The sequence below is a fragment of the Bifidobacterium sp. UTCIF-39 genome, from assembly GCF_006408715.1.
GTDB classification, from domain to species: Bacteria; Actinomycetota; Actinomycetes; order Actinomycetales; family Bifidobacteriaceae; genus Galliscardovia; species Galliscardovia tissieri.
In genome coordinates this window covers 1-57,671 of sequence record NZ_JEOG01000012.1, presented here as the reverse complement: position 1 = coordinate 57,671, position 57,671 = coordinate 1, and the positions used below count along the sequence as shown (strand labels likewise).

Sequence of the window (57,671 nt, the reverse complement as noted above, 5' to 3'; positions counted from 1 at the left end):
TCGCACTGCCCGTCAGATCGCCGAGAAGCGTCAGGCCACCGAGCGCGCCGCCCAGCTGGCCAAGCGCCGCAAGGTCGTCTCGCTTGAGAGTCTCAAGGAGCAGTTCGCCAAGTCCGAGATCGACATGCTCAACATCGTCATCAAGGGCGATTCCTCCGGTTCCGTGGAGGCGCTGGAAGACTCCCTGATGAAGATCGAGGTGTCCGACGAGGTCGGCATCCAGGTCATCCACCGCGGTGTGGGTGCCATCACGCAGAACGATGTGAACCTGGCCACGGTCGACAAGGCAGTGATCATCGGCTTCAACGTGCGTCCGAACCGTCAGGTGGCCGACCTTGCCGAGCGCGAGGGCGTGGAGATCAAGTACTACTCGATCATCTACAAGGCCATCGAGGATGTGGAAGCATCCCTCAAGGGCATGCTCAAGCCGGAATACGAAGAGGTCGTCACCTCCCACTCCGAGATCCGCGAGATCTTCCGTTCCTCCAAGTTCGGCAACATCGCCGGCGTCATGGTGCAGGACGGCGAGGTCAAGCGCGGTACGAAGTGCCGTATTCTGCGCAACGGCGTGGCCACGGTCAACGATCTGGAGATCTCCTCGCTGCGTCGTTTCAAGGACGACGTCACTTCCGTCAAGGAAGGCTACGAGGCCGGTATCAACCTGGGCGACTTCAACGACATCCAGGAAGGCGATATCATCGAGACCTTCGAGATGCGCGAGATCGCACGCCAGTAGGCCAGCAGTGTTTCACAGGCTCCCCCTCGCAGGGTGAGCCGTCCCGCGAACGTGATCCAACATGATCCAAGCAGTGCGGTGACGTCGGTCCGGCATCACCGCACACGTTTGTTTCCGGATTCGAATCGTTCGCATGAACAGCTCCCCTCCGCAGGGGAGCTCATTTTATCTGTTCATCCTGTTGACAAAGAAAGGGACATTATGTCCGGAACCAATCCTCGCGCAGTACGCATCGCGGGACTGATCAAGCGCGTGGTCGCTCAGTCCCTCGAGCGTGAGCTGCACGATCCCCGCCTCGCGGGCGTCACCATCACCGACGTGCGTGTGACCAACGATATGCAGATCGCACGCATCTTCTGGACCCAGCTGGGCGACGACGGCAAGGAGAAGGGCCAGCGTCGCCGCGCCGCCCAGGCGCTCAATCAGGCCAAGGGTCGTCTGCGTTCCCATGTGGGTCACAAGGCCGGTCTGCGCCTCACCCCCGTACTGGAATTCAAGTACGATGACGTGCCGTCCGAGGCCACCGAGATCGAGGACATCCTCACCGTTGCGTTGAAGCGCGACGCCGAACTCGCCAAGGCACGTGAAACTGCGCAGTACGCCGGCGATGCCGATCCGTACCGTCATGACGAGCCGAAGAACGACGATTTCGATGACACGGACGACATCGACGACGACATCGATACGGACGGTACTGACGAGTCCAACGACGAGACTCCCGAGGCCGACGCCCATTTCATGGCCTGATGTCATGGCCTGAGTAGGAGCAACACCGAACCGGCTCCCCTCGATTGTCGTGATCATTCCGAGTCCGATGATCACGGGGAGCCGGTCGGCGTATTCCATACGGTCGCATGACGGCCGTTGCAGACCGCAACGGCAATACGCAATACGGCAACATACTGCAATACACTGCACTTTATAAACAAAAGGACTGATAGTGGCATCGCGTTCTCCGAAAGCGCCGGACGTCTCCGGCATCCTCGTGATCGACAAACCGCAGGGGGTGACCAGCCATGACGTGGTCGCCGCAGTACGTGGCGCCCTGCACATGCGTCGTGTGGGCCATGCCGGCACACTCGATCCGATGGCCACCGGCGTGCTGATCGTCGGATTCGGATATGCCACGCGACTGCTCAACTACATCGTGGGCGCGGACAAGACCTACGAGGCCACGATCCGCCTCGGCCAGCGCACCACCACCGACGACGCCGACGGCGATATCCTCCCGTGGGGGAGTGCCCCCGCCGATTCTCGTGATCTGACTGCCGCATCGGATTCCGTGCCGTCGCAGGAGGACGTTGCCGTGCGATTGCGTGCACTGACGAGGGACGACGTCGAGCGGACGATCGCTGAGCGATTCCTCGGTCGCATCGAACAGGTGCCCAGCACGTTCTCCGCCATCAAGATCCACGGTCAGCGCGCCTACGATCTGGCTCGGGAAGGCAAGGACGTGGAGCTCGAGGCACGGCCGGTCACCATCCACGCCTTCACCGTGCTTGATTGTGATATTCCAGGCAGTGCGAATACGGACAGTGTGAATACAGGCAGCGTGAACGACGATGCAGTCGCGTACGGCCCGCATCTTGATCTTGCCGTGCGTGTCACCTGTTCGTCCGGTACATATATCCGCGCGTTGGCCCGTGATCTTGGTCGTGTGCTCGGCGTCGGTGGGCACCTGACCCGTCTGCGTCGCGTCAGGGTCGGCTCCTTCGACGTCACGGCATCGAATGTGGTCACGGCTCACACTGAAAACCGTACCTTCACCAATCGCGATGGCGAGACGGTCACCCGTGCCAAGGCGATCCTCGACGTGCCGAACGATCAGGCAACGACGGTCGTCGATGATCGTCGCACCGCATTGCTCACCAGGGTGATCGGCATGCCGCAGGCCGCACGACTGACCCTACCGCATCTGGACATCACCGACGATGAGGCGAAGGAACTGCGATTCGGACGCCGTATCGATCATGTGGTCGCAGAGCCCACGGCGGCCATCGCAGGGAACGATCTCGTCGCCATCGTGGAACGGGCCAACTCTCGTCAGTCCAAGCCGTCCGTCGTGTTCCCCGCGGCGTCTGCGGAAGCGGTGACAGCGGCTGCCGAGCCGTTATCGTAAGCTGGAACATCGGAAACAGGACGCGTGTGAAACACGCAGCGTGAAATGTGCCACGTGAAACCGCAATGTCGGGCGCGAGGCAATTATGGCAATACGGAACGAGGAACCATGAAGATCACCACACTGATCCCCGACACCGAAGGCGTGCTGGCCTGGCCGCCGTTCGGACAGAACAAGCGATCCATCGTGGCCGTCGGCAGCTTCGACGGCGTGCACAAGGGCCATCAGGCGGTGCTCAGGCGCACGGGCGATCTGGCCAAGAGCTATGGTGCCATCTCCGTGGCCATCGTGTTCGATCCGCGCCCGTCCGTCGTGCATGACTATGCGGCGGCGCACGACGGTCAGGAACTGCCCAACGATCAGGAATATCCGGATCCCGAAGCCCTCACCGGCATCGATCGTCGTCTCAAACTCATCGAGGAGACCGGCATCGAACACGCGCTCGTGGTGCGGTACACGCTCGAGTTCGGCTCCAAGTCGTACCAGTACTTCCTCGGTCAGATGGTCGGCAAGATCGGTCTGCACACGCTGGTCATGGGCAAGGACGGTCGTATGGGTGCTGGTCGCGCCGGCGATGTGAAGGCCATCGATTCGATCGCACAGGCCACGCGCATGTTTCAGGTGGATGTGGTCGACGACCGCGGTCCCGGTGAGGTGCGCATCCCGCTGAACGATTCCCACGAGGCCGCCGAGGCGCTGATCCGCGTGAACGATCCCGACTCCGGACTGACCAAGGCCGAACGACGTGCGCTGAGCAAGAAGACGCCGAACCGTCTGGTGCGCGCGTGGAGTTCGTCGTATGTGCGATTCCTGCTGTCGCAGGGCGAAGTAAGGGCGGCGTCCGAGATTCTGGGCCGTCCGCATGCCGTGGAAGGCGTGGTAGTCGGAGGCAAGCAGCGTGGACGCACGCTCGGATTTCCCACCGCGAACGTGGCCAAGGACGTGCACGGCACCATGCCCGCCGACGGTGTGTATGCCGGATGGCTGATCGACACCGATCCGCAGACGGGCGAGGAGCGCCGGTACGCGTCCGCCATCTCCATCGGCACCAAGGTGACGTTCGGCGAACCTGAGGCGCGTGTGCTCGAGGCGTACGCGATCGCCCCGGTCGATGCCGACGGCAACGCGCAGTGGCTTGATCTGTACGATCACACCGTGCGCGCCGAATTCGTGGAGTTCCTGCGCCCGCAGATCCACTTCGACTCCGCCGAGGCGCTGGTCGAGGAGCTCAAGCGCAACGTGGAGCAGACCAAGGCCATCTGCGCCTGCTAGTGTGAGTCCTGCTGTTAGTGTGAGCCTCACACTAGCGTTCAGGTCTCCAAAACGTTGAAATTCCAACACCCGCCTTTTTTAGTGTGATCACACTAAGGAGGGCGGGTGTATGGTATTTGGGCAATGCCCAGTATTTGGTGCCGTGGAATGGATGTGGATTGTCTGACTGGCAGTGTGATGGCACTGTGATAGCAGTGTGAGAACGGTGTGGTATTGCGGACGACTGCAATCCGGGAAAGAGAAGAGATCTTGCCATGAAGAACAAGAACATCATCGTCGTCACCGGTGCGTCGAGTGGTATGGGACGAGAATTCACCCATCAGATCGCATACTGGGCGTCGGTCGGCAGGGTGGCGGCCGACGAGATCTGGGTGATCGCACGACGAATCGAACGGCTCGAAGCGTTGAAGAACGCAGTGCCGATTCCGGTTCGTCCGTTGGCGCTGGACCTGACGAATCCCGACGATATCGACGCCTATCGGCAACTGCTCGTCGAGGAGCGGCCGAATATCACGATTCTTGCCAACTGCGCCGGATTCGGTCGCATGGACCATTTCGAAGAGGTGTCATTGCACGCGCATCTGAACATGGTCGATCTCAACATCAAGGCGCCGATCGCCATCACCACGCACAGTCTGCCATATATGCGCGCCGGTGCCCGCGTGATGAACCTGTGCTCGATCAGCGGATTTCTGCCCTGTCCGTACATCAACGTGTATGCGGCCACCAAGGCATTCATGGTCAGCTGGTCGCGTGCGCTCGGTCGCGAACTCGCCCATCGAGGCATCAGGGTCACTGCGGCCTGCCCGTACTGGGTGCGCACCGAGTTCATCGACCGGGCTCAGGGGAACGGCAACCGTGGCGGCAAACGCGGCGGTCGAAGCGGCGATCAACGTGGTGGAGCACAGCGACCCGCCTTCACCAACTTCTTTGGCATCATGGACGCGGATGCCGTGGTCCGTCGCATCATCGCCGACCTGTTCCACGGCAGATCGCTGTCGCTGCCGGGACTGCCAGCCAAGGTCATTTTCGCGGCATCCAAACTGCTGCCCGTCCGCACGCTCATGTGGGCGCAATTGCAGTTGCAGCATCTCGACGGATCGCCGATCCATCATTCCGATGTTCCGACCTCGTGACATCCGCATGAACGAGTCGTGGGTCAGTCGTGGATCATATGTCCATTCGACTGTCGCTCGTTGGACAATCCGCCATCATGCCGTCATGCATGCGTCACACAACCACATGCCGAGGGAAACACGAGAACCATAGAGTCTGAGCCGTACAGCAACAGTACGGCACCTCCAGCAGACCGCTCGTGAATCATCGCGCGCGAGGTCGGGACAGCGCCATGGAGACAAGGAGCATGAGATGAAGCTTGCGGAAACGGGACTCACCCAAGACGAGCTCAAGGGGCTCGTCAAGAAGTACATGATCGAAACGTACGAACGCTATGACTTCGTCGCCGAGCGAGCCGAGGGCATGTACATCTACGATCCTGACGGCAACGCCTATCTCGACTTCTACGGCGGCATCGCCGTGAACAACGCCGGCAACTGCAACCCCAAGGTGGTGGCCGCCGTCCGCGATCAGGTGGGCGACATCATGCACACGTTCAACTATCCGTACACCATCCCGCAGGCGCTGCTCGCCAAGAAGGTGTGCGACCTCGCCGGATTCGACAAGATCTTCTACCAGAACTCCGGCACCGAGGCCAACGAGGTGGCCATCAAGCTCGCCCGCAAGTACGGCATCGACCACTTCGGGCCGCACAAGTACGAGATCCTCTCCGCCCTGCATTCCTTCCACGGCCGCACGTTCGGCGCGCTTGCCGCCACCGGACAGCCCGGATCGCTCGCACAGGACGGCTTCGGCCAGATGACCCCAGGCTTCGCCTACGCCGAGTTCAACAATCTGGATGACTTCAAGGCCAAGATCACCGACAACACCATCGCCATCATGGTGGAGCCCGTGCAGGGCGAGGGCGGCGTGCACCCCGCCACGCAGGAATTCCTCGAAGGGTTGCGTAAGCTGTGCGACGACAACGGACTGCTACTCATCTTCGACGAGGTGCAGACCGGCTGGGGACGCACCGGATCGCTGTTCGCGTGGCAGGGCTACGGCGTGGAACCCGACATCTTCACCATGGCCAAGGGCCTCGGCGGCGGCGTCCCGATCGGTGCCATGGTCACCAAGGATCCGATCGCCGCATCCCTGACCCCAGGCACGCACGGCACCACGTTCGGCGGTTCGCCGATGTGCACCGCGGCCGCGCTCGCCGAAGTCGACGAGATCGTCAGCCGCAAGCTGCCGGAGCATGCCGCCGAGATCGGCGCATACTTCATCGAACAGGGCAAGAGCCTGCCGCACATCAAGGAGAGCCGTGGCCGCGGTCTGCTTGTCGGCTTTGAATTCGACGGCACGGTCAACGCCGTTGATATCAAGCACGCGGCCCTGAAGCGCGGACTGCTTACCACCGCCATCGGCGACAGCATCATCCGTTGCATCCCGCCGCTGATCGTCACGAAGAAGCAGGTGGATCAGGCCCTCGAAATCCTCGCCGATTCCGTGAACGCCGTGGCCGCCGGCAAGGAGTGACGATACCGCCGGCGTCGACGTTGCTTGTCTCGCCGTCGGCGCCGGTCTATGCTGGAAACCGTGGCGACGACGCCGCAGATTGAAGGGACCATCATGCTCAAGTTTTCCGTACCACAGAACATCATCGTCGACTACGGCGGCGTGAGCCGACTCGGCACCTACGCCGGCGAACTGAAGATGACGAATACGCTGATCATCGCCGACCCGTTCCTGGCCAACGCCCCGCTCGCCAAGCAGGCCGCCGGATCATTGGATGAGGCCGGCATCAAGCACGTCATGTTCACCGACGTGAAGCCCAACCCCACCGCGGTGTGCGTGGATGAGGCCGTCGCGCTGTTCAAGGACAACGGCTGCGACTCCATCATCGCCATCGGCGGCGGTTCCTCGCTCGACGTGGCCAAGGCCGTGGGCGTCGTCGCCAAATTCGGCGGCGAGATCGGCGACTACGAAGGCATGAACACCGTGCCCGGCCCGATCGTACCGTTCATCGCCATCCCCACCACGGCCGGCACGGGCAGCGAGGTCACGTCGTTCTCCGTGATCACCGACGAGGCCCGTAACTACAAGCTCACCGTCGGCAGCAAACTGCTGCTGCCCGCCTACGCGATCCTCGACCCCGGCGTGCTCGCCACCGTCCCCGCACGAGTGGCCGCCGCATGCGGCACCGACGCCATGGTGCACGCCATCGAATCGTTCACCAACACCGTCGACAGCACATTCTCTGGCATGTACTCGCTCGAGGCGCTACGACTGATCGGCAAGTACCTCAAGCGCTTCACCGCCCGTCGCGACGACGCCGAAGCGGCCCGTGGCATGATGGTTGCCGCCACCATGGCCGGCATCGCCTTCGAATCCACCCGACTCGGACTCGTGCACGCCATGAGCCACCCGATCTCTGCGTTCTTCCATGTAGCGCACGGCGAAGCCAACGGTCTGCTGCTGCCCAGCGTGCTCGAATTCAACGCGCTCGCCGACAAGGGGCAGTACGAGCTCATGCATGAGGCGCTGTTCCCGGATGTCGAATACGACGGCACCGACGATTTCATCTACGAGATCCGCTCGCTGCTGGGCGAGATCGGCATCCCCGATTCGTTGGAGGCCGCCGGCGTGGATCGCCCGGCATTCCTTGCGGTGGTGGACCGCATGACCCACGACGCCATGGCGTCCGGCAACATCGCCGTCAATCCGCGGTCCGTCACCCCGGCGGACGTGGAGGCGATCTACAGGGCGCTGTAGGCGTTGTAAACGTTGCGGCGGCATAGGGCTGCCCCCGTTGCTGACGATACGGATGATGACTATGTCATCCGGAGGAGATGCCGATTCACCGGACTCGACGACGCTGACCCGGCCGACGGGTACCATACGTCCTATGCTGCAATCCGAAGCCCTCGCCATTCTCAACGCCGGTGCCAACGTGTTTCTCACCGGTGCGCCTGGTGCCGGCAAGACCTACGTGCTCAACGAATTCGTCGCCGCGGCACGCAAGGCGGGAGCCTCGGTGGCGGTCACCGCGTCCACCGGCATCGCCTCCACGCATATCAACGGTCAGACCATTCACTCGTGGAGCGGCGTCGGCGTGAGCACATCCCTTGAGGAGGCTACGCTCAAACGCATCCGCACCCGCCGACGCAAGGCCATCGACGCCACCGACATTCTGGTGATCGACGAAGTGTCGATGATGCACGCCTGGCTGTTCGACATGGTCGACCGCGTCTGCCGGGAACTGCGGCATGATCCGAGACCGTTCGGCGGACTGCAGGTGGTGCTGTCCGGCGATTTCTTCCAGCTGCCGCCGGTGAGCCGCTCGGGACGCAATAACGACGTGGTGGCGCCCACCGAGGAGTTTCTGCGCTCACGCGAGGAGTATGCGCGGCGCGGACTGGATCCGGAGGGATTCGTCACCGAATCGCTGGTGTGGGAGGCGCTTGCCCCCACGATCTGCTATCTGACTGAACAGCATCGTCAGGACGATGGTCAGTTGCTTACTGTGCTCACCGATATCCGTGACGGTGGCGTGACCGACGTCGATCGTGCCACGCTGGCCGGGCGTATCGGCATGATGCCCGATCCCGGCGTGGTGGCGACGAACCTGTTTCCCACGAACCGTCAGGCCGATTCGCTCAACGCCATGCGGCTGGATGAGATCGACGAGGAGCCGCACGCGTACCACGCCACGTCGGCCGGCAGTGCGCAGCTGGTGGAACGACTGAAAAAGAACATGCTTGCGCCGGAGCACCTGCTGCTGAAGACCGGTGCCGCGGTGATGGCGTTGCGCAATGATCAGGATCGGCAGTACGTCAACGGTTCGATCGGCACGGTGATTGGATTCGCCGATGACGACAAGGGCGGCTGGCCGATCGTACGATTCGAGAACGGCAATATCGTGACCATGAAACCGGCCGACTGGGAGATGATGGACGGCGAGAAGGTGCTCGCCTCCGTCAGTCAGGTGCCGTTGCGGTGCGCGTGGGGCATTACGATCCACAAATCGCAGGGCATGACGCTCGACCGTGCCGTGATGGATCTGCGGCGCACATTCGCGCCCGGCATGGGGTATGTGGCGCTTTCCCGAGTCGAATCCCTGGACGGTCTGTATCTGCATGGCCTCAACGATCGTGCGTTCCTCGTCTCGCCCGACGCGGTGATGCTCGACTCCCAGCTGCGCGAGGCCTCCGACGATGCCGCCGCCCATCTGGCCGCCAACGGTCCGGATGCGTTCAGCCCGACGGCGATGGCATACGACACACTCTCCGCGGAGTCAGGCGGCGGCAACGACCCCACCACCCCCGACGACGAATTCGCCCAGGACGCATTGTTCTGAGCGAATTCGTCGATGGGGATTGCACTTGAAAGTGAACAAACTACCACAATGCTCGCGTTGACGGTGAGTCTCCGTATTGCAATCCGGCATCAATAAGAATCGTATCCGCCTTTGGCGAGAATGACTCATTGGTTGGGAACGTGGCCCATCCCGATGCGTCGCCCCAATAGACCACAGGAAGATAGTTTCTCCACATTCTCATGTCGGATTCGTCGTTTCGCTTGGCAGGAATGGCGACCTTGGTCCCGACAGGAAGGACCCCTTGCCTCCAGGTATGCCGTCCGGCATTGTCTTCCCATCCGGTTCCCCAATCGAGATTTCGTTGTAATGTGAAGACTCGCATACGATTTCCGTAAATGACCTCGGTGCGAGTGTCTGCATCTTCTAATGTGGAGCCGGTAGAGTTCAATGCGATGAATGGTTTTTGTGCGTTATACCAAGGTTCTAAGATGGTACTACCAATGGTCGTGGAACCGCAATAATAACCCGTTGAGACGTTGCCAAGTCCGTTTAGAAACCGCACTTCATGAGTGTTATCCGGAGTGTTTGACAGATTCTCGTAGGGAGGGCGTCCTGCCATATTGCCATTACGATAGTAGAACGAGTTTGTTGGAATAAAGCCGATTACGGCACTTTGGAGATTTGGTTCCGAATGAATTGGGATCCGGTCTTCGTAGGTGTTTATGCAGCATTCCCATGGATCGGTGGATGTCAAAGGGTCAGGAGCAATATAATCTTGCGAGCGAACCGTGTCTTTCACGCCGACATCTAGTCCAGAGGAGACTACTTTGTCAATTTCTAATTCCTTACCATCATAGGAAACATGAAGGTTTGCGATCTGGTCGTAGGCCCAATTATCCGGTAGACGATATCCCATGTTGCCGCTAAAACCGGAAGACATATCGCTGACGAAGCATTGCTGTGCATAGCCCTGATCAATAACTCTCTGACATACGTTGCGGGCACCGTAGATGCCAACCCTGTAGCCGGTAAGATTGTTTTTTACAGCTCGGAAATAAGGAAGGATATTTCTGGTCACATCTGTGTCCAGAGCATCATAATCAACAGCAAAGTAAATTACGGAGCCTTGAGGGATACTGTGCTTCGAGGCTGCTGTCATTGCACTTGCTGCATCAGAAGCGCCTCGGGTCGAGGTGAAGGCTGAGGCGTCACGGCCGACATCTTGGTAAATAGGGAAGAAGTGTAATCCTCCGGCGATGATTTTTTCAGGTTCTCCGGTTCTTAGCTCCTTGAAATCACCTCCAATAATGTATCGACCTACATTTTGGTAGTGATTCATTTTCAAAATCATTAGATTCCGTGCGGTGATTTCAAAACGAGTATCACATGCGTGGGCTTCTCGTGTTTGGTCACCATAGCTAACCAATAAAGAAAGCCAAGTTGAAAGGTCTGCTTTTCCTGTCTGCGGTAGGGCGCAATGTTTTTGGAATGCCATGATATTCGCCGGTGACAGACTGAGTGCGAGATTGCCATCTCCATAACCATTCACGTATAAATAGAAGTTCAGTAATTCAGTGAAACTAGCAATTTCCGATGGAGTATATGCGCGTCCCGTATAATTGGTCTGTGCTCCTGCGTATGGCAGATTAGGGCAGTGAAGTTTGGTCTGGTTGCCAACGTATCCATTTGCCTTGGACAAAGGCATGCCTTCCATTGCTTGCAGTGCAAGAATCGCGGCATGATTAGTGCTTCGCGTATATACGCCGTCACAAGGTATGATGCCGGTATAGTCTTCATATCTCTGATTAATCTTTTGCTGATAAGAGCGGATTGCTGGTTTTCCCCCATATGAGCTAAGCAGTTTGAACTGGTCCATGGAGAGTAATGCCTTCATGAAGTTCGTGGTAACGATGGAATTTGGGTTGATGAGCCCAGCATCGGATTTGAGCTCCTTCACCGCGGCGGCCACTGGTGCGTCGAATCGATTGTCAATGGCGTCATCAGTTCCCGCATGTCCTGGATTGTATCCCTTGCACCAGAGGGCTCCCTGTAGAATCGCAAACTTGTTGTTTGTTTCTCCAGTGGTCATTTGTAGTGGTGCCTTTGAGTAGGCTTTCTTGGTTTCGTCTCCGAAATTGTCGGCTGTGGAGGAAAGCCCTAATTCGATTTGTAATGCTCGAATCAAGGCATTGATAGTATTCCATCCGGTATTGCCGTCCTCGATAATGCGATTGTAGCGAGAATCTCCTCCGTACGTGTTATTCAACCAATGTTGAGTTTTCAGTACCATAGGATCAGACATTGCAAGCCTCCTTGCTCGTATTGAATGTTGGTACTATTTCATGATGTACTAAATGTTGGAGTTATCTTTTAAAGTCGTCATTTGTTGACGTGAAGTTTGTTGCATGTACTAACATTAAGCTGTCAACATCCGTTAACGAGTTCATGGGAAAGCCGTATTTGTGATATCATAAAGTGAAGGTAGGTTTTTATGGATTCTATAAAATCAGATAAATCATCCTGTTTGAGAGAGCGTAAACACGTTTCGGTTGCTGTAGTTGACAATGATGATTTGGTTTTACCTGTACTTTGCGCTATCCTAAAAAAGGATCCAAGGGTGGAAGTATTATGGTGTACTTCATCTGCTAAAGAGGCGATCTTACATTGTTGCGTTGAGGCAAATTGGCCGGATGTTTTGTTGGTTGATATGTCGATGTCCGAAATGAATGGTGAAGAATTATGTAGGAAAATTCGAAAAAATGGATCGAGTCCGTCGCTTCTCGCAATTACCTCTTTTCCTATAGAATATTATGCGTCTCTTGCAAGTGATTCTGGTGCGCAAGGGATTGTCAGGAAGAGTGATATTTCATCAATTTCTGAAGCCGTAATCAATGTGGCTAGTGGCGATGCATTGCGTATGGAAGAAGTGGAAGTTGAGTTCGATTCTGCAATTGTGGCGCATAACAGAATTGCGAATGATAATGACGAGGGTAATAAGCCTAAAGTATTAGGTACGGAAGAACATGATGTTTTGCGTTTGAATTCCGAAGGTTATTCATTTGAAGAAATAGCTAGAATGAAAAAGGTAAAATCTGTGACTATAAGAACTCATGCACGCCGGGCTGTGAAAAAATTGGGGGCAAAGAATCTAAGTCAAGCTATAGTGAAATGGATGTCGCGAGAAAGTTAAAATTGTGGATCGTATTGTGTGTAAGTTGACCTCTTTGTCGCAAAGAAAAGGTGTTCATTTATTTCTATTATTTCTGGTCGCTGTAACATTGATTCAATATTGTATTGAAATATATCACAATCCCAGGAAATGGTAGATTTCTCTTTTGGTGTGCTTCACACGATACTACTTCTTTGTTTTTTATTTTCAACCAAGTTTGCTTGCTGCTCGGTTGTAGTTCTTTACTGCATTTCTTCACTGCTTCCGGATGTGTATTCGTTGATGCAGATCTTTGGTTTGATTTTTGCAATCGGATATCTGGCTTTTTCTGAATATCTATTGGTGGGTATTCCTTTATCTATTGTTGTTTTGTCCTTTGATTGTATTGGCTATTGGCTGTATGAACCGAGGGGAGATATTTGTATTTTTATTTTTACTGAATCTATTTATTTAATCTGTGCGGTGCTTATTGGCGTAGTTTTTAAATTAAAACGTAAACACGCGATGGTTTCATATCTTGAAAATAAAATAGAAATACTGTCTGGAAATAATATTAATCATGCTCGTTCGGAGAGAATGTCAGAGCTGTTACATGATTCGATTGCAAGTGATTTAACGTATATTGTGCTTTTGTCCGAAAACGGTGATTTTTGGGAGGATAAAAGAAGTGTTTCCAGTAATTTAAAGTCTATACATGATGTTTCGTTGAGAAGTTTAGAAAGTGTTCATGACGCTATTAGATTGATGCGTGGTGATCTTGATGCTGAGGATAACTCTGAGAAAAAATCTTTATGGGAGGCTGTAGAAACTTGTGATCATTATTTAAAGGATTTGGGTTTTTCTGGGGAGTTTCTTATTGAAGGGGAGGTGAGTTTGGTTGAAAATGAAATAATCCATACTATGGTTTTTGCTATTAAAGAAATTTGTATTAATATCGCTAAATATAGCGATCCTAATAATAGAGTATTCTTCTCTAGAATTGTTTTTTCGGATAGGAAAATTATCTTTATTTCTAAGAACTCTATTTTTGATCGTAATGATTTGCGAGGAGGTATTGGTCTTACTATTGTCAAGAAAAGGGTTGCCTTAGTGGGGGGTGTAGTCTTTTCCTGGATAGAAAATAATTATTGGATGACCTATATTGAAATTCCTGTTTCTTAGTTATTTCTTAATGTTTATGGCAATGGTGAAACGGTATGTGAAATGGAGGGCAGATAGCTCTCGTTTCGTAAGTTGATCCGGTTGTATTTGTGTTCATGACTTGCGCTGTAATGGTGGGGGTGTTTGACAGTATGATGCCGATGAGTATTGCTGCTAAGATTTTCATATTGTCTCCAATTTGTAATGTTGATGTAATTATATATTATGTTATCTGTTTTTTTAATGTGTCAACAAATGTTGACTGCTATGAAAAGAGGTGATCTGGATATAGCATTATTACGGAAATAGCCTACTGTGAGAAAGGGTTTAGAGATGAAGTTCCAAATTCAAAAGAAAGTTTATCGAAAGCTTTTGTTGTTTATCGGTGCTTTGGTTGCTGTGTTGATAGTTTTCTCTATGGTGACTTCTCCAGAGACTTGGGCTGCCGAGACTAATGAAGGCAATGTTGAGATGATTGAAAAGGGAGTTATCGTTACTAGCGAATCTTTGAATATGGCTGGTCCTGATTCTGATTTGTCTACTGCTAATACCAAGGAAGATCCTTGGTTCGAAGGAGATATTAAGTCGGATACATCTTTGCGAGTTAGGGTTGAATGGCGAAATCCAAAATATGCAAGTAAGGCGCGTACGCCATATCAATCTGACTGCAGTTCCACTGATTACAAGGTACTCACTGTATATTCCAATGTTGCATCTTCTTATGTGTGTTGGAGAGGAAGTGGAACATATCGATCTGGTTCCGATATTGACAATGGAACTGGGGTCTCCGCTGTGTGCCCAGGCAAGCGTTATGGTCAGATTTACTATCAGGCAAAGTGGGGAGGGAATTGGTTCTGGAGCACCTATCGTGGCGGTTATGCAAGTAATGCTACTTGCTTTTATTTTGGAAGTATGGTGCGCTACCGTGCCATCAAGCTTGCATAGCATATCTTTAATGTGACATGTTATAAAATGATAATATTCTTTGACATGTAGAGATACCGAGTTGCTTTGTTGTATTGCTAATGTGGCTATGCGTCGGTGAAAGGGGTCGATGATGCCTCAGTCGGAGCATTTTCCATGTTCTCCACGTAATGAGAAACAATCCCGACCAGTTCGGGTATGGGTGATCATGCTTGTGGTTGCGGTTCTTGTACTTGTTGGAGGCATCTCCGGATGGAGGTTGGTGGCGCAACGACACTCGACAGTGGAACAAATATCCACCAACGTCTCGACGGATAAAGTGCCTTCGGATGCCGATGGTTCCTCTCCAAATTCTTTGGCCGACAATGGCAGTAAGCCGAAACTTGACAATCAGCAGTTCTCTGTCCTTGTCAAGAAACAGACGACGGCTCATCCCAAAGGGCAGGTGGGAGTTTCGGTAATGCTGCTGGGCACCATGGGGCAACTGGACACGAATCATATCTATGGGGATACCAATGCTGAATATGCGATGAGAGCGTACGGATTGTATATCCCCGTGTATCTTATGGCTCATAACATCGGTTGTGTACAGACTCCGGCAAAGGGATCTCCCCTGGATGATTGCTGGGGTGACGAGGAGTCCCAACGGCTGACCGACGATATGATGCGCAATATGGATCCAGTCGCCGGCAATGCGGCGATCGACCGCATGGGTGGCATCGCCAAGGTGAACGATTGGATGATCACCATGTACGGAGACAAGAATTCGTTCATGAGCAAACTGACCTCTCCGGAGGAATCAGTGCGGCAGATATCAAACCATACGTGGTCATCCAATGCCGTGATCATGCTACAGTCCGTGGATGAACGGGCAGGTGCGGATCTGATGAATGCCGATCTAACAGGACTTGGTGTGCGCATTCCTGATGGCATGATCGTACATGCACAGTACGGTAAGGCAGATGGTTCCTATAATGTGTACGCTATTGTAGAGGATTCCACGTATCGTGCCGCGGTAAGTGTAATGACCGAATCAATCGGGGATGATGATGCATCCGAATTGATCACGGAAACACTCGCCGAATTGCACCGGCAGCTTGACGCACTACACGAGTAGGGTGGAATCATGACTCAACAGCAGGACAAGGACGTCACCGGTTCTTCGGCCAACGCTTCCGATGCCAATGCCGCCAACGCAGGTTTCAATGAGACGGACGGCGTTGACGCGTTCGCAAGTCAGTGGGGAAGCGAAGCCGCCACTTCGGAATCCATCGAATCCGGCGATGCGACTGTAGCCATACCGCAATCCCGTCGTCTCAAACCGCTGCTTATCGCGTTCCTCGCCGTATTCGTCATACTGGCGCTGGTCGCGGGTATGACGATCGCGCGCAATATCTCCTTGTCCCGAGCGCAGGCACACGCCGACGCACTGCAATCCTGTCAGGACGCGCAAACGAAATACGTCACCACGGTCACCACCTACACCGCCACCATGAAGGCCGCGAGTGAACTCGGCAAGACGTCGCCGGACGATGTCGCCAACACCAAACTGCTCGACACACTCAACGAGCTTGCCGGCACCAACGACAGTGCCGTCATCGGTCTTGATCTCAACACGCTCAACGAAAGCGAATGCTCCGGCAACGCCAGTACGGATGATCTCGATGCGCTCGCCGGATCGTTCGGGGACGCCATCGTGCCGATGTTCAAACGCACCGGTGAAGTGCAGTATGCAGCCGATAACGTGAAGGCCAGCATCGAGGATCAGAAGACCGTCAACGTGCGGTCGCGACTGTCGTATCTCGTGTCCACCGCACAGACGGTGCTTGACGTGTCCGCCGGCAAGGTCGACGAATCGCTGCGCACTGCGCTGTCTGACGCGATCGACGCGGCAACGGCATTGCAGAAGACCAATAATCTGACCGCGGAATCGACCAAGGGCGTGATGAGCGATCTGCAGTCCGCCGTCGACGCCGTAAGGAATGCCATGCCGCTTGACTGCCGACTCAGCAAATGCGTGGCGCTCACCTTCGACGACGGGCCGGACAAGACGAACACGCCCAAGGTGCTCGACGCGCTCCGACAGTCCGGAGTGCCCGCCACGTTCTTTGTGCAAGGGCAGAACATCTCCGGCAGCAACGTCGATCTGCTCAGGCGTGAGGCCGCGGAAGGCCATGAGATCGGGAGCATGTCATGGTCGCATACGCAGCTGCACGCGCTGTCCGCCGGCGACCTGAAGACCAGTCTCGACAAGACCGCCAACGCGATCGAAAACGCCACCGGGAGCCGTCCGACGCTGCTGCGTGTGCCCGACGGCGCATGGAGCGATACCGTGCTCAGTCGGGCCAAGGCCGACGGATTGAGCCTGGTCCTGTGGAACATCGATTCGCAGGATTGGAAGAGCCGCGACGCCGACGCCATCGTGAAGCAAGTGGTGAGCACGACGTTGAGCGGGTCGATCATCGATCTGCACGACACCTACGGCAGCACCGCCGCGGCCATACCACAGATCGTGAAACAGCTGCAGGATCAGGGATACCATTTCGTGACCGTGAGCAAGCTGCTCGAAGGCGGTGCCAAGCCCGGCGAGATCTACTATTCCGCCGGGGATTCCAGCGCCTACACGATGGGCGTGCTGGCCGACCGCTGACTCGCTGACTACCGCAGTTGCGAGATCCGCGTGATCAGCGTTCTCGCCGTATTGATGCTGCGCTCGTATCGTGCGGCGACCACCACCAGCAGAATGCCGCCGGCCGCCAGCCACACCCACCAGAACGCCATCGAGAACATGACAATCCACGTCCAAAGCTGCACCATCACATGGATGATCAGCGTGATGGAGCCGGTGATGACCGGTGCCTGCCAGCCGAGCAATGCGCCGGCGATCACCAACGCCAGTGCGATCAGCAACAGCAATACCGCGCGGATGATCATTGCACGATCGGGACTCGACGACTGCTGTCCAATGGACCACATCACGCCATACCGGGTGTGCCACTCTCCGCGGTCGTTGCGGGACACGAGCAGCATCGGCACCAGCAGCATCACCAGACCGGGCCAGAGTGCAGGCCAGCTGCGCAACGTCGGCCGTTTCATCATCCATATGACGCCGACGGCGAGCGCAGCCACGCCGAACAGGCCGGTGATCAGATCCGGCGGCAATGGACGATAATCGTTGGCAAGGGAGAGCCCCGCCATACCGATGCCCATGATTATCGTGACGATGGTGAGCACCCAACGGGTCGCGTCGCGGAGCGCATGTTGATGATTCGGGGTTGGGGTGATGGACGGTACAGCGGTCGTTGGTGCTGTCGTGTTCGCAGTAGCTGTTGGCGCGGCGATTCGTATCCACAACAGCGTGGCGAAGGCCATTGGAATCAGATACGCAAGCAGGGACGTGATGGCCGCGTACCGGACGTGGTTGGGATTGGCGAAATCACCGAATCCGATCACCATCAGCACAAAGGAGGATATTGCCGTTGCCGCCAGACGCTCCGTATCCGGCAGCGGTGCCAGTAGCGCCAGAAGGAGTACGCCCGTCATGCAGGCGATGGTGGCGACGCTCCGTCCGGTGTGACTCAGCAGGTTCGTGTTGCCGATCAGGGCAAGGGATATGGGCAGCAACAGACATGACGTCAATGAGTAGGCGCGTATGGGCGCTGATCGATGCGCGCTCGCCAGATACAGTCCGAGGGTGATGCCGGCGAGTACGAGCAGCAGCAGTCCGGTGACCAGATCCCGCCACCGGAGGAGCGGTATCGCTCCGAGTCCGCCGGCGAGCACGCTTGCGGTGACCAGTGCGAAACATGACGCCCATGCCACGCCTTCCGCGGTGACACGCACTTTGGGGGCGAGCATATATGAGACGGCCAGTCCGATGAGTCCCGTGACGGCGATGCATGCCGTACGCGCCCCGTCGCCGAAGATCGGATAGGTGATGAACGCGAATACGGAGACGGCGAGTCCGATCAGGCCGACGCCGAGCGCCAGCAGCAGGATCTGCACGGTGGAGACGTGGAACCGGCGGGTGCGTGCCGGCGGTTGCGGGGATGCGGCCGATGGAGTCAGCTGGGGATATGGGGTATAGGCCTGCGATGGATACGTGGGCTGCGGTGTGGTTTGGGATATTGGCTGTGGGGGTGCCGGTTGTGGATATGCCGGTTGTGGATATGCCTGGCTGGGCGGTACGGATTGCGATGTTGCCGGATACTGCGAATACGGTGGTGCCGGTTGTTGGGGTTGTTGGGATGGCGGTTGTGATTGTGGCGCTGGCTGCGGCTGACCGGCCGGAGGTCGTGACACCGCCGTTGTCGTCGATGCGCGGATCTCGGTGATGAGCCGCGTCCGTTCGTCGAGCAGGTCGGCGGCCGAACGACTCAGTTCCAATACCGTGACGCATCGGGGGTCCTCAAGGTCCAGTCCGGTCGGTGTGAACCGTCCCCGGACCGGTGAGAAATCGTCGGGGTTCAGTGTGCCGTCGCGCAGTTGCGCGGTGCTCGTCGGCCATGCACATGGCTGCTGAGTGGTCGGTGACGAGGACTGTGGTGCCGGAGTTGCCGGTTGTGACTGCGGAACGTTGGTGGAATCGGATTCGTGGACTGGGTCGGGCATGGGTGCCTCCTTCGTCCATTCCATTGTGTCCATAACAGGACCGTCATGGCAAGATTGACGTCGATATTCGTGAACGATGATGTTGCACGGTGATCTGTGCAATGACGTGTGAAATGATGTCCGTGAAACCGAATACCTTGGAACACATGACTTCCAACACTCTTCGTATGTCTACCATGTTCCTGCGCACTCTGCGCGAGGACCCCGCCGACGCGGACGTCGATTCCGCAAAACTGCTGCAGCGTGCCGGCTACATCCGCAAGGCCGCTCCCGGCATCTGGACCTGGCTGCCGCTGGGTCTGAAGGTCCTCAACAAGATCGAGGACATCATCCGCGAGGAGATCAACGGCATCGGCGCCCAGGAGGTGCACTTCCCCGCGCTGCTGCCGCGCGAACCGTATGAGGCCACCCACCGTTGGGAGGAGTACGGCGACAACATCTTCCGTCTGAAGGACCGTCATCAGGCCGACTATCTGCTCGCGCCGACGCACGAGGAAATGTTCACCCTGCTGGTCAAGGACATGTACTCCTCGTACAAGGATCTCCCCGTCACCCTGTACCAGATCCAGACCAAGTACCGCGACGAGTTCCGTCCGCGCGCCGGTCTGATCCGCGGTCGTGAGTTCATCATGAAGGACGCCTACTCGTTCACCATCGACGAGGAGGGCATGCGCAAGGCCTACTACGACGAGCGTGGTGCCTACGAGCGCATCTTCCAGCGTCTTGATCTCAAGTACGTGCCCGTGTTCGCCATGTCCGGCCCGATGGGCGGCTCCGCATCCGAGGAGTTCCTGGCCCCCATGCCGATCGGCGAGGACACGTTCGCGCTCGCCCCGTCCGGCAAGGCGTGGAACGTCGAGGCGCTGCACACGCCCGAACTGCCCGAGATCGACTGCTCCGACGTGCCGGCCGCCGAGAAGCGCGCCACCCCGGACGCCAAGACGATCGACCAGATGATCGAACGCGGCAACGCCGACAACCCGCGTACGGATGGCCGCGAATGGCAGGCCGCCGACATCCTCAAGAACGTGGTCATCGCCGTCAAGCATGCCGAGGATGAGGATCATGACGAGCCGTGGCGCGAGGTGATCGTGGTCGGCGTTCCGGGCGACCGTACGGTGGACATGAAGCGTCTTGAGGCGCAGTTCGCTCCCGCCGAGATCGAGGAGGCCACCGAGGCCGATCTCAAGAACCACCCGGAGCTGGTGCCCGGCTACATCGGACCGATGGTGCTGGGACCGCAGGCCGAGGCCGCCGGAGTCGAGAACCCGGTCCGCTACTTTGTGGACGCCCACGTGGTCAAGGGCTCCGCATGGTTCACTGGTGCCGACGAGCATGAAGTGGACTACTACAACCTCGTGTACGGCCGTGACTTCAAGGCCGACGGTACTGTTGAGGCCGTCGAGGTCCGTCACGGCGATATGAGCCCGGACGGCTCTGGCCCGCTGAGCTTCGAGCGCGGTGTGGAGATCGGCCAGGTGTTCCAGCTGGGTCTGAAGTACTCCAAGGCGCTTGATCTCAAGGTGCTCGACCAGAACGGCAAGACCGTCCCGGTGTGGATGGGCTGCTATGGCATCGGCGTGTCCCGTGTGCTGGCGTGCATCGCCGAAACGCATCACGATGAGCGCGGTCTGGCATGGCCGACCGTGATCGCCCCCGCCCAGGTGCATGTGGTGGCCACCGGCAAGAATACCGAGGCGTTCGAGGCCGCCGAGAAGCTGGTCGCCGAGCTCGAGGACCGTGGCCTTGAAGTCATCTACGACGATCGCAAGAAGGTTTCCCCCGGTGTGAAGTTCAAGGATGCCGAGCTCATCGGCGTTCCCGTGATCGCCGTGGCCGGTCGTGACACCGTGAACAACGGCACGATCGAAGTGCGTGACCGCAACGGTGAGAACACAGTCGCCGTGCCCGCCGCCGAGGCCGCTGACACCATCGCCGATCGCGTCAAGGCGCTACTCGGCTGAAACGACTGTCCATGATAAGGGGCCGACCGCAGTTCAACATGCGGTCGGCCCCTTTTCTTCTCTGGGTCGGGTACGTCGTCGGATTTCGTTGCCCGGTGCCGGTTACGCCGTTATTGGTTCCGGCCCGGGAACGGCATCGATCTGAAGTCCTGATTGCGGTTGGGGCTGGGTTTGTGGTTGTGGTTGCGTTTGTGGTCGGGGCTGCGACTGTGGTTGCGACTGGGGCGGATAGGACTGTCCTCCGCTTTGGCCTTCGCTCTGATTCGGCCATCCCCCATTGCCTTCGAACCCGTTGAATTCCTCATTGCCGTCGCCCATGGTCTGGTTGTTGTACGGATCGACGCCGATCCTGCCGCCACCGTTGCCAGCATTGGGCGATCCGTTCGGCGCGATGGCACCATCGGGGCCGTTGCCCTCACTGTTACGAGGATTCGGCCATCCGCCATCTCCGGACTGATAGCCGCCGTTGCCGGGATTCCTGACGAACATCGATCGTCCCTTGGTCAGATCGTGACCCGCCGTGGATGCTTCAATGACGAGATTGGTGCGTGTCATGCCGTCGCGCTCCCATTCCTCCGTGGCCAGTGTTCCCGATACGATCACCGCATCCCCTTTGTGCAGTGATTGCATCACGTTCAGTGCCAGCGTTCGGAAGGCCTTGACGGTGATCCACGTCGTGGTGGTCTCCTGCCATGCGTTGGTTCTCCGATTCCAAAACGAACGGGTGGATGCCAGACGAAAGGAGCACGCCGGTGTGCCTCCTTCGGGACCGAATCGGGTCGGATCCGCGCCCACGTTACCGGTGATGATGATCTGTGACTGTGCCATGGCTGATGCCCTTTCTCGTGTCTGCATCGACTTCGATGCCCGTTGGCCCGTCACCGCAGCGGAGCAGGATCCATGGGCGTGAGTAGGCATGTGCCTGATTTGGGAAGGAGGATCGCCCATGATTCCGATCACAACAGCAACGGTGATATCCACTGTGCATCACGCGGTCGCAACAGGGAAAGCCGTACGGGGAATGTGCGCCAATGTGCCCCACCATCACGCGTAATGTGGATAACTTCCGTCACGATCGGCTCGGATGGTCCGGTATGAACGCCGAACGGGACGTAACCGGGAACCATGTGTCGGTTCCGATTACGTCCCGTTCGGCGTTCTAGTTTGTTCGTCTCAGCCCGTTCGTCCCAGGAAGAGGGTGGATTCCTGTCCGCTGCTACCAGATGCGGACGCGCTGATCGGGCGCCAGCCACATCCGGTCGTTCTCGGTCACGCCGAACGCCTTGTAGAACAGATCCACGTTGCGTACGATGCCGTTCGTGCGGAATTCGGCGGGGGAGTGCGGGTCGATCTGCAGATACTGCTCGGCCAGTTCGTCACGGTTCTTGCCACGCCAGATCGACGCGTACGAGAGGAAGAATCGCTGTGCGCCGGTGAATCCGTCGATCACCGGAGCATTGTCCAGCGCCTTGGACACGGCCTCGGCCGAACCGTTGGGCGCACCCAACGAGATCGCGTACGCCTTGATGGCGATGTTCACGCCGCCGAGATCGCCGATGTTCTCGCCGATCGTCAGCGCGCCGTTCACATGCGGTGCCTTCTCCGGATGGCCTTCCGCCTCGTACTTCTCGGCCAGCTGTGCGGGGACGAACGCATTGTACTGCTCGATCAGCGCCTTGGTACGGTTCTCGAAGTTCGTACGGTCCTCGGCGGTCCACCAGTCGTGCAGCTTGCCGTCGCCGTTGTACTTGCTGCCCTGATCGTCGAAGCCGTGACCGATCTCATGACCGATCACCGCGCCGATGCCGCCATAGTTGGCCGCATCCTCGGCGTTCGGATCGAAGAACGGCGGCTGCAGAATGGCGGCGGGGAACACGATCACGTTCATCGTGGGCTCGTAGTAGGCGTTCACCGTCTGCGGGTTCATCAGCCACTCGTCCTTGTCCACGGGCTTGCCCGCCTTCGACAGCTGGTAGCCGGACTCGTAGCGGAACGCGTTGTGCAGATTGTCGACCAGCGACAGCTCATCGGACACGATCAGCGCGCCGTAGTCACGCCAGTGGTTCGTGTATCCGATCTTCGGGGAGAACTTCGACAGCTTCTCCAGAGCCTTGTCCTTGGTCTCCGCACCAAGCCAGTCGCTCGCCTGGATCGAGGCGCGGTAGGCGCTGATCAGATTGGCGACCAGCTCCTCCATACGCTGCTTGGACGAATCGGGGAAGTGGCGGCGCACATACTCGCGGCCCACATCCTCGCCGCAGATGCCGTTGACCAGCGACACCGCACGCTTCCAACGATCACGCTGCTTGGTGGTGCCGGACAGCACCTTGCCGTAGAAGTCGAAACGGGCCTGATCGAACTCGTGGCTCAGATATCCCGCCCATCCGATCAGCAGGTGCACGCGCGCCCACAGCTTCAGATCCTCAAGATCGGTCTCCGCCCAGAAGCGGTTGATGCCCGTCAGGAAGCTCGGCTCATGCACGATCGTGTGGGCGAGCACGGCGTGCATGTCGATCGGCAGCAGTGCGGAGGCCACCGTCTGGTCGTACGACTCCTGCCACGCCTGCGCCCACGCCTCGATGTCGAAATCGGCGAGCGTGGCCTTCAGATCCATGTAATCGGTGGGATTGTAGGTCTTGTCCTCGTCGCGCGTGGCCACCACATCCCAGTGATGGCGGGCGATGCGCTTCTCCACGTCAAGGAACCGCTCGGCGCTGCTGGCCGCCTCGTCGCCGGTGGCCGCATACTTGGCGAGCTGCAGCAGATTCGCCACCATGTCCACGTAGGCGGAGCGCACCTGCTCATAGCGATCCTCGCGGTAGTACGCCTCATCGGGCAGATCCAGACCGGACTGCTCCACATGCGTCACGTTCACATCCGGGTCGCCGGGGTTCGGATACACCATGAACCCGATCAGATCCGGGCCGCCGGCGGGATTGAGCGCGCCGAGCACACGGGTGAGTGCGGCCTTGTCCGTCGCGGAATCCACGGCATTCAGGTCAGGGCGAAGCGGATCAAGACCGGCCTCGTCGATCGCATCCTGATTCAGGAACGAACGGTAGAGCACGGCCGATTTGATCGCCGGACTGTCCTCGTCTTCGAGAATGTCGCGAACGTCCTTCTCGGCGTTCTCGGCGAGCTTATCGAACGCGCCGAAACGGGCACGATCGGCGGGAAGCGAGTAGGTGTCGATCCACGGGCCATTGACATAGCGGAAGAAATCATCGGACGGCTTGATCACGGAGGAGAACGATGCCGGATCGATGCCGGAAATAAGCGAGTCTGTCATGATTCCAGAGTAACGGTCCAGCCATACTTATGGCCGTGGTATTCCGGATGGCGTTGTCGCAGCGTGGCGATATACGGAACGATCAGGGCAACGATCGGCGATTGAGAACGGTTATCAACATATGCCGAGACGTTGCAGTACAGTAACGAAGTACTGTGGATGACAAACGTAGAAAGTGAATCAACAGTGATCGAACTCAAGACACCTCAGGAAATCAACGAAATGCGCCCCGCCGGCAAATTCGTCGCCGGCATCCTCTCCGATCTCAAGAAGTCCACCAAGGTGGGCACCAACCTGCTGGAGATCGACGACTTCGTCAAGCGTCGCATCGAATCGCGCAAGGGAGCCGAATCCTGCTACGTCGACTACGCCCCCGACTTCGGTACCGGTCCGTTCGCCCACTACATCTGCACGTCCGTGAACGACGCCGTGCTGCACGGCGTGCCCTTCGACTACACGCTCAAGGACGGCGACCTGGTGTCGCTGGATCTGGCGATCAACGTGGACGGCTGGGTGGCCGACTCCGCCATCAGCTTCGTGGTCGGCAACGATCCCGATCCCGAGGATCTGCGACTGATCAAGTGCACCGAGGAGGCGCTCGCCGCAGGCATCGACCAGGCCCGTTCCGGCAACCGTCTGGGCGACATCTCCTCCGCCATCGGTGACATCGCCCACTCGTACGGCTACACCGTGAACCTCGAGTTCGGCGGCCACGGCGTGGGACGCATCATGCACGGCGATCCGCACGTGCCGAACGACGGCAAGGCGCACCACGGCTACAAGCTGCGCCCGGGTCTGGTCATCGCCATCGAGCCGTGGTTCCTCAAGACCACCGACGAGATCTACCAGGATCCGAAGGACGGCTGGACGCTGCGTTCCGAGGACGGTTCGCGCGGTGCCCACAGCGAGCACACGATCGCGATCACCGACGGCGATCCGATCATCCTCACCGCGCGCGACTGACGGACTGCCGATATCACGGCGACCGCGCATCGGCGGCGATCCCGTGTGATCATCGATAATCAACGCCGACTGGTCCGCACGGTCATTTCCCCTTGTCATTCATCGTGAAAACGAAGGAAAAACAAGGGAAACCGTGCGGGCTTTTTCAAAAATGGGCATTCCGCGGCATCGGTGCCGCGCATCCTGTAACCTAAGACCACATTACGGCTCGTACACTTCGTGAGTCGGACGATTCGCGTGTTTCGGCGTTCATCTATCGACGTGTATCCAAGCGTCGGCGAACAGTAGCGCGTGGGTCCCATAAGTGTTAGGGAGGGCAAATGTCTACTGCAAAGCTGGAGGTGGAGTCCACTGCGTTCAACCTGCCGGTCGTGAAAGCCACGTGCGGGCCCGACGGCATCGTGGTGTCCAAACTCCGCAACGACGGCTGGGTCACGCTGGACCCGGGCTTCCTCACCACCGCGCAGTGCGAATCCAAGATCACGTTCATCGACGGGCATAATTCCGTGCTGCGCTACCGCGGCTATCCGATCAGCCAGCTGTGCGAGCATTCGAACTTCCTCGAAGTGGCGTGGCTGCTGCAGTTCGGCGAGCTGCCGACCGCGTCCCAGTATGCGACGTATCGTGAGAACATCCTGCGCAAGACCGTGGTGGGCGAGGAGTTCCGCACGTTCCTCGGCTCGTTCCCGCGCACGTCGCATCCGATGAGCGTGCTCGCCTCGGCGGTGAACGCGCTCGCCGCCTATCATCCGGACACCGTGGATATCAACGATCCCGAGCAGCTCAACGAGGCGGCGGCCAACATCATGGCGAAGGTGCGCACCATCGTTTCGCATATCCATCGTCGTCGTCGCGACGAGCCGATGCTGTACCCCGACTATCTGCGCGGCTATGTGGATGACTTCCTGCGCATGAGCTTCGCCGTGCCGTACACCAAGTTCGAATCCGATCCGTTGATGGTGGATGCGCTCGACAAGCTGCTCATCATCCACGCTGACCACGAGCAGAACTGCTCCACGTCGGTGGTGCGCATCGCCGGCAGTGCGCACGCGAATCTGTATTCCGCGGTGGCTGCGGGCATCAACGCATTGTCCGGCCCGCTGCACGGCGGTGCGAACGAGGCCGTGCTGCGTCAGCTTGAGCAGATCCGCGACTCCGGCAAGAGCGTCAAGGAGTTCGTCGAGGAGGCGAAGAAGGACGGTCGCCGTATCTCCGGCTTGGGTCATCGCGTGTACAAGTCGTACGATCCGCGTGCGGCCATTGCCAAGAAGTATCTGAAGAAGATCATGGAACAGCGTGCCGATGCGTTCTCTGGCGAGCGGGCGTTGCTCGACGTGGCGCTTGAACTCGAGGATATCGCCCTGCACGACGACTATTTCGTGTCTCGTCACCTGTATCCGAACGTCGATTTCTATACCGGTCTGATCTATCGTGCGATCGGCTTCGATCCGCAGATGTTCACCACGCTGTTCGCGCTGGGCCGCATTCCGGGTTGGATCGCGCAGTATCGTGAGATGCTTGCCGATCCGGCCACGAAGATCGGCCGCCCCCGTCAGGTGTACACGGGCGAGCCCGAACGCGCCTACGTGCCGATCGACCAGCGCTAGTTCGCCGCCGACGCGTGCGCCGCGTCCCAAGTCATACCACAATGGGCCTGCAGTGAGGAATCTCCTTCACCGCAGGCCCATCGCATTGAACATGTTGAATTGTTGGGGGATGTGTGTGTCGTCAAGGCGCCGGAGGCGAAGGCGTATTGGCATACGTTGAGTCTTCGGTAACGCAGACGACACTCCATCCCTGTTTGGTTGAATATTTGGGGAACGTGTGCGGTGTCAAGGCGCCGGAGGCGAAGGCGTATTGGCATACGTCGAGTCTTCGGTAACGCAGACAACGCTCCGTTCCCCAAATATTCAGTTGTTGTGGAGGGCGGAGTTGAGCTCTATCCCATGCTTCCGGCTGCGCGCTTCAATGGCACCGCTGACGGAGTTGCGGATGAACATGATGTTGTCCTTGCCGGAGAGTTCGGCACCCTTGACGACGTCGAGGGGCTGGCCGGCGGCGAGCTTGGCTTTGTCGTAGATGGTGACCTTGGTGCCGGCGGTGACGTAGAGGCCGGCTTCGACGACGCAGTTGTCGCCGAGGGAGATGCCGATGCCGGCGTTGGCGCCGAGGAGGGAGTGTTCGCCGATGGAGTTGCGGAGCTTGCCGCCGCCGGAGAGGGTGCCCATGATGGAGGCACCGCCGCCGATGTCGGAGCCGTTGCCGACGACGACGCCCTGAGAGACGCGGCCTTCGACCATGGAGGTGCCGAGGGTGCCGGCGTTGAAGTTGACGAAGCCGGCGTGCATGACGGTGGTGCCTTCGGCGAGGTGGGCGCCGAGGCGGACGCGGTCAGCGTCGCCGATGCGGACGCCGGAGGGGACGACGTAGTCGATCATGCGGGGGAACTTGTCGACGGAGAGCACGTTGACGTCGGCGGTGGGGAGCGGGAAGCCGGCGGCGGCCTTGAGGACGTCGAGCTTGCGGAGGGCGAAGTCTTCGACGGCGAACGGGCCGTAGTTGGTCCAGACGACGTTGTTGAGCTTGCCGAAGATGCCGTCGAGGTTGAGGGTGTTCGGCTTGGCGAGGCGCATGCTCATGAGGTGAAGACGAAGGTAGGCGTCGGCGGCGTCGGCGATGGGCTCGTCGAGGGAGGAGATGGTGAACACGGGCACGCGGCGCACGCCACGGGCGTCGGCCTGATCGTGGGCGAGTACGCCGAAATCGTGGTTGGGGCGATCGGTTTCGGCGGGCGCTTCGCCGAGTTCGAGCTGTGGATACCACACGTCAAGGGTGTTGCCGGCGGCGTCGATGCTGGCGAGTCCCCATCCCCATGCCTTGCGTGATTCGGTCATTGATACTCCTTTGGGATCGGATTCGAATCGAATTGATCAGCCATATGCGAATATGGTTCGTGCACCGAAGATGCACGGATCGCGCATACGGATTCCGCTTTTAACAATAAATCCTCCCGTCTACCCGGCTGGCGAACGTCTCACGGGCGTAATCACAGTGTTTTTGTGAGGGGGAGCCGTTACAATGACGCTTTGTGAACGAATACCGGAAAGAACGCGAGCAGCAGGCGCGTCGTCGTCGTACCGTCGCACGGGCGGTGAGCGTCGTCGTGGCCGTGGGCATGCTCGGCAGTCTGGTTATTCCGGCGTTGTATGCCGGCCTTTGACGTGCCGCTCTCATAGGTGTCGATGATTCCATCGGCAGCGTGCCACATGGAATGATTCCATACGCAACGTGCGGAATGCCATGACTCGCTGAACCGTCCCCGTCCGATGCAACATCGACGATTTCCTATCCTCGCAGTCCGCGACATGCCAGTCGTCGCGGTTTGTGCAAGGCCTGTTAAATCAGGAAGACCGACCGGCAACGAACAACCAGCACGATTGTAAGGTGAACAACGATGGCAGAATTTGATTTTTCCCAAGGCATCAGCGAATTGCGTGCCAAGTACGACATGATCGCCACCGCGATCGATCTTGATTCCCTGCGCTCGCAGATCAAGGATCTCGAGAAGGATGCCAGCGCTCCTGGCCTGTGGGACGATCCGGACAATGCGCAGAAGGTGACGAGCCGTCTGTCGGCCGCCGAATCCCAGCTCAAGCGCATTGAGGGCGCCGGCTCCCGCATCGACGATGTGGAGACGCTGGTGGAGCTCGGCAAGGAAGAGGACGACAAGGACACGCTTGACGAGGCGCAGTCCGAGATCGAAACGCTGGGTAAGGATCTGGCCGATCTGGAGATCCAGACCCTGCTCGACGGCGAGTACGATGAGCGTTCCGCCGTGGTGACGATCCGTTCCGGTGCGGGCGGTGTGGATGCGGCCGACTGGGCGCAGATCCTGCTGCGCATGTATCTGCGTTGGGCCGAGCGTCACGGATACAAGGCCAAGGTGATGGATACGTCCTACGCCGAGGAGGCCGGCATCAAGTCCGCCACGTTCCAGGTGGATGCGCCGTACGCCTATGGTCGTCTGAGCGTGGAGGGCGGCACGCATCGTCTGGTGCGCATCAGCCCGTTCGATAACCAGGGTCGTCGTCAGACCAGTTTCGCCGCGGTCGAGGTGGTTCCGCTGGTCGAGGCGACCGATCACATCGACGTTCCGGACACTGATATCCGTGTGGATACGTACTGCTCCTCCGGTCCTGGCGGCCAGGGCGTGAACACCACGTACTCCGCCGTGCGCATCACCCACCTTCCCACCGGCATTGTGGTGACCATGCAGGATGAGCGTAGTCAGATCCAGAACCGTGCGTCCGCCATGGCCGTGCTGCAGTCCCGACTGCTGGTGCTCAAGCATGAGGAGGAGGCCAAGAAGAAGAAGGAGCTCGCCGGCGACATCAAGGCCAGCTGGGGTGATCAGATGCGTTCCTACGTGCTGCACCCGTACCAGATGGTCAAGGATCTGCGTACCGGATACGAGACCTCGCAGACGCAGGCCGTGTTCGATGGCGAGATCGACGAGTTCATTGACGCCGGCATTCGTTGGCGTCATCAGCAGCGTCGTGAGGCGCAGGCCGAAGCCGCTGAGTAGATGATGGTCCGGCCGTCGGTTTCGGCGGCCGGGTTGTGTATGGTTGTGCATTCAATAATTGGGTAGGGGATATCAATGGCACTGATTTCGCTCAAGGACGTCACCAAGATATATCCGCGTGGATCGCGACCGGCGCTTGATGACATCACGCTTGACATCGAACGCGGCGAGTTCGTGTTCCTGGTAGGCGCGTCCGGTTCCGGCAAGACCACGCTGCTGAGTCTGCTGCTGCACGAGGAGCTGGCCACCGAGGGTGACATCCGTGTGGCGGGCAATGATCTGCGTCGTATGCGTAATCGTCAGGTGCCGCAGTATCGCCGATCCATCGGCTTCGTGTTCCAGGACTACAAGCTGCTGGCCAATAAGACCGTGTATCAGAACGTGGCGTTTGCGCTCGAGGTGATCGGCACCCGTCGTTCCACGATCAAATCGCTGGTACCGCAGGTGTTGCAGACCGTGGGTCTGACCGGCAAGGAGGATCGTCTGCCGCATGAGCTGTCCGGCGGCGAGGCGCAGCGTGTGGCGATCGCCCGCGCCTACGTGAATCACCCGCAGATCCTGCTGGCCGATGAGCCCACTGGCAATCTTGACCCCACCACGTCGGTGGGCATCATGGAGGTGCTTGAGGCGATCAACCGCACTGGCACCACCATCGTGATGGCCACGCACAATGAGGAGATCGTCAACTCCATGCGCAAGCGCGTGGTGGAGCTGCACAACGGCAAGATCGTGCGTGACGAGGCGCAGGGATCGTATGATTCCGCCACGTACTTCCCCGATGCGGAGGTGGAGGCGCGGGCGCAGAAGGCGCTCGGCGTGGACGGGCGTACTCAGTTGCGTTCCCGCGCGGCCTCCGACACGGGCGACGACAAGAACGTGAAGGCCGTGTCCGACTCCGTCACTGACGACTCCCTTGACGAGAAGACCCGTTCCGTGACCGAGGGCGTGCTGGCCGCTGCCGAGGCCGTGAACAACGTGACCGCCGGCGACGAAGGCATCGCCCGACTGGCCAGTTCGGTGCATTCCGGACGAACCGGACGCTATGGCGAGGCGTTCGCCCCCGTGGAGACCACGCTCACCTGGGGCAAGGGCATCGTCATCGATGACAGCACCGTGATCAACGATACGGAGGCCGGCACGACGGCCGGCGATGCACATGGCGCTGCGATCGTCGACGACACCGACGACCGCGCGGAACGCATGCCGGCGGCAAAGCCGGCCGTGTCTCAGCCTTCCGCACCCCAAACGGATGATGATCCCGACGCCAAGTTCAAGCCCAAGCGCGTTCCGGTGCCGCCTGCTCCGGCACCCGAAGCGCCCAAGGCATCTGGGAAGAAGTCCGATCGGTCCATACCGCAACCGCCCACGCCTCCCGCCCCTCCGGCTCCGCCGCGCGGACGCCGCGGCAGCGGCAATCACAACGCAAACGATCAGCACGACCAGCAGGAGAGCACACGATGAGATTCCGATTCGTCCTTTCGGAAACCTGGACCAGCATCAAGCGCAACGGATCCATGATCCTGTCCGTCATGCTCGTCACCTTCATTTCGTTCCTGTTCATCGGCGCATCCGTGCTCATGCAGGCGCAGATCACCAAGGCCAAGGGAACCTGGTACGACAAGGTGGAGGTCGTGGTCTGGCTCTGCCCCGATGGCACCAGCCAGTCCGCCAACTGCGCGTCCGGCAAGGCGCCCACCACCGAAGAGATCATGAACATCCAGGACACGATCAAGGAGGAGTTGCACAACGAGGTCTCCAAGATCACGTACGTGAGCAAGCAGCAGTTCTTCGACGACACGTTCACCAAGCAGTATCCGGGCGGCGTCTATCAGGGCCGCACGCTCACCGCGGACGACATGCAGGACTCGCTACGACTCAAGCTCACCAACGCCGAGAAATACCAGCAGGTGTCCGAGGTGCTTTCCGGCAAGACCGGCGTTGAGGAGGTACAGGACCAGCGGCAGATCTTCGAACCCGTGTTCGCCGTGCTCAACCGTGGTACCGCGGTCACCGTGGTGCTCGCCGCGGTGATGGTGCTCGTGGCCATCATGCTCACCGGAACCACGATCCGCATGTCCGCGGCGTCGCGCAAGAACGAGACGGAGATCATGCGACTGGTGGGCGCGTCCAACTGGATCATCCAGCTGCCGTTCATTCTCGAAGGCGTGATCGCGTCGCTGATCGGATCGATCCTGTCGTGTGCGGCGCTCGCCGGCATCGTCAAGGTGTTCGTCGAGGGATCGCTCGCCCAGACCATCACATGGATGCCGTTCGTGAACATCGCCACGGTGCTGCTGATCTCGCCGGGACTGATCGTTGGGGCCATACTGTTGTCCGCGATCGCCTCGCTGATTTCGCTGAGAAAGTATCTCAAGGCCTGAGAGCGGCCTGAAACGGGCGTTTTCAGTTTCATGGGTTATGATTGGGCGCCGAATGCGTAAGGAGACGTTATGACCGTAATGCGTACAAGCACCAAAGCCATCGCGATCGTCGCAGGTCTGGGGATGGCTGCATCGATGGCGCTGGCGTCGCTTGGCGTTCCGGCCCAGGAGGCCAACGCCGTTCCGTCGTACAGTCAGCTGTCGGAAAGCAAGGCCAAGCAGAAGAGCCTCGAATCGCAGCTGAGCGGTGTGAGCAATGATCTGGCTCAGAAGATCATCGAACTCGACGATCTGACCAACAACCAGATTCCCGCCGCCATCGAAGCCGCCGATAATGCGGCGAACGCGGCCGAGGCCGCACAGGGTGAGGCCGATGCCGCGGCGTCCAGGCTTGAGGCCGCGCAGAAGGACAAGGCCGATCTGGAGGAGAAGATCCAGCAGACCGGTGAGGATTACGACGACGCCCATGCCGCCGTCGCCCAGCTGGCCCGTGACAGTTTCCATGGTTCCGCCGCATCCGACACCATGAGCGTGGTGACGGGCGCGAAGAGCACCGATGACTTCATCAAGACCATGCAGTCCGACGCGGCCGTGACCCGTTCCGAGTCCAATGCCGCGAACGAGGCCGCCACCACCAAGAACACGCAGATGAACCGCAAGGATCGTCTGGACGCCATCGAGAAGCAGATCACCACGTTGAAGACCGCGGCTGAGACCAAGGCCGCCGCGGCCAAGCAGGCCGCCGCGGATGCGCAGGCCAAGACCGCGTCGCTCAACGATCTGCGCAACAAGGGCGACCAGCAGCGTGCCGAACTGGAGTCCCGTCAGAGCGAGCTGAAGACCGCCGCGGCGCAGCAGGCCGCGCAGACCGTGATGATCCAGTCGCAGATTGACTCCTACAACCAGCAGATCGCCGCGCAGCAGGCCGCAGCCAAGCAGAACGCGCAGCAGCAGATCAACGGCAACAGTGGCGGTCAGGGCACGACCCGTCCGTCGAGCGGTTCGTCGAACAACGGTTCGTCTTCTGGCGGAAGCAGCTCCTCCGGCGGTAGCTCCTCTGGTGGTTCGTCTTCCGGCGGTAGTTCCTCCGGTGGCTCGTCGTCCGGCGGCTCCTCCTCCGGTGGCGCCTCGGGCATGAACTACTCCGTCCCCGGCAACTGCGCTGCGGGATCTTCCTTCTGCTACGGCCATAACACCGGTAATGTCGGCAATGTCTACGAGTACAGCCAGTGCACCTGGTGGGCGTACGTCCGTCGCAGCAAGCTGCAGCTGCCGGTCGGCTCCTACATGGGCAACGGTCAGGATTGGGGCAACTCGGGCCGCCGACTCGGCTATCTGGTGAACACCACGCCGCACGTGGGTGCCGCCATCTCCTTCCGCGCCGGCCAGAACGGTTCCAGCGCCGTCTACGGTCACGTGGCCATCGTGGAGCAGGTGCTGTCCGACGGGTCGATCGTCACGTCGAACTGCGGCAAGTCGATGAACGGCAAGATCTACTACCAGACCATCCCTAACGCCGCCAGCGGTGCCTACACCTACGTCCACTACTGATCGTAACCGATTGGCGTATACGAAAAGCTCGCATGGCCCATTCCGAGGGGCATGCGAGCTTTATCGTCTATGAGTATTTCGAGCACTTTACGTGAGTCGACTCATCGGTACACAACATCATTGATTGCGGTACTGATGGCATTGATGGAATTGGCAATATGGGCGGCGTCGCTGTCATCGGCGGAATCGAGCGCCGTGCGCAGAGCCTCGAGATACTCCGCAGGGGCGGAATCTCGATATTGGTCGTAGACCTGTTCACCATGCGATTTGGCCGCCGTAAGCGCGTCCTTGGCGTTGTCGTAGCTTTTGGCGGATTGACTGGAGAGCAATCGTTCATATGCGGTACGAAAATCCTCCGCCTGCTGTCGGGCTTGCTTGGCTGTGCTGTTCATACGTTGTGTGGTGCTGTTCAGTGATGCAGTGGTTGCGGTACTTGCACATGAAAGATCATTCGACGGTTGCTTGAATAGTTTGATAAGCGACTGAAGATCAGTGACGGTGGCGGGATCCTGTACCTGAGACGTGCTGAGATCTTCCAGTTCCGGATGATCCTTGACGAGATTGTCCCGTCCGAGAATTTCCGATTTCATGGTCTGTTCTGCTTCCTGACAGTTGGCCAGCGCGTCTCGGTGCGCATCCTGAGCGCCTCGGAACACCGCGAATGCTCCCACTGCAAGCAGGATGAACGCGACCGCTAAGCATAGGGAAAATCGGGTGATGCGATGAACGTCGTGTGTTGTGCTCATAGTGATCCCATCGTCATGAATGATGCGGTACGGTCAAGCACAGCATATCTCAGCATCGGGGAAGGCTCTCGGTTTATCAAGAAATATGCAGAAGCATTGCACGATCATACGGCCGGTCCCTATTGTATGGATTGTCAAAAGAAAACACGGAGAGGTGCTCTCTTATGAGGAAGATCGTTTTGTCTATACTGACGGCAGTATGTTGTTGCGTTGGATTCTTGGGAGTCGGCGCGAGCGCCGTAACGGCCGATACGACTGGTGACATCTATATTGATGGCATTCGTGTGTCGGTTTTCAGTGTGCCGATAGCGACTCACGATGATCTGAACGCGTTTTTGGCTTCGGATACGCCGAAGGATGTGGAAGTCGCTGCCGACGGCACTGTTCTGTCAGTGACCGAAACCACAAAGGAGGCGTTGCTTAACAAGTACGTACCGAATTGGCGTACGCGCATTGACATTTCCGTAGGTGCCTGCAGCTCGGAAGACATGTGTATTTCTTCGATCTACGGAGGAACTTATGCTGCAAGAAATGTTGGTACGCGTTATGTAAATTATCCAAATACGAGCGGGATTTTTTCTGGCAAGTGGACTTGCGAAGCTTGGTCGGGCAACGTTTCGTTTGCTGGAAGACTAGGTCCTTGGTCGGGTCAATTCCTTCCGCCGGGGCAGAAGGTGGCAATTAGTAAAATTGCTATTTATGGGTGAAATGTGGATTGTCGATATACGTGAGTTCCGTGGCTGTGCCATCTGAGTTCCTTCGAGTGGGGATCGTTGATAATGATCTCTGCGCATTGTACGCGGTGGGACTCGTGTTACGTCACGTGTGCAACGTCTCCCATTATCGTTGCGACATATGGGAGGAGACTGATCCGTCAAAGGCCGTGCGTCGCTGTTGCGAGGCACGGCCTCAAACGGATGTCGTGCTGGTCGATATGTCATTAGGTGGGATAAGCGGCGTACAGGTCTGCCGAATGATCAGAAGAAAAACGCCGACAGTTGGTGTTATCGGAATCACGGCATACGACTGCGCTACGTATCGTGACGCGTTGATCGATGCCGGTGCACAGGCCTTGCTGGACAAAAGTCGGATCGGTGAATGTCTGAAACCGGCGATCATGACGGTCTCCCGTGGCCTTCCATACCCTGAGAACGGCGGATTCATGAGTGTGGCGGATTCAGTGGATCACGTGCTGCATGGTCCGGAATCCGTGCCATCGCTGACTGCACAGGAACTACTGGTCATCCAACTTGACTCGCAACACCTATCCATTGGCGAAATTGCGGAACGATTGCATATATCACCGGTGACGGTGTCATCGCATCGGCGAAACATTCGACGTAAGTTCAATGTGCATACATGGTCGGCAGTGGTCGATCAATGTCGAGAAATGCATGTGATATGACCGGCACGATATTACGCCCGTGGACTATGCTGCTGACGGTCGCAGGCTTCGTTCTGGTGTGGTTCGATGATTTGTACCGGTGTGCGTACACCGGTGATATGCGATATGTGGCATATGCCGTCATTCACGTTGCAGTGGTTCTGGCATATGAGGTGTTTCCTCTTCGCGCCGGACTGATAGTGCCGATCATATGGCTGATTGGAGTGGTGTCTCCACTCTACTGTCCGGAATCATGGCTGGCTCTTGTCGCGGTCGTGGTGGGTGAATGCGCGTTTATCCGACCTGCGATTGGTATTGCGTCCGTGGTCGTTATTGCTGTCGCACAGATGCTGGATTGGTGGATGCACGACGGTGGCATGTTTCATGACGTCGGAGGATTTCTAGCCGTCGTACTGGCGATTGCTGCTGCAGCGATGATCGGCGTGGCGCTTCGCGAGCGCGAGCGTCGGATCCGTCTGTTGTCGGCGATGGAATATCGCAGAATGACTGATGCTGCGGTTCGTCAGATGCATGACTATGTGGCCAATGATCTCAGCGCGATTTTGGCCGTCGTCGACGTTGCACGGCATGGGGAAAGACGACCGGCGCTGGATGACATTGCGTCAATGGGCGAGGATGCGTTGATTCGAGTGAGGGAGATCATCGCTCTGTTGCGGAATGATGTCGGGAGTTCTGCACCCGCTCGTATGTATGCGTCGGAGTTCTTGGTTCCGTTCTGGAGGATTCTCCCTGACGGGCGTGTGTATGATACAACCGCCGTGCGGCTCGACGATGTGCGCGATCTTGTTGATGCGCAGCAGACGTTGTTGCAATCGTTGGGTTTTGAAGGGATCGTATTCGTTGCCGATGAGAGTGATGCTGAAATTGACGGCGATTTGACACTGGTTCGTGATCTGTTGCGGGAGATATTCGGCAACATTCTTAAATATGCCGACCGCGAGTCGGGCTATACGATGTCGGTCATGGTGGAGAGGCAGAGTATCCGCGTACGTGTGTCGGATACTCCGATATGCGTACGGCGTGGCGATACCGCTGTCGTAAAGAACAAGAATCGCAGTGGCCGCGATCCTGATGCCGGTAACGCGGTCGGCGGTGGTCTTGCCGACTATGAGCGTCGCGTCAACGCTGTCGGTGGCTACTGGCGTTGCTCATTATCGGCGGAGGAGTGGTCGCTTGACGCGCTGGTTCCGTTGTCTCGTGACATCGAATGACAATTGACGATAAGGGTGTGAACCACGCTTACTGCAACGGCAGGGCGGTGATGAAGCCGTGGGCGAGGTTGTAACGCTGGATCAGGGCGGCGGGATCGGCGTATCCGAGCGCGATGTACCAGAGGACGAACAGGATACAGCAGACCGTGATCAGCGGAATGCGCGAGAACCGCATCTTCGCCAAGCAGAGCACAAGCACCACGGCCAGCAGGGCGATGAACGACATGGCCGTGAATCGCAGCCAGGTCAGCCCATACGCGCCGATGTACAGGCCGAGTCGGGTGGCCGCCGATGCCAGCAGCACTGCGGTCGCGGCGATCAGACCGATCAGCATGACGATGAGTGCGCGGCGCTGTGTACCATGACCTGACTGCGCGGCATGCGTTTCGCCGCCGTTGCGCACGTAGGTGAGCACCAGTCCGAATGCTGCCAGATTCACCGCGGCGACGAACAGCAACTGGAAGAAGCCGCTGCGCGCGTATTCCGCGTATGTGAGCCCGTCGGGCAGACCGGCCCCGGCGAACAGGAACGTGAACTGCACCGAGCAGAACACTGCGTATACGATCAGTGCCGCACCCAGTACGATCATGGTGATCGTGGGATCCAGTGCGAGTCGGACGTTGAATGAGTAGAGAGCGCGCAAGTCGTTGGAGGAGTCGGCTGTGTCACTTGATCCGGTCGACTTCGTCGAATTCGTGCGTACTGACGTATCGCGGCTATCCTGCGGAACGAGGTTGACAAGCAGCGAGTAGAGGAACGGAATCGGCACCAGTATGATCGTGCTGTGGAACAGGATGGCGTTGACGTCGAAATCGTGGAACACACTCGACAACCCGTAGGCGAATACCATGTCCGCGCTCGCCAGCAACGCCAGCAGCACACCGATCATCGGCACGCAGATCAGTATGGCGATGCCGATCTTACGCAGTACGGGACGTTTGCCGTGGGCGGCCGCGGTATTGATTGCCTTGGCAAGGGCCATGCCGAACGTGTCGAGTCGATTGAATGGCTGAATGATCCATCCGGTCAGCCAGCGCAGGGCGAGACCGAACGGATGCGAGGGGGAGAACAGCCCGCCGACCAGCTGGGCGTGCAGCATGAGCAGTGAGGGAACGGCGATCGTGAGTGTGAGGAGCTGGTATTCGTTGTTGCCGAGGAAGGGGAAATCGTCGGTGGAGGCGATGTCAAAACCGAGCATGGGATTGGCGATGACGCTGCCGTCCTCCGTCGGACCGTTGGCCGCGCGAATGCTGTGTTCGGCGACGATCATCCAGATGACGAGCAGGGTGATGGCCGCTGTCGTGAACCATGCGTAGGGGTTGCGTTTCGCCGTATGCCAGTGCAGCGCGGTGACAACGACGAGACATACAAACCAGAAGATGGCGAGCGCGACGGTCATGTGGGGGAACGTGTCGTGGAAGTCGGGTGTGTAGAGGGAGAGGAATGTGGCGACGACGATGCGGTCGAAGAGCACGGCGATGAGTGCGGTGACGGCGAGCAGGAGCAGCGGATGCCGGGGGAGTGTGGCGGTGTCTGGCTGCAATGGTTGATCGTTGGGTTTCCTTATGTGTTCGGTGCTGGATTGCGGTGTGGCGGTCATGAAGTGTCCTTGGTAATGAGCGTGGCGGCTGAGGTTTCCGCCAATGATGTCGGTTATTTGCGGTGGGCGTGATCGGGTGAATTGCCGGTCGCTGTCCGGTACCGGAATCCGTCGAGGTTGGCTTGTATCTGATTCCAACCCTCACAATAGATATCGAAAAACGATAGATGTCAATCGAATTTCGATTCTTCACGAGATTTGCATATCGAAATACGATAGGTTATTATCGTTTTGCGATTACGGTACGTCGTTATCGAATCGTCGAATCATTGTCGATTTTTCGTTGAATCGAGAAAGAGGTGGGCAATGGGCTCCCATGGTTCCGCATCCGGGGGTGATGGCGTTCACGCCGTCGTCGATTCATCGCCGTCGAATCAGTCGAATCGTCCGTCGCGGTCGAACCGTTCGGGTGTGATCATCGCCGTGTTGAAGACGATGATCGTGCTGCTGGAGTTGATCTGCCTTTGGGGGCAGTTTGTGGTCGTGGTCGTGTCCGGCGATATCGTGGCGACTTATCCGGAACTGGCGTCCGCGCGCTGGCCGTATGCGATCGCCGGCGTGCTTGGCGTCGCCTGTTTCGAGATCGCACTGATCCCGCTGTGGCAGCTGCTGACGCTGGTCAAACACCATGATGTTTTTTCCGGCAAGGCAGTATCGCGTACCGACGCCATCATCGGCTGTGCGCTCGCCGAAGCCGTTCTCGTCATGTTCGTACTGCTATACGGATCGCTGGCGCATTCGGAATACTATGATCCGGCACAGGGCATATCCATCGACGTGGCGATGGGTGCGGCGGCCATGAGTCTGGCGTGCATAGTGGCGTTGCTGCTGCTCGCCGCGTTCGTGCTGTTGCTCATCGTCATGCGATCCCTGCTCAAGGACGCCATCGCCCAGCGCGACGAACTCGCGGAGGTGATCTGACATGGCCATTCGCGTGAATCTCGACGTCATGCTCGCCAAACGCAGGATGGGTGTGAACGAACTCGCCGAGCGCATCGGCATCACGCCGGTCAACGTGTCGGTGCTGAAGAACGGCCGTGCCAAGGCCATCCGTTTCTCCACGCTCGACGAGATCTGTCGGGTTCTTGACTGCCAGCCGGGCGACGTGCTCGAATACGTCGAGGACTGAATCAACCTGAATCGTGGGTCGGTCTTTCCGCCCCGTGAGTATGATGGAAACATTGCAGACGAACGCGGTGGCACACGGATATGCGCCACGCGATGTGATGATGATTCCGATGTGATCATTCGGGGAGCAAGACCGGAGGAGTGGTCCGGCGACTACCGATCGGCGGATGTGCCGACGACAAGAGGAAAGAGACGACACCTATGGCGAAAAACGACGTCACGGCGAAGGAACAGGGGCTCAAGCCCATCGCGGTGAACCGCAAGGCGCGGCATGACTATGCGATCGAGGACAAATACGAGGCGGGCATCGTGCTGTCCGGCACCGAGGTCAAGTCACTGCGCGAAGGCCGCGCGTCGCTGGCCGAGGCGTTTGTGTCGATCGACCGACGCGGCGAGATCTGGCTGGAAAACGCCAACATTCCCGAATATCTCAACGGCACGTGGACGAATCACGCCCCCAAGCGCAAGCGCAAACTGCTGCTGCACGCCCAGCAGATCGCCAAGCTCGCCCGACAGATCGAAGCCAAGGGCTACACGATCGTGCCGATCAGCCTGTACTTCAAGAACGGCCGTGTGAAAGTGGAGATCGCGCTGGCCAAGGGCAAGCGTGAATACGACAAGCGTCAGGCGCTGCGCGAGGAGCAGGACAAGCGCGAGGCACAGCGTGCCATGCGACTGCGCAATCTGCGTCACGGCTGATCGAACGGTCATGCGGTCATGGGTTGCCGATCGTGGCCGCCTGTGATCACGGTCGTCCTGCCCCTCCATATTTCCGTTTGCATCGCGCAACCATAACCATGCCCGACCATAACCATCCCCAACATACGTCCGGACATAAGATGAACCCTATGAGAAGACTGAAGAACGCGATCATCATAACGCTGGCCGTCCTGATGATCATGCCCCTTGCCGCATGTGGCACCACGGATGCCACCGGCTCTGATCCCGACATCGCTCGCAGCTACGACGTGAGCGGAATCCAGAAGGATGACGCCATCGCCGCCATGCTTCCCGCATCCGTGACCGATGACGGCAAATTCACGATCGGCACGAACGTCACGTATGCGCCCGCCGAGTTCCTCGCCGCCGACGGCAAGACGCCCGTCGGGTACGAGGTCGACCTCAGCAAGGCGCTGGCACGGATCTTCGGACTGGATCTCGACATCCAGAATTCCATGTTCGATACGATCATTCCCGCCGTCGGCAGCAAATACGACGTGGGCATCTCCGGCTTCACCGTGAACAAGGAGCGCATCGAGGCCGTCGACTTCGTCACATACGCACAGGCCGGCCTCACCTTCGCCGCGCGCAAGGGCAACCCCACCCACGTCAACGTGAACGATCTGTGCGGTACACGCGTGTCCGTGCAGGTGGGCGTGGTGGCCGAAACCGAGATGTACAAGATGCAGGACCAGTGTCAGGCCAAGGGTGAAAAACGCATCGAGATCCTGCCGTATCGCAACCAGACCGACGTGACGACCGCGCTGATCGCCGGACGAGTGGACCTGATGTACGCCGACACCCCGGTCACCGGCTACGCGGTGGCGCAGACCGACGACCGACTGCAGGTGATCGGCGAAAACGAGGGCGTGCTGCCGATGGGCGTGGCCATCAAGAAGGGTGATGACGCGACCGTCAAGGCGGTCAAGGCCGCGCTCGACAAGCTCAAGGAGACCGGCGACTACGAAGGCATCATGAAGGCCTGGGGCGTGGAGAACGTCATGGTCGACAAATTCGAGGTGAACCCGGACGTGGAGGGCTGAGCCGGCAGGTGACTGTTGATCGGTGGTCGGTGATCGGTGGGGCGCGGCACGGTGTACGGCCGGTAAATTTGGTTGGGTGTCCATAAAAATTTGGTTGGTAACCTATTCGTGACATAGCAAACCTAGGTTCGGATCTTGGATTTGTTGACATCGTGAGAGGAAGAAACCATGTCAGTCCAGACTCGATTCAAGGCCATCGCCGCGGCCGCGCTCGCCGCCGTCACGCTGTTCTCCGTGGCCGCATGCGGCACGTCGGATACCGCCGATTCCGGCAGCGGCAGCTCCAGCGGCTCGGGCAGCTCGTCCGCCACCAAGGGCTACGACGTGAGCGGCATTCAGAAGGACGATGAGATCGCCGCCATGCTGCCCGATTCGATCAAGTCCGACGGTGTGCTCAAGGTCGGCACCGACACCTCCTACGCCCCGGCCGAGTTCCTGGCTGAGGACGGCAAGACGCCGGTCGGCTTCGACGTGGACCTCACCAAGGCCCTGGCCAAGGTGTTCGGACTCAAGGCCGAGAACACCACCGCCACCTTCGACTCCATCATCCCGTCCGTCGGCACCAAGTACGATCTGGGCATCTCCTCGTTCACCGTCACCAAGGAACGCCTTGAGGCCGTCGACTTCGTCACCTACTTCAAGGCCGGCTCCACCTTCGTGGTGAAGAAAGGCAACCCGGAGAAGATCGACTCCTCCGACCTGTGCGGCAAGAAGGTGGCCGTGCAGACCGGCACCACGCAGGAGGAGGAGATCAACGCCGACAACGACGCGTGCAAGTCGGCCGGCAAGTCCGAGATCACCATCCAGTCGTCCAAGCTGCAGACCGATGTGACCACCGCCGTGGCCACCGGCAAGGCCGACATCTTCTACGCCGACTCCCCGGTCGCCGGCTACGCGATCGAGCAGACCGGTGACACGCTGCAGGCCCTCGGCGAGGACGTTGGCGTGACCCCCGAGGCCGTGGCCATCAAGAAGGGCGACACCGACACCGCCAAGGCCGTGCAGGCCGCCATGCAGAAGCTCATGGACGACGGCACCTACAAGAAGATCCTTGACACGTGGGGCGTCTCCTCCGGAGCCATCGACAAGGCGGAGATCAACCCGACGGTGGAGTCCTGACCGATTCCGAATCGATGATATCGATTCCGAAAACTCCGTGGTGAAACACGGATGACGGAAACGTAGGTTAGACTCACTTCCCATATGTGTTGACTACCGGTCACCCGTGGATTCCCGAACTTCGCAGTGTTCAACGAGGCTCGGAAATCCACGGGTGACCATAGTCGTTTTCCCGAGAAAAGAGAGAAAGCCGAAACCAATGGCATCCAAGAAGAACGAGTCCGACGGACTCAATATTCCGAACAGGATCAACGCGCTTCCGGTCAAGCGCATCGGACCCGTGGTGGCCGGCGTGATCGTGGCGCTGCTCGCGGCCATGCTGGTCTACGGCATGATCGTCAACCCGAACTTTGAATGGCCCGTCGTCTGGAAGTACCTGTTCAACGAGAACGTGCTCGCCGGTATCGGCTGGACGCTGTGGATCACCGTGCTGTCCATGGTCATCGCCATCGTGCTGGCCGTGGTGCTCGCGATCATGCGCAAATCCATCAACCCCGTGCTGCGAGGCGTGAGCTGGTTCTTCATCTGGTTCTTCCGAGGCACCCCTGTGTACACCCAGCTGGTGTTCTGGGGTCTGATCTCCGTGCTGGTGCCGAAGCTGGGACTGGGCATTCCGTTCACCTCCGTCACGTTCTGGTCCGTGGACACGCAGGACGTGATCACCGCGTTCCGTGCCGCCGTGATCGGTCTGGCGCTCAACGAGGCCGCCTACCTGTCCGAGATCGTGCGTGCCGGACTCGAGGCCGTCGACCCCGGTCAGACCGAGGCTGCCGAAGCGCTCGGCATGCGTCGGTCGCTCATCATGCGTCGCGTGATCCTGCCGCAGGCCATGCGCATCATCATCCCGCCCACCGGCAACGAGACCATCGGCATGCTCAAGACCACATCCCTGGTGCTCGCCGTGCCGTTCACCCTTGATCTGCAGTTCGCCACGAACGCCATCGCCAACCGTATCTACAAGCCGATCCCGCTGCTGATCGTGGCCTGCTTCTGGTACCTGCTGATCACCTCCATCCTCATGATCATCCAGTCCCGACTCGAAAAGCACTTCGGCAAGGGCTTCGAGGCTCGCCCGATCGGTACCAAGGGCAAGCAGCCGCCGCTGCCCGGCAAGACCGATGGCGAACCCAAGGACGACATCCAGAAGCAGAACCAGGCCACCATGGTGGGGCTGAACGCCTAGGCGACAGTGAGGGGAGATACTGACATGAAGAACACTGCGAACAGCAACGACTACGTCGCCGCACGAACCGGCGTGGTCCCGGCCGTGCAGGCCAAGGGCGTGCACAAGGCTTTCGGATCCCTGCACGTGCTCAAGGGCATCGATCTGACCGTGATGCCGGGCACCGTGACCGTGATCCTCGGTCCGTCCGGCTCCGGCAAGTCAACCTTCCTGCGTCTGATCAACCAGCTGGAGACACTCACCGGTGGCGAGATCGACGTCGACGGCGAGATGATCGGCTACAAGTGGGTGGACAAGAACGGCCAGCGTGTGCTGCAGACGCTTGATGACAAGCAGATCGCCGCGCAGCGCGCCAAGCTCGGCATGGTGTTCCAGCGCTTCAACCTGTTCCCGCACATGACCGCGCTCGAGAACGTGATGGAGGCGCCCGTGCATGTGGCGCACAAGTCCAAGTCCGAAGCCCGCCAGGAGGCCATCAAGGAACTGGAACGCGTGGGCATGGGCGAGCGTCTTGACTACTATCCGATGCAGCTGTCCGGTGGTCAGCAGCAGCGTGTGGCCATCGCCCGTGCGCTCGCCATGCACCCCGACATCATGCTGTTCGACGAACCGACGTCCGCGCTTGATCCCGAACTCGTGGGCGAGGTGCTCAACGTGATGCGCTCGCTCGCTCAGGGCGGCATGACCATGATCTGCGTGACGCACGAGATCGGATTCGCCCGCGAGGTTGCCGATCAGATCGTGTTCATGGACGGCGGCGTGGTCGTGGAGAAGGGTGGTCCGGAGATCATCGACAACCCCACCGAACCGAGGTTCAAGGACTTCCTCAACCACGTGCTGTGAGGCGCGCTGGGGGACGTGCTGGAATCCGCACGGCCCTGATGCCTTCTGATGCTGTCTGCCATCTTGGCCGGTCCCATATCCATACGGCCTGTATAGGTTCGGCCAAGGTGGCGTTTTGCTTGGAGCGTTCGCAACATGGACCCCGTACACTGGTGTTCCATGTGTGGAATCGTTGGATATGCAGGAAACATCTCAACCGCGTGCGGCAAGCCTCTTGAGGTCTGCCTTCAGGGTCTGCAGCGCCTTGAATACCGCGGATACGACTCGGCCGGTGTGGCGCTGACGGCACCCGGCATGGATCACGTGGAGGTCCGCAAGAAGGCGGGGCGCCTCTCCAATCTCATCGACGACATCAAACGCAAGCCGATGCCGGCCGCGACCGTGGGCATCGGTCACACCCGCTGGGCCACGAACGGTGTGCCAAGCGATGTGAACGCGCACCCGCATACGAGCCGTGACGGCAAGGTCGCCATCATTCACAACGGCATCATCGAAAACGCCTCCCAGCTTCGCCTCGACCTGCAGGCCGAAGGCTACCGCTTCTCCTCCAGCACCGACACCGAAGTGGCCGCCAAGCTGCTCGGCAAGATCGTCGACAAGATCATCGAGGACGAAGGCAAGCCGGACCTGTTCAAGGCCATTCGTCGTCTGGCCCGCATGCTCAAGGGCGCGTTCACGATCCTCGCCACCGATTGCCGTCAGCCCGATATCGTGGTCGGCGCCCGTCATGACTCCCCGCTGGTTGTCGGACTCGGCGACGGCGAGAACTTCCTCGGCTCCGACGTGGCCGCGTTCGTCGCCTATACCAAGCGCGCCATGGAGATCGATCAGGATCAGGCCGTGTGCGTGTCCGCCGACAAGGTGACCGTCACCGACTTCATGGGCAACGTCGTGGAGAACCCCAAGACGTACACCGTGGACTGGGATGCGTCCGCCGCCGAAAAGGGCGGTTGGGATTCGTTCATGGACAAGGAGATCCACGAGGACCCCGCCGCCGTGCAGCGCACCCTGCTGGGCCGTCTCGACAAGAACGGCGACCTTAACCTCGATGAGGTGCGCATCGAGGAGCATGATTTCAAGGCTATCGACAAGATCATCGTGATCGCATGCGGCACCGCCAGCTACGCGGGCATGGTGGCCAAGTACGCGATCGAACACTGGGTGCGCATCCCCGTGGAGGTGGAGCTGGCGCACGAGTTCCGCTACCGCGACCCGATCCTCACGCCGCGTACGCTTGTCGTGGCGATCTCGCAGTCCGGTGAGACCATGGATACGCTCATGGCGCTGCGCCACGCACGCGAGCAGGGCAGCAAGGTGCTGGCCATCTGCAACACGCAGGGCGCCTCCATCCCGCGCGAATCCGACGCCGTGCTGTACACGCATGCCGGTCCGGAGGTGGCCGTGGCATCGACCAAGGCGTTCGTGGCGCAGATCACCGCCGCCTACGTGCTGGGCCTGTATCTGGCGCAGATCAAGGGCGCGATGTTCCGCGACGAGATCCAGCAGACGCTCGACTCGCTCAAGGACATGCCGCGCAAGATCCAGTGGGTGCTCGACACGCAGTCCAGCGCGATCCAGAAGGCCGCCGAGCAGATGGTGAACGCCAATTCCTTCCTGTTCCTTGGCCGTCATGTCGGCTACCCGGTGGCCATGGAGGGCGCGCTCAAGCTCAAGGAGATCGCCTACACGTTTACCGAGGGATTCGCGGCCGGTGAGCTCAAGCACGGTCCGATCGCCCTGGTGGACGAGGGTGAGCCCGTGGTGTTCATCGTGCCGCCGGAGCGTGGTCGCAACGTGCTGCACGCCAAGGTGATCTCCGGTATTGAAGAGGTGAAGGCCCGCGGCGCGTTCATCATCGCCGTGGCCGAGGAAGGCGATCCGGACGTGGAGAACTACGCGGACGTGGTGTTCTGGCGTCCCAAGTGCCCCACGCTCATGAGCCCGCTCGTTGACGTGGTACCGCTGCAGCTGTTCGCCATGGACATGGCCAAGCTGAAGAACTACGACGTGGACAAGCCGCGTAATCTCGCCAAGTCCGTCACCGTGGAGTAACGGGGCGTTGACGGCGAACCCCGGCAAGTCCGCCAGACCAGCCAAACCGCATCGGTGGGTGGTCGACGAGCACGATATTCCGTTCGACTTCACCGTGCTGTATGAGGACGAGCGGATCATCGTGATCGACAAACCGCACTTCCTGCCCACCACGCCACGCGGCATGTGGTACCGGTCCACGGCGCTGATCCGACTGCGCGAGCAGTATGGAGAACCGCAGATCACGCCGGCCCATCGCCTTGATCGCGATACGGCCGGCGTGGTCGTGTTCGTACGTGATCCCGCCGCTCGCGGACGATACCAGATGCTGTTCCAGGAGCATCGCACGGTGAAGGCCTACGAATGCGTGGCACCGTCCCAGCCGATCATGCGGCCGCGATTCGGCACGATCGAACGTCTGGAGCCGCCGCGCACGTTCCCATTGCGTCGGCGTTCGCGCATCGTCAAGGATCGGGGGATCCTGCAGGCGTACGAGGAACCGGGCGTGGCGAACGCGGAAACCGTGATCGAGCTCGGGGATGTGTCGAATGCGTCGAATGCGGCGGCGGACGAAACGGCGCATCGGACGCAGACGCCTATGCGTGCCTATACCCTGCATCCGCGTACCGGCAAAACGCATCAGCTGCGCGTGCACATGAATTCACTGGGGCTGCCGATTCTGGGCGATCCCATGTATCCGAGGATCGTTGATCGTGCATACGATGATTTCTCGAATCCACTGCAGCTGGTGGCTCGTACGCTCGAATTCAGTGATCCGTATACGGGGGAGCCGTGTCGTTTCATCTCCCGCGTGCCGCTGGCCTGGTGATCGAGCGTGACCTGGTGATCGAACACGGTGTCGTTCAGTGCAGTGTGGCGACGGAATCGCGTTCGATCAGCGTGCCGGGGACCAGTAAATGTGTGATGTCGTTGCGTCGGCCTTCGATCATGTCCAGCGTCTGTTCGAACGCCATGCGCCCCACCTTGGAGAAGTGCAGTCGCACTGTGGTGAGGTTGAGCCGAGGTACCACGCTTTTGAGCGAGTCGTCCACGCCGATCACGCTGATGTCCTCCGGCACGCGTTTGCCGGCCGCGCGCACGCCCAGCATCACGCCGTTGGCCATGTTGTCGTTGGCCGCGTACACGGCAGTGCATCCGGGAGTGGCCGCCAGCTGCAGTCCGGCGTCGTAGCCGCTTTCCGCCTGCCAGTCGCCGCGGATCACCCGCGGGGGAGTGATGCCGTGCGCCTCCAGGGTTTCACGCCACCCGCGTTCGCGGCTGCCGTTGGCGATGGAATCCTCCGGGCCGGACACGTAATACACGTTGCGGTGGCCGTGATCGAGGAAATAGTCCACGATCGTCTGGGAGCAGCCGTACTGGTCGGAATCGATCGTGGAGCAGGTGGCCGAATCGGCGGTGGTGATCAGCGTGACGTCGATGGTGGGCGGTGGCGTGAACGTATCGAAGTCCAGCGGCTTGTGTTCCAGAATCACGATGATCGCGTCGACAGGCATGTCCTTCATCTTGCGCACGGCACTGGCGAGCGTCGGCTTGTCGTCCCAGTTCATCATGCCGATCGTGACGGCATATCCACGGTCGGACGCCGCGTTGGTGATGCCCTCGAGCGCGCGAAGATTGCCGGTTGATTCCAGATTGAACATGATCACGCCGATGGCGTTGAACCGGCCGCGCTTCAGTGCCCGTGCGGCGAAATTGGGACGGTAGCCGAGTTCCTTCATGGCGGCGAGTACTTTGTCGAGGGTGTCGGGCTTCACGGCGTCGCTGCCGTTCGATACCCGCGATACGGTCTGCGCGGAGACGCCGGCCAGTTTGGCCACGTCTGCCATGGAGACGATGCGTGCGGAGGATTTACTCATGGTGAACTCCTCGGTGATGAGTGGCGATGATTGCGTTCACATCGTTGTGCGGATTGGGATTATACCGGTATTCGGCAGGATGATCCGCTGATGCGACGGATTGCAATACCTGTCATGGTAACGCATGGTGCGCGATTCGGTCGAATGTGTGCGGGGTGTTGCGTTGCGGCGAGCACCTATGGCGGGCATGGCACTGTCCGGTGTTTTGTAGTGGCGGGGTGCGCCGTTGGCGTTGCTGAACGTTGCGGTGGATGGCCAACGTGGAACCGGTGATGCGCGTGGCCGAGATCGCGGAATGGGGCGATGCTCGGAGCGGCCGGTACGTGATGCGATTTGCGTGTTTGCGTTATCTGATGCATAATGGTTGCGCAAACATTGTTGACGGCGATGACGCACGCAGACGTGCCACGGCATCGCCGAAGTCAGCGACGACATCGAACATCATTCATACCGACAACCAAACGCAGGTCAACAACCTCAGCGAAGAGGAGGCAGTTGTTGTGAGTACACCCACCACATCGGGCGCGACGGCCAAGGCCGTGCCCGTAAACAAGCACAAGGCGGATTGGCGCGGCTGGAAGTTCATGTGGCCGTTCGCCCTCGTCTTCGTGTTCGTGTTCATCATCCCGATCTTCTACGCCATCTACATCAGCTTCTTCCAGAAGAAGATGGTCGGCGGCAACCAGTTCGTCGGGGTCGCCAACTACGTCCGGCTGTTCCATGACGAACAGTTCTGGTCCGCGGTCTGGCGCGTGACGCTGTTCACCATCTTCCAGGTGCCGGTCATGCTGATCCTCGCCGCACTGCTGGCTCTGGCCATCGACTCGATGAAACTGCATGGCACCAAGTTCTTCCGCATCTCCACGTTCCTGCCATACGCCGTGCCCGCCGTGGTCTCCACGCTGATCTGGGGCTTCATCTACGGATCGAAATACGGTCTGGTCGGCTCGCTCAACGATCTGCTCGGCACCAATATCGACATGCTCAACCCGAATGTGATCCTCGCGTCCATCGCCAACATCAACACTTGGGAATTCACCGGTTACAACATGCTGATCTTCTACAGCTCTCTGTCCACCATCCCGCACTCGCTGTATGAGGCGGCCGCCATCGACGGCGCGTCCGAATGGCAGATCGTCAAGCGCATCAAGCTTCCCGAGCTCAAGGGCAGCCTCGCCATCACCGTGATCTTCTCCATCATCGGATCGTTCCAGCTGTTCAACGAGCCCTCCGTCTTGGAATCCATGGTGCCTGGCAATTCCATCCCCACCTACTTCACCCCGAATATGTACGCCTACAACCTGAGCTTCTCCGGAGGCCAGTCCAACTATGCCGCCGCACTCGCCATCGTCATGGCCGTCATCACCATGGCCATCGCCTACGCCGTGCAGCTCAAGAGCATGAAGGAGCAGATGAAGTGAGCGCCGCAACCGCAACCCCCGCAAGCATCAAGGAGCAGGAGCGCGAAGCCCGTCGCGCCGAAAAGATCCGCCAGAAGCGCATCGCCAAGGACGAAGCCGCCGAGCGCAAGCGCGCGGCCCACTCCGGATTCTCCAACCCGGCCAATCCGCGTCGCAGTCTGCTGCTGACCGTGGTCACCGCCATCTTCGCGGTCTACTGCCTGTTCCCGCTGGCCTATCTGCTCATCAACGCCACCAAGACGCAGTCCGACTTCACCTCCACCTTCGGTCTTGGATTCGGCAACGAATTCGCGTTGTGGGACAACATCGTCACCGTGTTCACCTACAACGACGGCATCTTCGGCCGCTGGTTCCTCAACACCATCTTCTACGTGGTGGTGGGTGCCGGCGGAGCCACGCTGCTCGCCATCATGGGCGGCTATGCGCTCGCCAAGTTCCGCTTCCCCGGTCGCAAGGCCGTGTTCGCGGTCATCATCGGCTCGATCTCCGTGCCGGGCATCGCGCTCGCAGTGCCGCAGTTCCTGCTCTTCGCCAAGCTGGGCCTGACCGATACCCCCTGGGCCATGATCATCCCCTCGCTCATCAGCCCGTTCGGCCTCTACCTCATGTGGATCTTCTCCGAGCAGGCGGTGCCCACCGAACTGCTCGAGGCGGCCCGCATGGATGGCGCCAGCGAATTCCGCACCTTCTTCCAGGTGTCGCTGCCGCTGCTTGCCCCCGGCATCGTTACCACCGCACTGTTCACCATCGTGGCCACGTGGAACAACTACTTCCTGCCGTTGATCATGCTCAAGGATCAGGACTGGTACCCGCTGACCATCGGTCTGAACCAATGGAAGGATCAGGCCACCACCGCCGGCGGCCAGGCCATCCAGAATCTGGTGATCACCGGATCGCTGATCACCATCATCCCGCTCGTCATCGCATTCCTCATGCTGCAGCGCTACTGGCAGGCAGGTCTGGCCGCCGGCGCCGTCAAGGAATAACCGAACGACGGACACGTATCGACAGACGCAAAGAAAGGAATCCGCAATGACGCGCAGATCATTCCGCTGGCCGCAGCCACTCGCGGGCGACAAGCCCCGCATCTGGTACGGCGGCGACTACAACCCCGACCAATGGCCGGAGGAGGTGTGGGACAACGACATCCGCCTGATGGTCAAGGCCCACGTCAACTTTGTCTCTCTCGGCATCTTCTCCTGGGCCAACATCGAACCCGAGGAAGGCGTATGGAACTTCGACTGGCTTGACCGCATCATCGACAAACTCGGCAAGGCGGGCATCGCCGTCGATCTGGCATCCGCCACCGCATCGCCGCCGCCGTGGCTCACCTCCGCGCATCCGGAAGTGCTGTGGAAGGACTATCGCGGCGACACCTGCTGGCCCGGTGCCCGACAGCACTGGCGTCCAACCTCGCCGGTCTTCCGCGACTACGCGCTCAAGCTGTGTCGCGCCATGGCCGAGCATTACAAGGACAACCCCTATGTGGTGGCCTGGCATGTGGGCAACGAATACGGATGCCACAATCGATTCGACTATTCCGACGACGCCATGCGCGCCTTCCAGGAATGGTGTCGAGAACGCTACGGTACGATCGACGCCGTGAACGACGCGTGGGGTGCGAACTTCTGGTCGCAGCGCATGACCGACTTCAGTCAGATCATCCCGCCGCGATTCATCGGCGACGGTAACTTCATGAACCCTGGCAAGCTGCTCGACTTCAAGCGGTTCTCGTCCGACGCGCTCAAGGCGTTCTACGAGGCCGAACGCGACGCGCTCGCCGAGATCACGCCCGACATGCCATTGACCACGAACTTCATGGTCAGCGCATCGAATTCGGTGATGAACTACGACGACTGGGGTGACGTGGTGGACTTCGTGTCCAACGACCACTACTTCACTCCCGGCGAGGCGCATCTTGACGAGATGGCGTACGCGGCGTCGCTCACCGACGGCGTCGCGCGCAAGAACCCGTGGTGGCTGATGGAGAACTCCACGTCCGCGGTGAATTGGCGTCCGATCAACTATCGCAAGGAACCCGGGCAGATGATTCGCGACGCCATGGTCCACGTGGCCATGGGCGCCGACGCGGTCGGATTCTTCCAGTGGCGTCAGTCGCGCGCCGGCGCGGAAAAGTTCCATTCCTCGATGGTGCCGCTGGCCGGCGAGGATTCGCAGGTGTTCCGTGACGTGTGCACGCTGGGCCGTGATCTTGACGCCCTCGCCGACGCCGGTCTGCTGGGGTCCCGTGTGGAGCGGGCCAAGGTGGCTGTGGTGTTCGACTATGAGTCGCAGTGGGCCACCGAGCACACCGCGACCCCGACGCAGCAGGTGCGTCACTGGACCGAGCCGCTCGACTGGTTCCGTGCGCTGCTCGACGTGGGGGTGACCGCTGATGTGGTTCCCGTACGCGGTGAATGGGATGCCTACGACGTGGTGGTGCTGCCGAGCGTGTATCTGCTGAGTGAAGCCGATTCGCAGCGTCTGCGCGACTACGTGCAGGGTGGCGGCAAGGTGATCGTGACCTATGCCACGGGCATCTCCGACGAGCGTGATCACATCTGGCTCGGCGGATTCCCCGGATCGATCCGCGATGTCGTGGGCGTGCGCGTGGAAGAGTTCGCCCCGCTGGGCGACGACTTCCCCGGTACGAAGAACGAGGTGTCATTGTCGAACGGCACCACGGCACATGACTGGATCGACGTGATCACGTCGGTGGCCGACGGTGCGGACGTGATCGCCACATATGACGACGATCCGTGGAGCGGATTGGACGGTGTGCCGGCGATCGTGGCCAATCGGTTCGGCGAGGGGCGTTCCGTGTATGTGGGATGCCGACTCGGTCGGGACGGTCTGGCGGCGTCGTTGCCGGAGGTGCTCGATGCGCTTGGCGTGGCTGATTCCGATTCTGGTTCCGGTGATGCCAAGGTGCTGCGTGTGGTGCGCGAGGGTGCCGACGGCACGCGGTTCGCGTTCCTGTTCAACCGCACCCGCGGCAAGGTCACCGTGCCTGTGGACGGAGAACCGCTGCTGACGTCGATGGCCTCCGTCGTCGGTGATGGTGACGCGGTCGAGATCACGCCCAACGGATTCGTGGTGACACGGTCGGTTTGTGCTGACTGATCAGAGGATTGCGGTTTCGGCCGTCACCGGATGGCGGCCGAAACTTCGGTGGATAACCACCATAGGCATGATCTGGATTGATTACGCAAACACGCCAGAAACAGCAAGGTTTTGCAAACCGCAGAACCTGTGTATAATCAAAAATGTTAACGCAAGCATAAACGATCGATGATGATATATGCCGGACGTCATATCGAGGTCATGGACATCAACGGCATGATGTTCGTGACGTCGTTACGACTTCCCCTCCACATAAATCTCTGCAACGGAACCACTCCTTCGGACGCGGACACTTTTCCGTGATCGAAAGGACCATCTCCACTGATCGTCGATCATCGTAATGGACTTGTGCAACGACAAAGGAAGTTATGGAAGCTGGCATTCGGAGACTTCGAACGCCAGGGAAACAAGGAGGAACGATGAAGTTCACTGCACTCAAGAAGGCGATCGCCGTCACCGGCGCCATCGCCATGCTGGGCTCGATGGCCGCATGCGGATCGTCCAACGCATCCGATAGCGGCTCGGATTCCAATGGCACGACGGAGATTACCGTCTGGGCATGGGAGCCCACGCTGAAGAATGTCGTGAAGAAGTTCGAGGAGAAGAACCCGAACATCAAGGTGGACCTGCAGAACGTGGGCACCAACGCCAAGGAGTACACGCAGCTCGACAACGCCATCCAGGCGGGCAAGGGTGCTCCGGACGTGGCGCAGATCGAGTACTACGCCATTCCGCAGTACGCGATCAGTGACCAGCTGGCCGACATCACCTCCAAGACCTCCGGCTACGACAGCTTCTACACGCCCGGCACTTGGGCCTCCGTGCAGTGGAACAAGAAGGTGTACGGCCTGCCGATGGACTCCGGCCCGATGGCGCTGTTCTACAACAAGGAAGTGTTCGACAAGGCCGGTGTGACCCAGGTCCCCACCACATGGGACGAATACTATGAGGCCGCCAAGAAGATCCGTGCCACCGGCTCCTACATCACCTCCGACTCCGGCGACGCAGGCTTCTACGACTCCATGGTCTGGCTCGCCGGCGGTCAGCCGTTCAAGACCTCCGCGGACGGCAAGACCGTGACCATCGATCTCACCGGAGACTCCGGTGCCAAGAGCTTCACCGAGTTCTGGCAGAAGATGATCGATGAGGACCTGATCGACACCAAGACCGTCGGCTGGTCCGAGGATTGGAACAAGGCCCTCGGTGACGGCTCCATCGCCTCGCTGATGACCGGTGCGTGGATGCCCGCCACGCTGGTCAACTCCGCCTCCGAAGCCACCGGTAAGTGGCGTGTGGCCCAGATGCCGACCCAGGACGGCAAGGCCACCAACTCCGAGAACGGCGGTTCCTCGCTGGCGATTCTGTCCTCTTCCAAGAAGCAGGATGCGGCCTACAAGTTCATCGAGTTCGCCAACCATGACGCCGAGGGCATCAAGACCCGTGTCGAAGGTGGCGCCTTCCCGGCCGATCTGGACACCATGAAGAGCGACAGCTTCCTCAACGCTACCACCGTGAAGAACTCCGACGGTGAGGACGTGGACTACTTCGGTGGTCAGAAGTACAACGAGGAGCTGGCCAAGGCCGCTGAGAACGTCTCCACCGACTACCAGTTCCTGCCCTTCGAGGTGCACGCCCGCGACATCTACGGCGACAACGCTGGCAAGGCGTTCACCGACAAGAACACCTCGCTCTCCGATGGTGTGAAGGCGTGGCAGGACAAGCTCGTCGAATTCGGCAAGACCCAGGGCTTCACGGTCAAGTGAGCGGCTCTGGACTATCGGTCGAAGTCGATTGTCTGAATCGTCCGTGTGGATGATGTGATCCGTTGATCTGACAATCCGAATCCCTCCGTCACGGCGAAACGATGCCCGTCGATACGGTCCGCGATATGCGGAACGCGTCGACGGGCATCGGCGTATGCGGGACGAATGGGGTGTGGCGGCGCGGGGGATCGGGGTGTATAGGGAGCATTGGCGTCCACCAGATGACACTGCGTGAATTCAAAAGGTACTACTATTCGCGACAATGGTATACTTCTAACCGCGGGGAAAACCGTGCTCATGGGCGGAACCGTGGCGACGATCACGGAACGAAACGTGCCGCCCGCTGTTCTATCGAAAGGCAATGATGAGCGAAGCACAAGCCAATATCGGTGTTGTCGGTCTTGCGGCGATGGGAGCGAGCCTGGCTCGTAACCTGGCGCACAAGGGCAACACGGTAGCCGTATACAACCGTCATTACTCGCGTACCGAAACCCTGATCAACGAACATGGCGACGAGGGCAAGTTCGTTCCCGCCAAGACGCTTGAGGAGTTCGTCGCGTCTCTCACCAAGCCGCGCACCGCCATCATCATGGTCAAGGCCGGCGAGCCCACCGACGACATGATCAACCAGCTGGCCGACCTCATGGAGCCCGGCGACATCATCGTGGACTGCGGCAACGCCTACTACAAGGACACCATGCGTCGTGAGAAGGCCATCCGCGCTCGCGGTCTGCACTTCGTCGGCTGCGGCGTGTCCGGCGGTGAGGAAGGCGCGCTCAAGGGCCCGTCCATGATGCCCGGCGGCACCGTGGAGTCCTGGAAGACCCTCGGCCCGATTCTGGAGAGCATCTCCGCCAAGGCGGAAGGCGAACCGTGCGTCACGCACATCGGTTCCGACGGTGCCGGTCACTTCGTCAAGATGGTGCACAACGGCATCGAGTACTCCGACATGCAGCTGATCGCCGAAAGCTACGACCTGATGCGTCGCGGCCTGGGCATGGAGCCCGCCGAGATCGGCGACCTGTTCGAGGAGTGGAACAAGACCGAGCTCAACTCCTACCTGATCGAGATCACCGCCGAAGTGCTCCACCACGTGGACAAGAAGACCGGCAAGCCGTTCATCGACGTGGTGCTCGACCACGCCGGCATGAAGGGCACCGGCACCTGGACCGTGCAGACCGCCCTGTCGCTGGGCGTGCCGGTGACCGGTATCGCCGAGGCCGTGTTCGCCCGTGGCCTGTCGTCGCAGACCGAGCTGCGCGAGGAGGCCGCCAAGCAGGGTCTCGAAGGCCCGTCCGAAGTGGTGCCGATGCCGCTCGAGGAGCGTCAGGCGTTCATCAACGACATTCGCGAGGCGCTGTACGCGTCCAAGATCGTGGCCTACGCGCAGGGCTTCAACGAGATCTCCGAGGCCGCCAAGGAATACGGCTGGGACATCGATCTGGCTGCCGTGGCCCGCATCTGGCGTGGCGGCTGCATCATTCGCGCCCAGTTCCTCAACCGCATCTCCGAGGCGTTCGAGTCCGGCGAGGCCAACGTGTCGCTGCTGTTCGCCCCGTACTTCAAGGACGCGGTGGAGACCGTGCAGCGTTCGTGGCGTCGCGTGATCTCCCGCGCCATCAGCTTCGGCATCCCGATGCCGGTGTTCTCCAGCTCGCTGGCCTACTACGACGGTCTGCGCTCCAAGCGTCTGCCCGCCGCCCTGATCCAGGGTCAGCGCGACCTCTTCGGCGCCCACACCTACCAGCGCGTTGATGAGCCCGGTGTCTTCCACACGCTGTGGACCGAGCCCGGCCAGGAGGAGATCAAGCAGGCCTGATTGCCGCTTGGCTGACTCGCTGACTCGGGAAATCGCAGGAGAATTCCGGAGTCAGGAAAACCGCGACCTTCCATGTAAGGGAGGCCGCGGTTTTTGTCTGTGAAGATTGACTGGGTTTGGGTTGGATTGGTTTGGGTTGGTTTGGGTTGAGACTGAATGGGTTTGGTTTGGTTTGGTTTGGTTCGGATTGGTTTGGGATGTTTGAATTAGGGGGCTGTATGTGATTGGGCCAGAATGGATCGATTGGCCGAACTGAAATGACCGGATTGATTGTTGGGCGGAAACGGTTCAATCCAAAAGAGGTTGGGACGGTCTGAAAGGGTTAGGATTCCCCATTCTGATACGAAAACCGAATCCAAATATCCAGAGACAGACCTCAGTAATGATGTCCAAGACAGGCTCTGGGTATTTCCGTACTTCAAAAACCGGCTCTGGGTATTTCCGTATCATGAGGACACGTTTTGAAGGTCCCTCGTGAACCGGAAATGCCCAGAGCCGGTTACATGTACAGGTTTGACCCAGAGTTATCGTCCTGATTTACCCAGGCCTATGTCCTGA

General features: G+C 59.3%; 46 protein-coding genes (1 of these 46 running past the window's edge). 38 read left to right on the top strand and 8 right to left on the bottom strand.

The window, feature by feature from the left end; genetic code table 11:
* The 8 genes from infB to EP30_RS06590 form a co-directional block, all read left to right on the top strand.
* On the top strand, nucleotides 1-736 hold the 3' portion of the coding sequence (gene infB / locus EP30_RS06625) for a translation initiation factor IF-2 (RefSeq protein WP_140557182.1). 2,168 nt of this gene lie to the left of the window's left edge; the window shows 736 of its 2,904 coding nt (coding positions 2,169-2,904); the start codon falls outside the window, past its left edge; its stop codon occupies nucleotides 734-736.
* A gap of 201 nt (nucleotides 737-937) precedes the next feature.
* Entirely contained in the window at nucleotides 938-1,483 is a 546-nt protein-coding gene (rbfA, locus tag EP30_RS06620; protein ID WP_140557179.1) for a 30S ribosome-binding factor RbfA, read from the top strand.
* 193 nt (nucleotides 1,484-1,676) lie between these two features.
* Nucleotides 1,677-2,855, top strand: coding sequence for a tRNA pseudouridine(55) synthase TruB (locus EP30_RS06615; RefSeq protein ID WP_258185404.1), 1,179 nt, complete (start codon nucleotides 1,677-1,679; stop codon nucleotides 2,853-2,855).
* 108 nt (nucleotides 2,856-2,963) lie between these two features.
* Nucleotides 2,964-4,127, top strand: coding sequence for a riboflavin kinase (locus tag EP30_RS06610; RefSeq protein ID WP_140557177.1), 1,164 nt, complete (start codon nucleotides 2,964-2,966; stop codon nucleotides 4,125-4,127).
* A 254-nt stretch (nucleotides 4,128-4,381) separates the two neighbouring features.
* Nucleotides 4,382-5,263, top strand: a complete 882-nt coding sequence (locus EP30_RS06605; protein WP_140557174.1) for an SDR family oxidoreductase — start codon at nucleotides 4,382-4,384, stop codon at nucleotides 5,261-5,263.
* Nucleotides 5,264-5,495: 232 nt separating this feature from the next.
* Nucleotides 5,496-6,722 carry an aspartate aminotransferase family protein gene (locus EP30_RS06600; protein ID WP_094662444.1) on the top strand — a complete coding sequence of 409 codons (1,227 nt, stop codon included), beginning with the start codon at nucleotides 5,496-5,498 and terminating at the stop codon, nucleotides 6,720-6,722.
* Between the two features lie 93 nt (nucleotides 6,723-6,815).
* A complete protein-coding gene (locus EP30_RS06595) occupies nucleotides 6,816-7,958 on the top strand; it encodes an iron-containing alcohol dehydrogenase (protein ID WP_140557171.1) in 1,143 nt (380 codons plus the stop codon).
* Nucleotides 7,959-8,091: 133 nt separating this feature from the next.
* Nucleotides 8,092-9,543: a PIF1 family ATP-dependent DNA helicase gene (locus EP30_RS06590; RefSeq protein WP_140557168.1), complete on the top strand. Its 1,452-nt coding sequence runs from the start codon at nucleotides 8,092-8,094 to the stop codon at nucleotides 9,541-9,543.
* A 40-nt stretch (nucleotides 9,544-9,583) separates the two neighbouring features.
* Here EP30_RS06590 and EP30_RS06585 read toward each other — a convergent pair whose 3' ends face one another.
* Nucleotides 9,584-11,806 (bottom strand): glycoside hydrolase domain-containing protein, encoded by a 2,223-nt coding sequence (locus EP30_RS06585; RefSeq protein ID WP_094662448.1) that lies wholly within the window; start codon nucleotides 11,804-11,806, stop codon nucleotides 9,584-9,586.
* Nucleotides 11,807-11,995: 189 nt separating this feature from the next.
* Between EP30_RS06585 and EP30_RS06580 the strand changes: the two genes are divergently transcribed.
* From EP30_RS06580 to EP30_RS06560, 5 genes are all read left to right on the top strand, one after another.
* A complete protein-coding gene (locus EP30_RS06580; protein ID WP_140557165.1) occupies nucleotides 11,996-12,694 on the top strand; it encodes a response regulator transcription factor in 699 nt (232 codons plus the stop codon).
* 258 nt (nucleotides 12,695-12,952) lie between these two features.
* Entirely contained in the window at nucleotides 12,953-13,834 is an 882-nt protein-coding gene (locus EP30_RS06575) for a sensor histidine kinase (protein WP_140557163.1), read from the top strand.
* Nucleotides 13,835-14,146: 312 nt separating this feature from the next.
* Complete coding sequence (locus EP30_RS06570) at nucleotides 14,147-14,758, top strand: hypothetical protein (protein ID WP_140557160.1); 612 nt, start codon at nucleotides 14,147-14,149, stop codon at nucleotides 14,756-14,758.
* Between the two features lie 109 nt (nucleotides 14,759-14,867).
* On the top strand, nucleotides 14,868-15,854 hold the full coding sequence (locus EP30_RS06565) for a serine hydrolase (protein WP_140557158.1): 987 nt from the start codon (nucleotides 14,868-14,870) through the stop codon (nucleotides 15,852-15,854).
* Between the two features lie 9 nt (nucleotides 15,855-15,863).
* Nucleotides 15,864-17,387, top strand: coding sequence for a polysaccharide deacetylase family protein (locus tag EP30_RS06560; RefSeq protein WP_140557155.1), 1,524 nt, complete (start codon nucleotides 15,864-15,866; stop codon nucleotides 17,385-17,387).
* A gap of 8 nt (nucleotides 17,388-17,395) precedes the next feature.
* On the opposite strand, the gene EP30_RS06555 is transcribed toward EP30_RS06560, so the two are convergent.
* Nucleotides 17,396-19,348, bottom strand: a complete 1,953-nt coding sequence (locus EP30_RS06555) for an SCO7613 C-terminal domain-containing membrane protein (protein ID WP_140557153.1) — start codon at nucleotides 19,346-19,348, stop codon at nucleotides 17,396-17,398.
* A 146-nt stretch (nucleotides 19,349-19,494) separates the two neighbouring features.
* Between EP30_RS06555 and EP30_RS06550 the strand changes: the two genes are divergently transcribed.
* Entirely contained in the window at nucleotides 19,495-21,312 is a 1,818-nt protein-coding gene (locus tag EP30_RS06550; RefSeq protein WP_181160829.1) for a proline--tRNA ligase, read from the top strand.
* A gap of 102 nt (nucleotides 21,313-21,414) precedes the next feature.
* Here EP30_RS06550 and EP30_RS06545 read toward each other — a convergent pair whose 3' ends face one another.
* Both EP30_RS06545 and EP30_RS06540 read right to left on the bottom strand, forming a co-directional pair.
* Nucleotides 21,415-22,140, bottom strand: coding sequence for a single-stranded DNA-binding protein (locus EP30_RS06545; RefSeq protein WP_181160828.1), 726 nt, complete (start codon nucleotides 22,138-22,140; stop codon nucleotides 21,415-21,417).
* 388 nt (nucleotides 22,141-22,528) lie between these two features.
* Complete coding sequence (locus EP30_RS06540) at nucleotides 22,529-24,601, bottom strand: M13 family metallopeptidase (protein WP_140557149.1); 2,073 nt, start codon at nucleotides 24,599-24,601, stop codon at nucleotides 22,529-22,531.
* A 186-nt stretch (nucleotides 24,602-24,787) separates the two neighbouring features.
* Here EP30_RS06540 and map point away from each other — a divergent pair, with 186 nt between their 5' ends.
* Nucleotides 24,788-25,564: a type I methionyl aminopeptidase gene (gene map / locus EP30_RS06535; RefSeq protein ID WP_140557208.1), complete on the top strand. Its 777-nt coding sequence runs from the start codon at nucleotides 24,788-24,790 to the stop codon at nucleotides 25,562-25,564.
* Between the two features lie 320 nt (nucleotides 25,565-25,884).
* Entirely contained in the window at nucleotides 25,885-27,171 is a 1,287-nt protein-coding gene (locus EP30_RS06530) for a citrate synthase (RefSeq protein WP_094662464.1), read from the top strand.
* A gap of 303 nt (nucleotides 27,172-27,474) precedes the next feature.
* Here the strand turns inward: EP30_RS06530 and dapD are convergent, their stop codons facing one another.
* Nucleotides 27,475-28,458 (bottom strand): 2,3,4,5-tetrahydropyridine-2,6-dicarboxylate N-succinyltransferase, encoded by a 984-nt coding sequence (gene dapD, locus EP30_RS06525; RefSeq protein ID WP_140557147.1) that lies wholly within the window; start codon nucleotides 28,456-28,458, stop codon nucleotides 27,475-27,477.
* Nucleotides 28,459-28,652: 194 nt separating this feature from the next.
* On the opposite strand from dapD, the gene EP30_RS11130 reads away from it, so the two are divergent.
* The 5 genes from EP30_RS11130 (at nucleotide 28,653) to EP30_RS06505 (ending at nucleotide 34,081) form a co-directional block, all read left to right on the top strand.
* Nucleotides 28,653-28,784: a hypothetical protein gene (locus EP30_RS11130; protein ID WP_258185403.1), complete on the top strand. Its 132-nt coding sequence runs from the start codon at nucleotides 28,653-28,655 to the stop codon at nucleotides 28,782-28,784.
* 234 nt (nucleotides 28,785-29,018) lie between these two features.
* Complete coding sequence (gene prfB / locus EP30_RS06520) at nucleotides 29,019-30,149, top strand: peptide chain release factor 2 (protein ID WP_094662468.1); 1,131 nt, start codon at nucleotides 29,019-29,021, stop codon at nucleotides 30,147-30,149.
* Nucleotides 30,150-30,224: 75 nt separating this feature from the next.
* The gene (ftsE, locus tag EP30_RS06515; protein WP_140557145.1) at nucleotides 30,225-31,610 is read left to right on the top strand and encodes a cell division ATP-binding protein FtsE; all 1,386 of its coding nucleotides are present in this window, start codon (nucleotides 30,225-30,227) and stop codon (nucleotides 31,608-31,610) included.
* Entirely contained in the window at nucleotides 31,607-32,530 is a 924-nt protein-coding gene (ftsX, locus tag EP30_RS06510) for a permease-like cell division protein FtsX (RefSeq protein ID WP_094662471.1), read from the top strand. Before ftsE ends, ftsX begins: the two co-directional genes overlap by 4 nt.
* 69 nt (nucleotides 32,531-32,599) lie before the next feature.
* The gene (locus tag EP30_RS06505; protein WP_308810406.1) at nucleotides 32,600-34,081 is read left to right on the top strand and encodes a CHAP domain-containing protein; all 1,482 of its coding nucleotides are present in this window, start codon (nucleotides 32,600-32,602) and stop codon (nucleotides 34,079-34,081) included.
* A gap of 101 nt (nucleotides 34,082-34,182) precedes the next feature.
* On the opposite strand, the gene EP30_RS06500 is transcribed toward EP30_RS06505, so the two are convergent.
* Entirely contained in the window at nucleotides 34,183-34,827 is a 645-nt protein-coding gene (locus EP30_RS06500; RefSeq protein WP_140557143.1) for a hypothetical protein, read from the bottom strand.
* A gap of 164 nt (nucleotides 34,828-34,991) precedes the next feature.
* On the opposite strand from EP30_RS06500, the gene EP30_RS06495 reads away from it, so the two are divergent.
* The 3 genes from EP30_RS06495 to EP30_RS06485 are packed head-to-tail and all read left to right on the top strand — an operon-like array spanning nucleotide 34,992 to nucleotide 37,443.
* The gene (locus tag EP30_RS06495) at nucleotides 34,992-35,534 is read left to right on the top strand and encodes a hypothetical protein (RefSeq protein ID WP_140557141.1); all 543 of its coding nucleotides are present in this window, start codon (nucleotides 34,992-34,994) and stop codon (nucleotides 35,532-35,534) included.
* Nucleotides 35,531-36,232: a response regulator transcription factor gene (locus EP30_RS06490; RefSeq protein WP_140557139.1), complete on the top strand. Its 702-nt coding sequence runs from the start codon at nucleotides 35,531-35,533 to the stop codon at nucleotides 36,230-36,232. Before EP30_RS06495 ends, EP30_RS06490 begins: the two co-directional genes overlap by 4 nt.
* Nucleotides 36,229-37,443 (top strand): histidine kinase dimerization/phosphoacceptor domain-containing protein, encoded by a 1,215-nt coding sequence (locus tag EP30_RS06485; RefSeq protein ID WP_140557137.1) that lies wholly within the window; start codon nucleotides 36,229-36,231, stop codon nucleotides 37,441-37,443. The genes EP30_RS06490 and EP30_RS06485 overlap by 4 nt, the downstream gene beginning before the upstream one ends.
* 28 nt (nucleotides 37,444-37,471) lie before the next feature.
* Here the strand turns inward: EP30_RS06485 and EP30_RS06480 are convergent, their stop codons facing one another.
* Entirely contained in the window at nucleotides 37,472-39,043 is a 1,572-nt protein-coding gene (locus EP30_RS06480; RefSeq protein WP_140557135.1) for a DUF4173 domain-containing protein, read from the bottom strand.
* A gap of 306 nt (nucleotides 39,044-39,349) precedes the next feature.
* On the opposite strand from EP30_RS06480, the gene EP30_RS06475 reads away from it, so the two are divergent.
* The 9 genes from EP30_RS06475 (at nucleotide 39,350) to EP30_RS06435 (ending at nucleotide 47,939) form a co-directional block, all read left to right on the top strand.
* A complete protein-coding gene (locus EP30_RS06475) occupies nucleotides 39,350-39,964 on the top strand; it encodes a DUF2975 domain-containing protein (protein WP_258185401.1) in 615 nt (204 codons plus the stop codon).
* Between the two features lies 1 nt (nucleotide 39,965).
* Nucleotides 39,966-40,172, top strand: coding sequence for a helix-turn-helix transcriptional regulator (locus tag EP30_RS06470; RefSeq protein ID WP_094662475.1), 207 nt, complete (start codon nucleotides 39,966-39,968; stop codon nucleotides 40,170-40,172).
* A gap of 200 nt (nucleotides 40,173-40,372) precedes the next feature.
* The gene (smpB, locus tag EP30_RS06465) at nucleotides 40,373-40,870 is read left to right on the top strand and encodes an SsrA-binding protein SmpB (RefSeq protein WP_094662477.1); all 498 of its coding nucleotides are present in this window, start codon (nucleotides 40,373-40,375) and stop codon (nucleotides 40,868-40,870) included.
* Nucleotides 40,871-41,019: 149 nt separating this feature from the next.
* Nucleotides 41,020-41,934, top strand: a complete 915-nt coding sequence (locus tag EP30_RS06460) for an ABC transporter substrate-binding protein (protein WP_140557133.1) — start codon at nucleotides 41,020-41,022, stop codon at nucleotides 41,932-41,934.
* Between the two features lie 168 nt (nucleotides 41,935-42,102).
* Nucleotides 42,103-43,053 (top strand): ABC transporter substrate-binding protein, encoded by a 951-nt coding sequence (locus tag EP30_RS06455; protein ID WP_140557130.1) that lies wholly within the window; start codon nucleotides 42,103-42,105, stop codon nucleotides 43,051-43,053.
* 199 nt (nucleotides 43,054-43,252) lie between these two features.
* Nucleotides 43,253-44,236: an amino acid ABC transporter permease gene (locus tag EP30_RS06450; RefSeq protein WP_094662483.1), complete on the top strand. Its 984-nt coding sequence runs from the start codon at nucleotides 43,253-43,255 to the stop codon at nucleotides 44,234-44,236.
* Nucleotides 44,237-44,260: 24 nt separating this feature from the next.
* Nucleotides 44,261-45,079, top strand: coding sequence for an amino acid ABC transporter ATP-binding protein (locus tag EP30_RS06445; RefSeq protein WP_140557127.1), 819 nt, complete (start codon nucleotides 44,261-44,263; stop codon nucleotides 45,077-45,079).
* Nucleotides 45,080-45,238: 159 nt separating this feature from the next.
* Nucleotides 45,239-47,131 (top strand): glutamine--fructose-6-phosphate transaminase (isomerizing), encoded by a 1,893-nt coding sequence (gene glmS / locus EP30_RS06440; RefSeq protein WP_140557125.1) that lies wholly within the window; start codon nucleotides 45,239-45,241, stop codon nucleotides 47,129-47,131.
* A gap of 58 nt (nucleotides 47,132-47,189) precedes the next feature.
* Nucleotides 47,190-47,939, top strand: a complete 750-nt coding sequence (locus EP30_RS06435; protein WP_140557204.1) for a pseudouridine synthase — start codon at nucleotides 47,190-47,192, stop codon at nucleotides 47,937-47,939.
* Between the two features lie 34 nt (nucleotides 47,940-47,973).
* Here EP30_RS06435 and EP30_RS06430 read toward each other — a convergent pair whose 3' ends face one another.
* Nucleotides 47,974-48,987 (bottom strand): LacI family DNA-binding transcriptional regulator, encoded by a 1,014-nt coding sequence (locus tag EP30_RS06430; protein ID WP_258185400.1) that lies wholly within the window; start codon nucleotides 48,985-48,987, stop codon nucleotides 47,974-47,976.
* 500 nt (nucleotides 48,988-49,487) lie between these two features.
* On the opposite strand from EP30_RS06430, the gene EP30_RS06425 reads away from it, so the two are divergent.
* From EP30_RS06425 to gndA, 5 genes are all read left to right on the top strand, one after another.
* Nucleotides 49,488-50,408, top strand: coding sequence for a carbohydrate ABC transporter permease (locus EP30_RS06425; protein ID WP_169713044.1), 921 nt, complete (start codon nucleotides 49,488-49,490; stop codon nucleotides 50,406-50,408).
* Nucleotides 50,405-51,394 (top strand): carbohydrate ABC transporter permease, encoded by a 990-nt coding sequence (locus tag EP30_RS06420; RefSeq protein WP_094662489.1) that lies wholly within the window; start codon nucleotides 50,405-50,407, stop codon nucleotides 51,392-51,394. Before EP30_RS06425 ends, EP30_RS06420 begins: the two co-directional genes overlap by 4 nt.
* A 46-nt stretch (nucleotides 51,395-51,440) precedes the next feature.
* Nucleotides 51,441-53,531, top strand: coding sequence for a beta-galactosidase (locus EP30_RS06415; protein WP_140557123.1), 2,091 nt, complete (start codon nucleotides 51,441-51,443; stop codon nucleotides 53,529-53,531).
* A 419-nt stretch (nucleotides 53,532-53,950) separates the two neighbouring features.
* Nucleotides 53,951-55,294, top strand: a complete 1,344-nt coding sequence (locus EP30_RS06410) for an ABC transporter substrate-binding protein (RefSeq protein ID WP_094665500.1) — start codon at nucleotides 53,951-53,953, stop codon at nucleotides 55,292-55,294.
* A gap of 364 nt (nucleotides 55,295-55,658) precedes the next feature.
* Entirely contained in the window at nucleotides 55,659-57,113 is a 1,455-nt protein-coding gene (gene gndA / locus EP30_RS06405; RefSeq protein WP_094665506.1) for an NADP-dependent phosphogluconate dehydrogenase, read from the top strand.
* Nucleotides 57,114-57,671 lie beyond the last annotated feature (558 nt).

What these genes read in the sequence shown, in the direction of transcription:
- gndA (WP_094665506.1), top strand. Translation starts at nt 55,659, where the DNA reads ATGAGCGAAGCACAAGCCAATATCGGTGTTGTCGGTCTTGCGGCGATG.
- EP30_RS06600 (WP_094662444.1), top strand. Translation starts at nt 5,496, where the DNA reads ATGAAGCTTGCGGAAACGGGACTCACCCAAGACGAGCTCAAGGGGCTC.
- EP30_RS06590 (WP_140557168.1), top strand. Translation starts at nt 8,092, where the DNA reads ATGCTGCAATCCGAAGCCCTCGCCATTCTCAACGCCGGTGCCAACGTG.
- EP30_RS06500 (WP_140557143.1), bottom strand. Translation starts at nt 34,827, where the DNA reads ATGAGCACAACACACGACGTTCATCGCATCACCCGATTTTCCCTATGC.
- EP30_RS06470 (WP_094662475.1), top strand. Translation starts at nt 39,966, where the DNA reads ATGGCCATTCGCGTGAATCTCGACGTCATGCTCGCCAAACGCAGGATG.
- ftsE (WP_140557145.1), top strand. Translation starts at nt 30,225, where the DNA reads ATGGCACTGATTTCGCTCAAGGACGTCACCAAGATATATCCGCGTGGA.
- EP30_RS06455 (WP_140557130.1), top strand. Translation starts at nt 42,103, where the DNA reads ATGTCAGTCCAGACTCGATTCAAGGCCATCGCCGCGGCCGCGCTCGCC.
- EP30_RS06540 (WP_140557149.1), bottom strand. Translation starts at nt 24,601, where the DNA reads ATGACAGACTCGCTTATTTCCGGCATCGATCCGGCATCGTTCTCCTCC.
- EP30_RS06410 (WP_094665500.1), top strand. Translation starts at nt 53,951, where the DNA reads ATGAAGTTCACTGCACTCAAGAAGGCGATCGCCGTCACCGGCGCCATC.
- EP30_RS06545 (WP_181160828.1), bottom strand. Translation starts at nt 22,140, where the DNA reads ATGGCACAGTCACAGATCATCATCACCGGTAACGTGGGCGCGGATCCG.
- EP30_RS06480 (WP_140557135.1), bottom strand. Translation starts at nt 39,043, where the DNA reads ATGACCGCCACACCGCAATCCAGCACCGAACACATAAGGAAACCCAAC.
- ftsX (WP_094662471.1), top strand. Translation starts at nt 31,607, where the DNA reads ATGAGATTCCGATTCGTCCTTTCGGAAACCTGGACCAGCATCAAGCGC.
- EP30_RS06460 (WP_140557133.1), top strand. Translation starts at nt 41,020, where the DNA reads ATGAGAAGACTGAAGAACGCGATCATCATAACGCTGGCCGTCCTGATG.
- EP30_RS06445 (WP_140557127.1), top strand. Translation starts at nt 44,261, where the DNA reads ATGAAGAACACTGCGAACAGCAACGACTACGTCGCCGCACGAACCGGC.
- EP30_RS06485 (WP_140557137.1), top strand. Translation starts at nt 36,229, where the DNA reads ATGACCGGCACGATATTACGCCCGTGGACTATGCTGCTGACGGTCGCA.
- EP30_RS06605 (WP_140557174.1), top strand. Translation starts at nt 4,382, where the DNA reads ATGAAGAACAAGAACATCATCGTCGTCACCGGTGCGTCGAGTGGTATG.
- EP30_RS06530 (WP_094662464.1), top strand. Translation starts at nt 25,885, where the DNA reads ATGTCTACTGCAAAGCTGGAGGTGGAGTCCACTGCGTTCAACCTGCCG.
- EP30_RS06595 (WP_140557171.1), top strand. Translation starts at nt 6,816, where the DNA reads ATGCTCAAGTTTTCCGTACCACAGAACATCATCGTCGACTACGGCGGC.
- EP30_RS06560 (WP_140557155.1), top strand. Translation starts at nt 15,864, where the DNA reads ATGACTCAACAGCAGGACAAGGACGTCACCGGTTCTTCGGCCAACGCT.
- EP30_RS06555 (WP_140557153.1), bottom strand. Translation starts at nt 19,348, where the DNA reads ATGCCCGACCCAGTCCACGAATCCGATTCCACCAACGTTCCGCAGTCA.
- EP30_RS06505 (WP_308810406.1), top strand. Translation starts at nt 32,600, where the DNA reads ATGACCGTAATGCGTACAAGCACCAAAGCCATCGCGATCGTCGCAGGT.
- glmS (WP_140557125.1), top strand. Translation starts at nt 45,239, where the DNA reads ATGTGTGGAATCGTTGGATATGCAGGAAACATCTCAACCGCGTGCGGC.
- EP30_RS06610 (WP_140557177.1), top strand. Translation starts at nt 2,964, where the DNA reads ATGAAGATCACCACACTGATCCCCGACACCGAAGGCGTGCTGGCCTGG.
- EP30_RS06550 (WP_181160829.1), top strand. Translation starts at nt 19,495, where the DNA reads ATGACTTCCAACACTCTTCGTATGTCTACCATGTTCCTGCGCACTCTG.
- EP30_RS06450 (WP_094662483.1), top strand. Translation starts at nt 43,253, where the DNA reads ATGGCATCCAAGAAGAACGAGTCCGACGGACTCAATATTCCGAACAGG.
- EP30_RS06475 (WP_258185401.1), top strand. Translation starts at nt 39,350, where the DNA reads ATGGGCTCCCATGGTTCCGCATCCGGGGGTGATGGCGTTCACGCCGTC.
- EP30_RS06430 (WP_258185400.1), bottom strand. Translation starts at nt 48,987, where the DNA reads ATGAGTAAATCCTCCGCACGCATCGTCTCCATGGCAGACGTGGCCAAA.
- prfB (WP_094662468.1), top strand. Translation starts at nt 29,019, where the DNA reads ATGGCAGAATTTGATTTTTCCCAAGGCATCAGCGAATTGCGTGCCAAG.
- EP30_RS06495 (WP_140557141.1), top strand. Translation starts at nt 34,992, where the DNA reads ATGAGGAAGATCGTTTTGTCTATACTGACGGCAGTATGTTGTTGCGTT.
- dapD (WP_140557147.1), bottom strand. Translation starts at nt 28,458, where the DNA reads ATGACCGAATCACGCAAGGCATGGGGATGGGGACTCGCCAGCATCGAC.
- rbfA (WP_140557179.1), top strand. Translation starts at nt 938, where the DNA reads ATGTCCGGAACCAATCCTCGCGCAGTACGCATCGCGGGACTGATCAAG.
- EP30_RS06580 (WP_140557165.1), top strand. Translation starts at nt 11,996, where the DNA reads ATGGATTCTATAAAATCAGATAAATCATCCTGTTTGAGAGAGCGTAAA.
- EP30_RS06585 (WP_094662448.1), bottom strand. Translation starts at nt 11,806, where the DNA reads ATGTCTGATCCTATGGTACTGAAAACTCAACATTGGTTGAATAACACG.
- EP30_RS06565 (WP_140557158.1), top strand. Translation starts at nt 14,868, where the DNA reads ATGATGCCTCAGTCGGAGCATTTTCCATGTTCTCCACGTAATGAGAAA.
- EP30_RS06570 (WP_140557160.1), top strand. Translation starts at nt 14,147, where the DNA reads ATGAAGTTCCAAATTCAAAAGAAAGTTTATCGAAAGCTTTTGTTGTTT.
- EP30_RS06415 (WP_140557123.1), top strand. Translation starts at nt 51,441, where the DNA reads ATGACGCGCAGATCATTCCGCTGGCCGCAGCCACTCGCGGGCGACAAG.
- smpB (WP_094662477.1), top strand. Translation starts at nt 40,373, where the DNA reads ATGGCGAAAAACGACGTCACGGCGAAGGAACAGGGGCTCAAGCCCATC.